Annotated in this window: 52 protein-coding genes and 1 tRNA gene (1 of these 53 cut by a window edge); 26 read left to right on the top strand and 27 right to left on the bottom strand. The window is 68.2% G+C overall.

Annotated features, from left to right (window positions below):
- Positions 1-169, top strand: the end of a protein-coding gene (locus tag LKO27_RS12770) for an alpha/beta fold hydrolase (RefSeq protein ID WP_227737901.1). Its footprint begins 572 nt before the window's first position; only the last 169 of its 741 coding nucleotides appear in the window; its start codon lies beyond the left edge, outside the window; the stop codon is at positions 167-169.
- A gap of 71 nt (positions 170-240) precedes the next feature.
- On the top strand, positions 241-1,338 hold the full coding sequence (locus LKO27_RS12765; RefSeq protein ID WP_227737900.1) for a DUF4432 family protein: 1,098 nt from the start codon (positions 241-243) through the stop codon (positions 1,336-1,338).
- Between the two features lie 103 nt (positions 1,339-1,441).
- Here LKO27_RS12765 and LKO27_RS12760 read toward each other — a convergent pair whose 3' ends face one another.
- The 11 genes from LKO27_RS12760 to LKO27_RS12710 form a co-directional block, all read right to left on the bottom strand.
- On the bottom strand, positions 1,442-2,485 hold the full coding sequence (locus LKO27_RS12760) for a thrombospondin type 3 repeat-containing protein (RefSeq protein ID WP_227737899.1): 1,044 nt from the start codon (positions 2,483-2,485) through the stop codon (positions 1,442-1,444).
- The gene (locus tag LKO27_RS12755) at positions 2,449-3,144 is read right to left on the bottom strand and encodes a hypothetical protein (protein WP_227737898.1); all 696 of its coding nucleotides are present in this window, start codon (positions 3,142-3,144) and stop codon (positions 2,449-2,451) included. Before LKO27_RS12755 ends, LKO27_RS12760 begins: the two co-directional genes overlap by 37 nt.
- 406 nt (positions 3,145-3,550) lie before the next feature.
- Positions 3,551-3,967, bottom strand: coding sequence for a hypothetical protein (locus LKO27_RS12750; protein WP_227737897.1), 417 nt, complete (start codon positions 3,965-3,967; stop codon positions 3,551-3,553).
- Positions 3,968-4,235: 268 nt separating this feature from the next.
- On the bottom strand, positions 4,236-4,595 hold the full coding sequence (locus tag LKO27_RS12745; RefSeq protein ID WP_227737896.1) for a sensory rhodopsin transducer: 360 nt from the start codon (positions 4,593-4,595) through the stop codon (positions 4,236-4,238).
- 208 nt (positions 4,596-4,803) lie between these two features.
- Positions 4,804-5,724 (bottom strand): polysaccharide deacetylase family protein, encoded by a 921-nt coding sequence (locus LKO27_RS12740; RefSeq protein WP_227737895.1) that lies wholly within the window; start codon positions 5,722-5,724, stop codon positions 4,804-4,806.
- Between the two features lie 54 nt (positions 5,725-5,778).
- Entirely contained in the window at positions 5,779-6,765 is a 987-nt protein-coding gene (locus LKO27_RS12735; protein ID WP_227737894.1) for a LacI family DNA-binding transcriptional regulator, read from the bottom strand.
- A 30-nt stretch (positions 6,766-6,795) separates the two neighbouring features.
- Complete coding sequence (locus LKO27_RS12730; RefSeq protein ID WP_227737893.1) at positions 6,796-7,770, bottom strand: ABC transporter permease; 975 nt, start codon at positions 7,768-7,770, stop codon at positions 6,796-6,798.
- A complete protein-coding gene (locus LKO27_RS12725) occupies positions 7,767-9,299 on the bottom strand; it encodes a sugar ABC transporter ATP-binding protein (protein WP_227737892.1) in 1,533 nt (510 codons plus the stop codon). Before LKO27_RS12725 ends, LKO27_RS12730 begins: the two co-directional genes overlap by 4 nt.
- Positions 9,296-11,428, bottom strand: a complete 2,133-nt coding sequence (locus LKO27_RS12720) for a glycoside hydrolase family 20 zincin-like fold domain-containing protein (RefSeq protein ID WP_227737891.1) — start codon at positions 11,426-11,428, stop codon at positions 9,296-9,298. The genes LKO27_RS12725 and LKO27_RS12720 overlap by 4 nt, the downstream gene beginning before the upstream one ends.
- Positions 11,429-11,511: 83 nt before the next feature.
- Positions 11,512-12,603, bottom strand: coding sequence for a sugar ABC transporter substrate-binding protein (locus tag LKO27_RS12715; protein ID WP_227737890.1), 1,092 nt, complete (start codon positions 12,601-12,603; stop codon positions 11,512-11,514).
- Positions 12,604-12,961: 358 nt separating this feature from the next.
- A complete protein-coding gene (locus tag LKO27_RS12710) occupies positions 12,962-14,131 on the bottom strand; it encodes a Xaa-Pro peptidase family protein (protein WP_227737889.1) in 1,170 nt (389 codons plus the stop codon).
- A gap of 436 nt (positions 14,132-14,567) precedes the next feature.
- Here LKO27_RS12710 and LKO27_RS12705 point away from each other — a divergent pair, with 436 nt between their 5' ends.
- From LKO27_RS12705 to LKO27_RS12695, 3 genes are read left to right on the top strand one after another with little or no spacing between them, the layout of a single operon-like run.
- Positions 14,568-15,539 carry a class I SAM-dependent methyltransferase gene (locus LKO27_RS12705; protein WP_227737888.1) on the top strand — a complete coding sequence of 324 codons (972 nt, stop codon included), beginning with the start codon at positions 14,568-14,570 and terminating at the stop codon, positions 15,537-15,539.
- 4 nt (positions 15,540-15,543) lie between these two features.
- Positions 15,544-16,320 carry an alpha/beta fold hydrolase gene (locus tag LKO27_RS12700; protein ID WP_227737887.1) on the top strand — a complete coding sequence of 259 codons (777 nt, stop codon included), beginning with the start codon at positions 15,544-15,546 and terminating at the stop codon, positions 16,318-16,320.
- Positions 16,313-17,125 carry a triacylglycerol lipase gene (locus LKO27_RS12695; RefSeq protein ID WP_227737886.1) on the top strand — a complete coding sequence of 271 codons (813 nt, stop codon included), beginning with the start codon at positions 16,313-16,315 and terminating at the stop codon, positions 17,123-17,125. Before LKO27_RS12700 ends, LKO27_RS12695 begins: the two co-directional genes overlap by 8 nt.
- 4 nt (positions 17,126-17,129) lie before the next feature.
- Here LKO27_RS12695 and LKO27_RS12690 read toward each other — a convergent pair whose 3' ends face one another.
- Both LKO27_RS12690 and LKO27_RS12685 read right to left on the bottom strand, forming a co-directional pair.
- Positions 17,130-18,455 carry an acyl-CoA desaturase gene (locus LKO27_RS12690; protein ID WP_227737885.1) on the bottom strand — a complete coding sequence of 442 codons (1,326 nt, stop codon included), beginning with the start codon at positions 18,453-18,455 and terminating at the stop codon, positions 17,130-17,132.
- An 11-nt stretch (positions 18,456-18,466) separates the two neighbouring features.
- On the bottom strand, positions 18,467-19,591 hold the full coding sequence (locus LKO27_RS12685; protein WP_227737884.1) for a ferredoxin reductase: 1,125 nt from the start codon (positions 19,589-19,591) through the stop codon (positions 18,467-18,469).
- A 152-nt stretch (positions 19,592-19,743) separates the two neighbouring features.
- On the opposite strand from LKO27_RS12685, the gene LKO27_RS12680 reads away from it, so the two are divergent.
- The gene (locus LKO27_RS12680; protein ID WP_227737883.1) at positions 19,744-21,054 is read left to right on the top strand and encodes a S1C family serine protease; all 1,311 of its coding nucleotides are present in this window, start codon (positions 19,744-19,746) and stop codon (positions 21,052-21,054) included.
- A gap of 38 nt (positions 21,055-21,092) precedes the next feature.
- Here LKO27_RS12680 and LKO27_RS12675 read toward each other — a convergent pair whose 3' ends face one another.
- Entirely contained in the window at positions 21,093-22,619 is a 1,527-nt protein-coding gene (locus LKO27_RS12675; RefSeq protein WP_227737882.1) for a glycoside hydrolase N-terminal domain-containing protein, read from the bottom strand.
- 132 nt (positions 22,620-22,751) lie between these two features.
- On the opposite strand from LKO27_RS12675, the gene serB reads away from it, so the two are divergent.
- From serB to LKO27_RS12660, 3 genes are all read left to right on the top strand, one after another.
- Positions 22,752-23,615, top strand: coding sequence for a phosphoserine phosphatase SerB (serB, locus tag LKO27_RS12670; protein ID WP_227737881.1), 864 nt, complete (start codon positions 22,752-22,754; stop codon positions 23,613-23,615).
- A 74-nt stretch (positions 23,616-23,689) separates the two neighbouring features.
- Positions 23,690-25,207, top strand: coding sequence for an acetyl-CoA hydrolase/transferase family protein (locus LKO27_RS12665; RefSeq protein ID WP_227737880.1), 1,518 nt, complete (start codon positions 23,690-23,692; stop codon positions 25,205-25,207).
- A 95-nt stretch (positions 25,208-25,302) separates the two neighbouring features.
- Positions 25,303-26,499 (top strand): M20 family metallopeptidase, encoded by a 1,197-nt coding sequence (locus tag LKO27_RS12660; RefSeq protein ID WP_227737879.1) that lies wholly within the window; start codon positions 25,303-25,305, stop codon positions 26,497-26,499.
- Positions 26,500-26,501: 2 nt separating this feature from the next.
- Here the strand turns inward: LKO27_RS12660 and LKO27_RS12655 are convergent, their stop codons facing one another.
- Positions 26,502-27,209, bottom strand: coding sequence for an alpha/beta fold hydrolase (locus LKO27_RS12655; protein ID WP_227737878.1), 708 nt, complete (start codon positions 27,207-27,209; stop codon positions 26,502-26,504).
- Between the two features lie 55 nt (positions 27,210-27,264).
- Between LKO27_RS12655 and LKO27_RS12650 the strand changes: the two genes are divergently transcribed.
- From LKO27_RS12650 to LKO27_RS12640, 3 genes are all read left to right on the top strand, one after another.
- Positions 27,265-27,867, top strand: coding sequence for a hypothetical protein (locus LKO27_RS12650; RefSeq protein WP_227737877.1), 603 nt, complete (start codon positions 27,265-27,267; stop codon positions 27,865-27,867).
- A 21-nt stretch (positions 27,868-27,888) separates the two neighbouring features.
- On the top strand, positions 27,889-28,470 hold the full coding sequence (locus tag LKO27_RS12645) for a type II toxin-antitoxin system PemK/MazF family toxin (protein WP_227737876.1): 582 nt from the start codon (positions 27,889-27,891) through the stop codon (positions 28,468-28,470).
- A 102-nt stretch (positions 28,471-28,572) separates the two neighbouring features.
- Positions 28,573-29,949 (top strand): hypothetical protein, encoded by a 1,377-nt coding sequence (locus tag LKO27_RS12640; protein WP_227737875.1) that lies wholly within the window; start codon positions 28,573-28,575, stop codon positions 29,947-29,949.
- A gap of 88 nt (positions 29,950-30,037) precedes the next feature.
- Here LKO27_RS12640 and LKO27_RS12635 read toward each other — a convergent pair whose 3' ends face one another.
- The 4 genes from LKO27_RS12635 to LKO27_RS12620 all read right to left on the bottom strand — a co-directional run bounded on the left by LKO27_RS12635 (position 30,038) and on the right by LKO27_RS12620 (position 32,302).
- Positions 30,038-30,616 carry a hypothetical protein gene (locus LKO27_RS12635; RefSeq protein WP_227737874.1) on the bottom strand — a complete coding sequence of 193 codons (579 nt, stop codon included), beginning with the start codon at positions 30,614-30,616 and terminating at the stop codon, positions 30,038-30,040.
- A complete protein-coding gene (locus LKO27_RS12630; protein ID WP_227737873.1) occupies positions 30,613-31,167 on the bottom strand; it encodes a hypothetical protein in 555 nt (184 codons plus the stop codon). The genes LKO27_RS12635 and LKO27_RS12630 overlap by 4 nt, the downstream gene beginning before the upstream one ends.
- The gene (locus LKO27_RS12625) at positions 31,164-31,769 is read right to left on the bottom strand and encodes a hypothetical protein (RefSeq protein ID WP_227737872.1); all 606 of its coding nucleotides are present in this window, start codon (positions 31,767-31,769) and stop codon (positions 31,164-31,166) included. The genes LKO27_RS12630 and LKO27_RS12625 overlap by 4 nt, the downstream gene beginning before the upstream one ends.
- Before the next feature lie 89 nt (positions 31,770-31,858).
- On the bottom strand, positions 31,859-32,302 hold the full coding sequence (locus LKO27_RS12620; RefSeq protein WP_227737871.1) for a VOC family protein: 444 nt from the start codon (positions 32,300-32,302) through the stop codon (positions 31,859-31,861).
- 182 nt (positions 32,303-32,484) lie between these two features.
- On the opposite strand from LKO27_RS12620, the gene LKO27_RS12615 reads away from it, so the two are divergent.
- From LKO27_RS12615 to LKO27_RS12605, 3 genes are read left to right on the top strand one after another with little or no spacing between them, the layout of a single operon-like run.
- Positions 32,485-32,931 carry a hypothetical protein gene (locus LKO27_RS12615; RefSeq protein ID WP_227737870.1) on the top strand — a complete coding sequence of 149 codons (447 nt, stop codon included), beginning with the start codon at positions 32,485-32,487 and terminating at the stop codon, positions 32,929-32,931.
- Positions 32,931-33,155 (top strand): helix-turn-helix transcriptional regulator, encoded by a 225-nt coding sequence (locus tag LKO27_RS12610; RefSeq protein WP_227737869.1) that lies wholly within the window; start codon positions 32,931-32,933, stop codon positions 33,153-33,155. Before LKO27_RS12615 ends, LKO27_RS12610 begins: the two co-directional genes overlap by 1 nt.
- A complete protein-coding gene (locus LKO27_RS12605) occupies positions 33,152-34,177 on the top strand; it encodes an NAD(P)-dependent alcohol dehydrogenase (protein ID WP_227737868.1) in 1,026 nt (341 codons plus the stop codon). Before LKO27_RS12610 ends, LKO27_RS12605 begins: the two co-directional genes overlap by 4 nt.
- A 564-nt stretch (positions 34,178-34,741) precedes the next feature.
- Here the strand turns inward: LKO27_RS12605 and LKO27_RS12600 are convergent.
- Positions 34,742-34,815 (bottom strand) — tRNA-Gly (locus LKO27_RS12600).
- 131 nt (positions 34,816-34,946) lie between these two features.
- Between LKO27_RS12600 and LKO27_RS12595 the strand changes: the two genes are divergently transcribed.
- The 5 genes from LKO27_RS12595 (at position 34,947) to ppgK (ending at position 41,629) form a co-directional block, all read left to right on the top strand.
- Positions 34,947-37,718 carry an FAD-binding and (Fe-S)-binding domain-containing protein gene (locus LKO27_RS12595; protein ID WP_227737867.1) on the top strand — a complete coding sequence of 924 codons (2,772 nt, stop codon included), beginning with the start codon at positions 34,947-34,949 and terminating at the stop codon, positions 37,716-37,718.
- Positions 37,719-37,785: 67 nt separating this feature from the next.
- Positions 37,786-38,454 carry a DUF1707 domain-containing protein gene (locus LKO27_RS12590; protein WP_227738046.1) on the top strand — a complete coding sequence of 223 codons (669 nt, stop codon included), beginning with the start codon at positions 37,786-37,788 and terminating at the stop codon, positions 38,452-38,454.
- Entirely contained in the window at positions 38,454-38,951 is a 498-nt protein-coding gene (locus LKO27_RS12585) for a PH domain-containing protein (protein WP_227737866.1), read from the top strand. The genes LKO27_RS12590 and LKO27_RS12585 overlap by 1 nt, the downstream gene beginning before the upstream one ends.
- Positions 38,952-39,133: 182 nt before the next feature.
- Positions 39,134-40,639, top strand: coding sequence for a PH domain-containing protein (locus LKO27_RS12580; protein WP_227737865.1), 1,506 nt, complete (start codon positions 39,134-39,136; stop codon positions 40,637-40,639).
- Between the two features lie 153 nt (positions 40,640-40,792).
- Entirely contained in the window at positions 40,793-41,629 is an 837-nt protein-coding gene (gene ppgK, locus LKO27_RS12575; RefSeq protein ID WP_227737864.1) for a polyphosphate--glucose phosphotransferase, read from the top strand.
- 10 nt (positions 41,630-41,639) lie between these two features.
- Here ppgK and argS read toward each other — a convergent pair whose 3' ends face one another.
- On the bottom strand, positions 41,640-43,274 hold the full coding sequence (argS, locus tag LKO27_RS12570; protein WP_227737863.1) for an arginine--tRNA ligase: 1,635 nt from the start codon (positions 43,272-43,274) through the stop codon (positions 41,640-41,642).
- A gap of 57 nt (positions 43,275-43,331) precedes the next feature.
- Complete coding sequence (locus LKO27_RS12565) at positions 43,332-43,748, bottom strand: hypothetical protein (protein WP_227737862.1); 417 nt, start codon at positions 43,746-43,748, stop codon at positions 43,332-43,334.
- A gap of 162 nt (positions 43,749-43,910) precedes the next feature.
- Here LKO27_RS12565 and LKO27_RS12560 point away from each other — a divergent pair, with 162 nt between their 5' ends.
- The 4 genes from LKO27_RS12560 (at position 43,911) to LKO27_RS12545 (ending at position 47,516) form a co-directional block, all read left to right on the top strand.
- Positions 43,911-44,741, top strand: a complete 831-nt coding sequence (locus LKO27_RS12560; RefSeq protein ID WP_227737861.1) for an aldo/keto reductase — start codon at positions 43,911-43,913, stop codon at positions 44,739-44,741.
- A 118-nt stretch (positions 44,742-44,859) separates the two neighbouring features.
- Positions 44,860-45,882 carry a methionine ABC transporter ATP-binding protein gene (locus LKO27_RS12555; protein ID WP_227737860.1) on the top strand — a complete coding sequence of 341 codons (1,023 nt, stop codon included), beginning with the start codon at positions 44,860-44,862 and terminating at the stop codon, positions 45,880-45,882.
- Entirely contained in the window at positions 45,879-46,562 is a 684-nt protein-coding gene (locus tag LKO27_RS12550) for a methionine ABC transporter permease (protein ID WP_227737859.1), read from the top strand. Before LKO27_RS12555 ends, LKO27_RS12550 begins: the two co-directional genes overlap by 4 nt.
- Before the next feature lie 90 nt (positions 46,563-46,652).
- A complete protein-coding gene (locus tag LKO27_RS12545; RefSeq protein WP_227737858.1) occupies positions 46,653-47,516 on the top strand; it encodes a MetQ/NlpA family ABC transporter substrate-binding protein in 864 nt (287 codons plus the stop codon).
- A gap of 88 nt (positions 47,517-47,604) precedes the next feature.
- Here the strand turns inward: LKO27_RS12545 and LKO27_RS12540 are convergent, their stop codons facing one another.
- From LKO27_RS12540 to LKO27_RS12525, 4 genes are all read right to left on the bottom strand, one after another.
- Positions 47,605-48,309, bottom strand: coding sequence for a vancomycin high temperature exclusion protein (locus LKO27_RS12540; protein WP_227737857.1), 705 nt, complete (start codon positions 48,307-48,309; stop codon positions 47,605-47,607).
- Positions 48,309-49,985, bottom strand: coding sequence for a glucose-6-phosphate isomerase (gene pgi, locus LKO27_RS12535; RefSeq protein ID WP_227737856.1), 1,677 nt, complete (start codon positions 49,983-49,985; stop codon positions 48,309-48,311). The genes LKO27_RS12540 and pgi overlap by 1 nt, the downstream gene beginning before the upstream one ends.
- A 589-nt stretch (positions 49,986-50,574) precedes the next feature.
- Positions 50,575-51,501 (bottom strand): hypothetical protein, encoded by a 927-nt coding sequence (locus LKO27_RS12530; protein ID WP_227737855.1) that lies wholly within the window; start codon positions 51,499-51,501, stop codon positions 50,575-50,577.
- 437 nt (positions 51,502-51,938) lie between these two features.
- The gene (locus LKO27_RS12525) at positions 51,939-53,057 is read right to left on the bottom strand and encodes an SH3 domain-containing protein (RefSeq protein ID WP_227737854.1); all 1,119 of its coding nucleotides are present in this window, start codon (positions 53,055-53,057) and stop codon (positions 51,939-51,941) included.
- A 136-nt stretch (positions 53,058-53,193) separates the two neighbouring features.
- Between LKO27_RS12525 and LKO27_RS12520 the strand changes: the two genes are divergently transcribed.
- Positions 53,194-54,513, top strand: a complete 1,320-nt coding sequence (locus LKO27_RS12520) for a hypothetical protein (RefSeq protein ID WP_227737853.1) — start codon at positions 53,194-53,196, stop codon at positions 54,511-54,513.
- A gap of 15 nt (positions 54,514-54,528) precedes the next feature.
- Here LKO27_RS12520 and LKO27_RS12515 read toward each other — a convergent pair whose 3' ends face one another.
- Entirely contained in the window at positions 54,529-55,251 is a 723-nt protein-coding gene (locus LKO27_RS12515; RefSeq protein ID WP_227737852.1) for a bifunctional 4-hydroxy-2-oxoglutarate aldolase/2-dehydro-3-deoxy-phosphogluconate aldolase, read from the bottom strand.
- A gap of 114 nt (positions 55,252-55,365) precedes the next feature.
- Between LKO27_RS12515 and LKO27_RS12510 the strand changes: the two genes are divergently transcribed.
- Entirely contained in the window at positions 55,366-56,730 is a 1,365-nt protein-coding gene (locus LKO27_RS12510) for an MFS transporter (protein ID WP_227737851.1), read from the top strand.
- The last annotated feature ends 139 nt before the right edge of the window (positions 56,731-56,869 follow it).

Raw genomic sequence — 56,869 nt, 5'->3', positions numbered from 1 at the left:
GACGTTCGTTGCGACGTCGGAAGCGGATGTCCCAGCCATCCTCCACTCTGCGGCGGCCGACGACTGGGACATTCAGATCCTCGACGGCGGTCACTGGGCCATGCTGGAACAGCCAGAGGCAGTGGCTGCGCTCGTCGCGGACCGTGCGACGCGCCATCGGGGCAACTAGCCGATCACCGGACAACTCAGGGGCGCGCCCCTAGGCTGGATTCGGTCACCCGCGATCCCCGAGGAGCACAAATGCGCCCGAACGAGTACGTCCCCACTTCCGCTGTGCACCTGTACCCGTCGATGTTCACCGACGCGGAGCGCACCATCGTCAGCACCAACGACGCCGTGGTCAGCACCTTCCGCTACGACTCCGGCGTCGAGGCGCTGCGGATCACCACCGAGCGGGTGGAGGTCGTCGTGCTGCCGTTCCGCGGCCAGCAGGTGTGGCGCTACATCGTCGACGGCGAACCCCTCACCATGGTCACCCACTTCGACGAGCCCGCGGCGTCGACCGTGTTCGGCGAGACCTACGGCGGCTTCCTGCTGCACTGCGGCCTGACCGGCATCGGGCACCCCGCACCCGAGGACACCCACGCACACCACGGCGAACTGCCCAATGGCCGCTTCGACGAGGCGTTGCTGCTGGTGGGCGACGGCCCCGACGGAACCTGGGTCGGGGTGGCGGGCAGCTTCCGGCTGCGGGTCAGCCACGGTATCGACGTCGAGTTCGAACCGTTCCTCGCCCTCCGGCCCGGCGGGACAGCACTCGACCTCGACGTGCGCATCACCAACCACCGGGACAACCCCTTCGGCTACTCCTACCTGTGCCACGTGAACTGGCCCATCTTCGACGGCGGCCGCCTGGCCCAGACGGTGCGCCTCGACGCCGAGCACTTCGAGATGGCACCCGACCCCGGTCAGGACGACGTCACCGCCGCCTACACCGAGCGGATCACCGCGAATCTCGACGCCTCCAACGAACTCGACATCGCTCAGTCGATCACGCCCGAGTACTGCGCCATTCTCACCCCCGAGGCCGACGACGACGGCTGGGCCCACTTCCTGCAGGTCCGCCCCGACGGGCGCGCGGCGTCGGTCAGCTTCGAGACCGAGCACCTCCCCCATGTCATCCGGTGGATCTCCAACACGGGCGACGAGTCGGCTGCCGGCTTCTGCCTGCCCTCCACCGCACACCATCGCGGCCGGGTGGCGGCCGAACGCGACGGCATGGTGCGCACCATCCAGGGCCACGAGAGCGTGGACATGAGCTTCGAGATCGACTTCCTCCCGAAGGAGGAAACCGACCGCCGCCTGAAGCTCATCGAGCAGGTCCTCGCCACCCGCTGACCACGTCACCATCCCGCTGGCCGGGCGACAACTCGACGTTGAACCGCGTCCCACCCAGGCCGACCCTGTCGAATGCCCCTTCACCGGGTTCGTGTTGCACCCGTCAACTGAACCTGACGATGTTGTTGAACACCACCTTGGTCACGGTGCGGTAACCGTCGCCGATCCGCTCAACCACCTTGGCCTCCGCGAAGCTGCGGCAACCGTTCCACCCGGTGACCGGCGTGTTGCACTCGGTCCGCCAAAGGCGCCCGTCGTCGGCCCGCCACTGCCCGGTCGTCGCCAGCGGGTTTCCGGTCCAAAGTGACTTCGGCGCCTCGACATAGGTCAGGTTGTTGAACGCCCATTGATTCACCTGCCCGTAGCCGTTGCCCACCCGCAACACCTGCGTCGCCCAGATGTAGGTCCAGCACCGGCTGGTTGCCGAGTACGGCTCGCAGGCGGTCATCCAGCGCCGGCCGTTGACCTCGTGGTAGCCGGGCGTGATGTAGAGGTCCTCCGGCGTGCTCACAGACGGCGTCGGTGAGGGTGACGGCGTCGGCGTCGGCGTCGGCGTCGGACGCGGCGTTGGGCTGGCAGTGGGCGACGGGCTGGGGCTCGGCTCGCCGATGGTCACGCCGTCGGCGAGACTGATCGGGAAGTCAGTTGGGTCCTGGCACTCGTCACCGACCCCGTCGGCGTCGCTGTCCTGCTGGTCCGGGTTGGGCACGTCGGGACAGTTGTCGAACTCGTCGGGCACCTCGTCGCCGTCGCGGGTGATGGCCAGCCTCGTGCTGCCCACCGACTGAAGCCCCTCGGCGTCGGTGACCCGCACCCCGGCGAAGCCGGTGATCAGCTCGTCGTAGGAGTGTGTGATGGTCGGTTCCGTGGTGATCACGTCGTAGGTGCCGTCGCCGTCGAAGTCCCCCTCGTAGCTTGTGATGCCGCCGACGGCGTGGCTGCCGCGAGCGTCCAGGACAACGTCGGAGCCCACCTTCGCCACGTACGGTCCATTGAGCCAGCCGAACGGACGATCGATGACGTCGGTCACCGCCTCGATGAACAGCTCGGGGATCTCCACAGATCCGTCTGCGCGCAACACCTGCCCGCCGGTCGCCTCCACCAGGGCCGTCAGGTTTCGCGGTGCCCGATGAGGTTGGGGTGCCACCACTCCTCTGCGGTCATGGAGAACCGGGCGGAGGTCTTGGCGCCGTCCGCTGCATCTCCGTCGGTCTCGGTGAACTCGTTCAACCAGCGGTAGTCGTTGACGGTCCCGAGGCGTGGGTCGGGCTCGTGCCCGCCGAACGCGTCGCCCACCTCACCGACGTAGATCACACGCTCCCCCCACGTGCTGCGCAACCCATCCACCACGGCCTTCTGGAGCCCCCGCGCCTTGACACCCAGCGCCCGCACGGCCGCAGCCGCGTCATAGGAGTCCCCGTCCTTGTTGAGGACGTATGCCCTGTCGGTGGCAAGAAGCGGGTAGCCCATGAGGACCACCTTCGAATCCGGACGGCCCGTCATCTTCTCGCCCAGCAAACGCCCGATCGCGGTGGCCGTCGCATTCATGGCGTCAGCGAGGTCTGCGTCGGCGGCCTCAACCGCGGCGCGGCAGGCCTGCGGCGTGGCACCGTCGGTGACGAACGGCACTGCGGGCGCGAAGCAGTCCTCCACGATGGTGGCGAAGTTCACGTCGTTGCCGCCGATGGTCAGCAACACCAGGTTCGTCTGGGCGCCGACGGCGTCGGCCTGGGCGTCCATCGTCAACTGACAGGCGTAGGAGTACGGGTAGAACCAGGCACCGCCGCTTTCGATGTTGTAGTCCACCGAGGCGATGTCGTCGCTCGTGCCGGCGCCGCAGGCGTCAGCAGCCTGCAGCTTGGCCAGGGCATCGGCCTCCGAATCCGCCTCACGCCCTTGCGGGACTGCGCGGCGAGGGTGCGCTGGTTGAACAGGTTGTCGGTCACGCCGCCGGAGCAGGCCCGGTTGGTGTAGGTGGTGCTGATGCCCGCGGAGTTCGCCCAGGCCTCGAACTCGCTTCCCCAGTTGTTGGAGCTGCGGAAGCAGCCCTGCGGGCCGTAGTAATCCCCGGCACCGTTGCCGGCGGAGTAGGAATCGCCGAGATGGACGATGGCGAGCTTCTACTCGGGCGGTGCAGTGTGTGCGGGCTGCTGCCCCGACAGGGCAAACCCCGCGACGATCGAGAGCATCAAGGCAAGGCGGATCCGAGGGTTCACGGCGTCTCCAGGTTCGTGAGTTTGACCAGCAGCAGCCCGTCGTCGGTGACGGTGATCGCACAGGTGCGCCGAGGGGAATCCTTGGCGCCGCGCCAGGTTCGGAGGGCTTCGTTGATTGGTGCCTCGCCCACCCATCCCGCGTCCTCGGCCGCCGTGACCGCACGGGTCAGGACGTCGTCGTCAATGATCTGGAAGTGGTGTGTGAGTTCTGCATACTCGGGCTTGCCCATGGTGGTGCGGTAGCCGCGGGATTCCGACGAAACCAGCTCGAGGTCCAGGAGCTGCTCGTCGGCCATCGGGTCGGATGTCAGAGCCTCCAAGGGTTCTAGGTCCTCCTCGGGGCCGCAGGCGCCCAGCCCCCACAAACCGGCCACACTCACCACACCAAGAAGTGCACGGCGCGAGACCCTCATGCCGCGCTCGTGGAGAGACGTGGGCGTCCGCGGGGCGGGCCACTGGCCACCGATCCCAGACCACGCGACTCAGCCGGACAGCGCATCATTGCCTCCCCCAGGAAACGTGCAGCATGACGATTTGACGCAACCCCCCGGCGGCCAGCAGCACTGGTCGGCGCTCGGTGGGCACGAGCCTACACATTGCTGCTATTGGAGGACAGGCCTTTCCTGAACATTTACTGAGTCGCGCGCAGGGTTTGCCCCCTGAGGTGTTTGGCAGCGGCTGCTACTCGAAATACCCCGGCGTGGCGTAGAACGCCATGTTCGGCTGCCGGACGTCGAGCCGCCCGTACTGCGCGACGATGCCGACGTTCGATGACAGCCCGATCGCGTACTGCTCCTCCAGCGGGATCTCACGCCCGCCCATGTCCGAAGCGACGTTGGTACGCAGACACCGCACCACCTCGGCACCGACATCGACGGTGAACCTGTCCGGTGCACCTTCGGTCCAGTACAGGGTCACTTCCACGGTCGCTGGCTCGGGGTTCGGGTTGAGGATGATGATCGACTCGTGCCCCTGGAGTTCGCCGTCACCGGGCGGGGGCAGTTCGGCGTCCGGGAAGAACCACTTCTGGCGGCCTGTCATGCTTCACTCACTTTCAAGGACTGGAGGGTGTCGGGGGTCTCGACACGGGGGCTCGCAGAGCTCGCCGCCCTACTCGACCAACGAAGAACTGGGCCGCGGGCGCCCGGGGTCTCGACACGGGGGCTCGCAGAGCTCGCCGCCCTACTCGACCAACGAAGAGCCTGCAGGCTCGCAGAACTCGCCGCCCTACTCGACCAACGCAGGGTCATCAGGCACCCACCTTCTTGGACTCGCGCTCGCGGACAAGGGCCGGCACGTCCTTGGCCTGCATGAACACCGCCCCCTGGTCCTTCAGGCCCTGGATCAGGATCCGCAGCTCCTCCAACGCGCCCGGGCCGCAGTTCTCCGTGATGAAGCCCTCGGGGATGACGGTCGCCTCGCCGAAGTTGTAGCTTTCGGCCATCGGCCAGAACTCCCACGGGTGGATGTAGAAGCACAGGTAGGTGTCGAGCCCCTTGCCGTCGCAGAACTCCTTGAACTTCATGGAGCGCTCAAGCATGTAGGCGCCGCCCTTGGTGCGGAACAGCGGCCACTGGTCCCGGTCACGTTCCAGGCCGGGATCGTTCGACTCCATCACCATGTCGGCGAAGTTCGGGATCTCGAGCACGGCTGAGTCCCCCGGCTTGGTCCAGTCGTCCAGACTCGGGAAGTAGGGCGCGAACTGCTCGCGGTAGAAGTACATGGGGTAGGTCATGTCGGCGACGTAGCCGAGCTCGTCGAGCGCCCGCACCACCTCAGTCGAACCCCAAAGGCGCGGGCAGCGGAACGTCACGGGGCGCACGCCCGTGGCCTCCTCCACCAGCCTGGTGTTCAACTCGATCCGAGGCTTGACCTCATGCGGCAGGATCGGCTTCACCCCCGGCAGGTCGAACAGTGGGTCACCCACGGTCTCGTGCTGGTAGGAGTGCGAGCCCACCTCGTGGCCCCGGTCCAGGCACTCGCGCGCGACGTCGGGATTCTCGCGGGCGCACTCGCCGGTGAACACGAAGGTGGTGGTCACGTCCAGTTCGTCGAACAGGTCCAGCAGCAGGGGCGTGCCGTTGCGCAGGCCCTCGTAGTAGGGGGTGAAGCTGCCGACGTCGGTCTCCATGTCGATGCCGATGATGACCGTGATCGGGTTGTCAGACATTGTTTCCTCTTCTCGTTCAGCCCAGCGAGCCGCACTCGCGGGGTCGCTGGGTAATCAGGTGGTCTCGCCCAGCCGGAAGCTGGCCGGGAACCGGTGGCGCGTGTGTGGGGACTGCCCGGCGATCCCCTGCTGCAGAAGTTCCCAGGCCTTCTCTGCGATCCGGTCCACGGGCTGGACCATGGTGGTGATCACGGGCCTCATGAACCCGTAAGCGTCCAAGTGGTCGAAGCAGGCGACGGCGAGGTCGCGCGGCACCCGCATGGCCCGGGTCTGCGCCTGCCGGATGGTGGCGTAGGCGAGCACGTTGTTCTGGGCGATGATCGCCGTCGGGCGGTCGTCGCCGTTCATGAGCGCGGCGGCCTTGGCGTAGGCGTCGGCGTACTGGAAGTTCGTCCGGGCCACCCAGCCGCGCTCGAGGGTCAGTTTGTTGTCCTCGAGGCAGCGCTCGAAGCCCTCCAGACGCTCCAGCGCCGACGACTCCCCCGCCGGCCCCACGACCGTGGCGATCCGGGTGTGCCCGCGGTCGACGAGGTGCTGGGTGAGGGCATAGGAGGACTCGACGTTGTCGGCCCCGACGTAGCTGCATTCGGGCCCGCCCTGCGGCAGGTTGTCGACGAAGACGATCCGTCGCATCAACGGTTCCGGGAGCGAGGCGTAGGTGGCGCTACCCGACGTCGCCACCACCAACCCGTCGACGGTGGAGGCGCGCAGGTGCCCGACGAAGGTCTCCTCGCGGCGCACGTCGTCGCCGATGTTGAACAGGATCGGCGTGTAGCCCTTGGCGCTCGCGAGGTGGTCGACCTCCTTGAACAGCAGCGCGTAGAACTCGTTGCTGATGTCGGGCACGACCACGCCGAGCGTGCTGGTGGACTGCAGCTTCAGCGACTTGGCCATTTGGTTGGGGATGTACTGCACCTGGTCTGCGTAGGCGAGCACCCTGCGCTTCGTCGCAGCCCCGACCCGTCCCTTGTTGTTGAGCACGCGCGACACCGTCGACTCGCTGAGCCCCAACTGCTGGGCGATGTCACGAAGGGTTGCCATATGTCCACCACCTGGATCCGGGGCCTTGGGTCACTTCCGCTTGGAGTTGACGTCGATCAGGACCACCGTGATGAGGATGGCACCCTTGACGATCCACTGGAAGTACGTGTCGATCCCCAGCAGCACCATCGCGTTGGAGATGACTCCGGTCAGGAAGGCAGCCAGCACCACCCCGAGCACGTTGCCCCGACCACCGAACAGCGACGTCCCGCCGAGCACCACGACCGTCATGACGTCGAAGAGCATCGCGTCGCCCAGCGTTGCGGAGCCGGACATGGTCCGTGCCGTCAGACCGATCGAACCGAGCGTAGCCAGCAGCGAGCTCAGCACGAAGGCGAGCATGCCGATGAACTTGACGTTGATGCCGGACAGGCGCGCGGCCTCGGCGTTGCCGCCGACGGCGTAGAAGCTGCGGCCGAGCTCGGTGTGCATCGTGAACACGTAGCAGACGGTGGTGACCAGGACCATCAGGTAGACGGGTACGGGGATGGCGAACAGGTAGCCCATCCCGAGATAGTTGAGCCAAGTCGGCAGGCCGCTGATCGGCAGGCCGCGGGAGTAGAGGAAGGCGATGCCCGTCAGGACGTTCATGGTCACCAGGGTCGCGATGAACGAGGGCACGTTGCCGTAGATCACCAGCGCTCCGTTGACCAGGCCGATGACCACCGCGCTGACCAGGACCAGCAGCAGCGCGACCCAGACGTTCAGACCGCTCTTGGCGACCAGGCCAGCAAGCAACACCGACTGCAGGCCGATGGCCGAGCCGATGGATAGGTCCAACTGCGCGATCAGGATCACGAAGAACTGGCCCAGGGCGACGATCGCCAGGAAGGAGATCTGGCGGGCGATGTTCATCAGGTTCCCGAGCTCCAGGAACCGGTCGATCGCCACCGCGCAGATCGCGAACAGCGCGAGGAACAGGAACAGGATCATCCACTCGTTGACGAAGGCGCGCAGGCCTCCCGAGTAGCGCGTGCTCTTGGCCGCGTAGGTTGCTTGGGTCACTTCTCGACTCCCAACAGGCTGGTCATGATTTCGGACTGGTTCTTCCGCTCGCCCTCGAAGACGTCGCGGACCTTGCCCTCGTAGAGGACGTAGATGCGGTTGGCGAGGCCGAGGAGCTCCTCGATCTCGGGTGAGACGATCACCACTGACTTCCCCTGGGCCGTCAGCGCCGTGATGAGCTTGTAGATCTCGCTCTTGGCGCCGACGTCGATGCCGCGGGTCGGCTCGTCCATGAGGAAGATGTCGGTATCCGCGATGAGCCACTTGGCGATGACGATCTTCTGCTGGTTGCCGCCGGAGAGTTTCGCGGTGGACTGCCACAACGAGGAGTACCGCAGCCGAAGCGACTCCAGGGTCTCGTAGGAGTGCTCGAGCTCGGCACGGTCGTCCATGAAGACGCCCCACTTCTTGAACTTGCTCATCGACGGCAGAGTCGTGTTCTTGCGCACGTCCAGCGCACCGTTGAGGCCGAGCCGTTTGCGCTCGTCAGGTACGAAACCGAGGCCGTGGTGGATGGCCTTTCGCGGCGATGACATCGCCACGCCCTTGCCGTTGACGCGGATTGATCCGGACCTCACCTTGTAGTCCCCGAAGATCGCGCGCAGGAGTTCGGTCTTGCCCGCGCCGACGAGCCCGGCTATGCCGACCACCTCGCCGCGTCGGACCTGGAGGTCGACGTCGGAGAATGCGTCGCTGGTGAGGCCTTCCACCTCGAGCACGATCTCCTCGTCAGGCTCGTTGATGGGTGGGAAGACCTGGCTCAGTTCACGTCCGGCGATCAGCTCCACCAGTTTGGGCTTGGTCAGATCGGAGACGTCGCCGGTCTGGACATGCCGGCCGTCCATCAGAACGGTGTACCGGTCACAGACCTCGAAGATCTCGTCGAGCCGGTGGGAGACGTAGATGATCCCCTTGCCGTCGTCGCGCAGGAGGCGCACGATGCGGAAGATGTTCTCGATGTCGTTCTCGGGGAGCACAGCCGTGAGTTCATCCAGGACAATGACCTGCGCCTCCCTGGACAGCGCGCGGGCGAGCTGGACCAGTTGCTTCTCGGCGGTGCGGAGATACTTCACCGGGACGTCGAGGTGGATGTTCACGCCGAGGTAGTCGAGCAGCTCCCGGGCGCGGGTGCGCTGGGCCTGACGGTCGATGAACGGGCCGCGCTTGGCGTAGTGGCCCATGTAGATGTTCTCGAGCGCCGTGAGCTCCTCCATCAGCTGGAACTCCTGGTGCACCACCGCGATCCCGAGCCGCTGGGACTCGCGCACGTCGTAGTGCCGGGGCGTGGGTTCGCCGCCGATCAGGATCTCCCCGGAGGTCAGGGTGTATTCGCCGATGATGGCCTTGGCCAGCGTCGACTTGCCCGCGCCGTTCTCGCCGACGAGCGCATGGCACTCGCCGGGGCGCAGGTCGAAGGAGACGCCGTCGAGGGCCACCACGCCGGGGAACTCCATGCGGGCGTCCCTCACCTCGACGAGCGGCGTCGTGCGGGTGGTGCTCTCGGTTGCGGCTTGGGTCTCGGTGCTCATGAGGCTTCCTTGTCTGCGAGCCAGAGCCAGCCGAGGGCCTCGATGCCGGAGCAGATGATGTCATCGTCCGGGTCCTCGGGATGGCGGATGTTGTGGATGAGGCGCTTCATCTCGTGGTAGGGCATCATGCAGCTCTTCACGCCGGTCCAGCCGACCGGTACCAGGTCGAAGAACATCTCCTTGGCGATGTCGAAGTCACGCTCGTTGTGGTGCAGCACCTCATCGAGGAGCTCGTCCTTCCTGGCCGGGTCCGTCTCGCTCTCGTAGGCCAGGGCTGCCAGCACGAGGTCGTAGATGACGCGGTTTCGGCGCTGTGCGTTCTCGAGACGGTCGAAGTGCTTGGTCCAGACCTTCAGCCGCGGGTTTGCCTGCAGCCGCTCCCGGATGTCGCGGATCTCGGCCAGCAGTGGTTCGTGGTCGGCCATCGCCTGCTCGATGCGTGGGATGTCGGCGTCGGTCATCCTGTTCGACTGGAACGGGAAGGGCGTGGTGTACAGCGGGATCTGGCTCTCGTGGATGGTGAGGATGTCACGCATGACCTGCAGCACCCGGGCGCCGAGTTCGTCGCCGAACGTGGTGGCGCAGACGCTCTCGAAGAACCGGTCCTGCTCCATCCGCGAGCCCCAGCCGTAGTTGCCGTGCGCGAACAGGTGCAGGAACAGGCCGTACCACTCGAAGATGTAGCCGTTGATCCCATGCACGTCGGCCTCGACGCTGGTGATGTGCTGTTCGATGTCTCGTTCGATGACCTGCACGTTGGGTTCGTCGGCGTAGCGGATCATGTTCGACTCGAACGTCCGGTACAGCCGCCCCATCGTCGAGGTGATCGAGTTGGACTCCGAGTCCCGCCCCCAGATCCGCTCCTTGCCGAACGCCTCGACCCACTTCTCGAACTCCGTCGGCGGAACGTAGAGGGCCGGCGCCCAGAACAGGACCACATCGTCGGGCAGCGCATCGGCGGTCTCCCGCAGCCACGCCGGGTCCTTCTCCAGGGGCGGCTGGCGGTAGGCGCGGATGCCGATGATGGCGTCGGGATTGACCTGACGCACCTCCTCGCGGATGCGCATCAGCAGTTCGGTGTTCGCCTTGTGCTTGGCCTCCCCGGGCGACGACGCGTGCCGCCCCCAGCGCTCGGTGCAGCGCTCGCAGTTGCAGAACCAGAAGCCCTCCTCGCTCTCCTCCAGCGTGTAGCCGTCGAAGCCGAGTTCGGCGATCCTGCGCATCGAGGCGACGACGTAGTCCACCGATTCCTCGTCGGAGAGGCAGACCGAGTCGAAGTCGTTGAGGAAGTCGCTGCCGGGAGGGGTCACCATGCGCTTTTCGGGGTGGGCGATGGTCCAGCCGCCGTTGTAGGAGTTGAGGCCGACGTAGGCCAGGACTTTGACGCCCAGCTTGTGGGCCAGGTCGAGGAAGCGCGGCAGGTAGTTGTCGACCACGTTCGGGTGGGAGTAGCCGACGTCCATGAAGCGGCCGTTCTCCTGGTTCCAGACCTTGACCGGGATGTTGGAGAAGGTCGTCTCCGGGTACTCGGGGAACTCGAAGGGCCAGTAGCCGTACATCACCATGTTGAGCTGGTTGACCTTCTGGTCCACGCACTGGTTGAGGAACTGCTCCCACTCCTCGAAGCCCCACAGCTGCATGTCGAATCCGATGCGGCCGTAGCCGGCGTACCAGCTGAAGGTCGGAGCCACGGCGCGGACCGGGATGGAGGGGTGGTCGACGATGCGACAGGCCGGCAGCCGGAACCCGTCGGCGGCGCCGTCGAGGACCTCCTGCTCGGAGATGAGCTGCTTGAGCGTCGTCAGCGCATTGACCAGCCCCGGCCGGGCGGAGGCGGCGATCCGGGCGCCGTCGTCGTCGACCTCCAGCACGTAGCCCTGCTCGGCGAACAGCTCGGGCTTGTCCACCTCCACATCGGCCGGGACAGCGGCGGAGATTGTGACGCGGAGGGCGCCATCGGCGTCGCTGAAGATACCCGGGTAGTTCCAGAAGCGCAGCGCGGCCAGTTCGCGCACCTCTTCGACGGCGACGTCTCCGACGGCCTCGGCGTCGAGCTGCAGGTGGGTGAAGGGGCGGGTGAGCGCGCCCCTGTCGTCGAGCTGCTTGGGTTCGGGCAGGGTCCTGATCATTTGCAAAACCTTCCGGAATGGGTGGGTGGGCCGGTTGGGCGGTCCGTGGGGGCCGGACCGCCCAGCCGGGTCTTGGGGTCGGCTCAGCCGAGCCAGGTCCAGTTCTGCCAGTCGTAGTCGCCGATGTTGTCCGGGGTGATCGCCTCGGGCTTGGGGAGGTCGTAGGTCTCGGGCAGGTCCTCGCCCTCGGCCATCGACTTCCACAGGGCGTCCATGGCGGTGTATCCGAGGACGACCGGGTCCTGCAGTACCTCGCCGATCCAGGCCTCGTTGCCGTCCTGGATGTACTGGAGGACTTCCTTGTCACCGGCGATGCCGATGAACTTGATCTCGCCGTCGCGACCCGCGCCGACCGCCGCGTTGTAGGCGCCGATGACCTCGGCGTCGTTGTGGCCGGCGACGAGGTCGATGGTGGCCTCTCGCTGCAGCACGTTCTCCATCAGGCTCTGGGCGGAGTTGCGGTCGCCGGCTCCGGTGTCGCCCTCCTCGATGATCTTGGCTTCGGGGAAGGCCTCGAGCACGACGTCGCTGAAGCCCTTGAGCCGGTCAGCGCTGACCTCGCCCGAGGTGGGCACGGTGATGTAGACGACTGTCGGGTCGGGCTTGCCGAGCGTCTCGAAGTAGTCCACGGCCACCTGACCGGCGGACTCCCCCAGGGCGACCATGTCGTGGCCGACGAAGGTGTTCCACACCGCATCCTCGGGGTTGTCGGGCTGCTGCGGGTAGTCACCGACGACGAACTGCGTTCCGGTGCGCTTGTGGAGGTCCACCATGGTGGGGATGATGGCCTTCGAGTCGGTCGGGAACACGACGATCCCCTTCGCGCCGGCCGAAACCAGGTTCTCCAGGTTCTCGATGTTGGTCTGGATGTCCTGCTGGCTGTCCTCGAACTGGAACTTCACGTTGGCGTCGGGGTTCTCCTCAGCCCACTTCTCCATGCCCTCCTGCGCGCCGAGGAACCAGGCGTACTGCAGCGTGAAGATGCTGCCACCGATGAGCGTCTCGTCCTCGCCGAAGGCGTGATCACCGGAACCCTGGGTCTCACCTTCCCCAGTGGCCGTGGTCCCGCTGGCCGAGGTCTCGCCCTCGAGCGGGTCGGCCGTGGCCCCCGAGCATCCAACAAGCAGCAACGATGCTGCCGAGAGCAGTGCGACTGCTCCTGTCCTGATCCGCATTTGGTTTCTCCATTCGGTTGATTGATCTACCAGGGTCGGGCCGGTACCCCACCCACTCTGGCGACGACGCCGCGCCCGGCACCAGCCGGCCGACGGGTCGCCGGGTGCGCCGGGCAGTTGCCCGCATCACACCGGGACCAGCGGCTGGGAGACCGCCTGTGGTCCCCGCACCGCTCGCCTTCAACTTCCGCCCGGTCCTCCAATGGACTGGGGCTTTTCCACCGAGCCCTTCGACGGACTCAACGCAACGGCTGGCCGGAGCCCGCCGACAGCGACGCTGCTGCGCGCATGGCTTTCATTCGTTCTTCCTCTTGGGTCTGGGAAGGGTGCGGCCCGCTGGGGCCGCACCCCGTCGGGATCAGGCGTCGAGCTCGTGGATCTGGCCGATCTGGTTGGCCAGGAACTCCACGCCGCCGTCACGGATCACCACCGGCTTCTCCCACCGGACCCCGAAGTTGGAGCCGATGCCGAAGGTGTCGATCTGGAAGGTCATGTTCGGCTTCAGCGTGTAGTCCGAGCTGGTCTCCATCCAGGGAGCCTCGACCTCGGTCAGGCCCAGACCATGGCAGGGGCCGTACACGTAGGCGTCCTTGCGGCCGGCGTCGATGAACTTCTGCTCGTAGTCGCGGGCGATCTCCCCCGCAACCCGACCGGCTCGCAGCTCACCCTCGGTCCACATGTGCATCTCGAGGATGTAGTCGACGATGTCCTTCTTCTCACCCTTCAGCGGGCCGAGCGAGACGGGGATGCCCACCGCGGGGCTGTAGCCGTCGACGGCAGCCGACAGGTTGAGCTGGATGATGTCCCCGGGCTTGAGCACGCGGTAGGAGGAACGCGAGATGGCGTGCTTGGTGCTCTCCTCGGCGAAGCAGTACTGCGGCAGGCCTTCGTACTCGGCGCCGTTCTCGTACATCGACTTCTGCGCCACGCCGACCAGCTGGAGCTCGGTCATGCCCGGGCGGATGGCGGCGACGACGTCGGCGATCGCGAGGTCCGTGATGCGGCCGGCCTCCTTCAGGCATGCCACCTCGGCGTCGGACTTCACGGAACGAAGCGCCACCATGATGTCGCGGGCATCGACGAGTTCCGCGTCGGGGAAGGTGTTCTGCAGCGACTGCCAGACCACGACGTTGGTGTCCAGCACTGACGCGACGCCGATCCGCAGCTTGCTGCCCGTCACGCCGAGGTGGCGAAACACCTCGTCGAACTTCTGCAGCGTGAGGTGGGGGTAGTCGGGGTCCGCTGACTCGCGGTACTCCGCCATGACGAAGACGTCGTCGATCCGGCCGGTGTCCTTGGCGAAGAGGTCGGACTCAGGGCCCACGAGCAGGGCAGCCTTGCCGTCAGGATTGATTGCCACTCCCGCACGCTCGAAGACGGGCCAGAATCCGCTGAAGTAGCGGGTGTTGGCGTAGTCGGCCTCGTTGCCGTTGAGCAACAGGGCGTCCAGGCCTCGTTCCCGCATCAGCTCCCCGGCGCGCTTGGCTCTCTCGGCGTACTCATGGGCTGGGATCTGGACTCGGTCCATGACTGATCTCCTTTGACAATCATTCGTCGGGGCCCGGACTTCGCTATCCGGCCTTGCGCAATCGTTTGCGCACAACTGACTCTAGGGAGGTCCCGAGACGGTGTCAACGGCTTGCACGAAGAAAATTGAAGCGCTTCATGGAAGCTGGTGCCAAGCGCGATGCGGGCGACGGACGCGAACTCGGCGTGTCGTGGACAGGTCCCGTCCATGACACGCCGAGTTTGCGTCGCAGAATCCCACGCCCCCTCAGACCGCCGGCCGGAAGGTCCCGCCGGAGGCGGGGCGGAGGGGGGCCGGGTGCGGGGGCGGGGGCCGGGGCCGGGGTCCGGGGGCCGGGGCCGGGACCGGGGTCCGGGGGCCGGGGCCGGGGCCGGGGTCCGCGGTCCGGGGGCCGGGGGCCAACCGTGCGAGGCAGCGAACGTGAGACCATCGTGGGATGGACCCAATCGACGAGCTGATCCTGGCCGAGACCCCGCAGCAGGCGACGGCGATCGCCGTCATCGACGCACCGGCACTGGTGGAGCACGCGCTCAAGATCACCGACGACGTGCGCGTCTGGTGCGACGACATCCGCGACGCCGAACTCGTCGAGGAGCGGCTCATCGTCGAGCACCCCTCAGACCTGCACGGCGTCGACCTCGCCTGGGGCCACCTTCCCAAGTCGCTCGGCGCCCTGGACGAGCAGGCCGTCAGCATCCAGGGCGCCACGGACGTCACGTTCCTCACCGGCGCCCGCATGAAGCACATGAACCGCACCATGAACGAGGTCCTCGGCAAGCATTTCGCCGCGGTCAACGCGACGCTGGGGCACCGCAAGTCCCGGGCGCTGCGCGCCTGGGGACCGGCCAACCTGGAGTCCGAGTGGCCAAAGGCCCGCCACCACGACGACCTCGGCCTCACGATCGTGGCCCACGGAGCGACGTTCGCCGGCACCAAGGTCGACGCAGGCACCAGGCTGCTCCTGCAGCACCTCGACGTCGCGGGCGAGCACGTCCTCGACTTCGGTTCCGGCAACGGGGTGATCGCAGCCGTCCTGGCCCGCAAGGGGCACCGGGTGGATGCGCGGGACTCGTCGTGGTCCGCCGTGAGCGCCACCCTGGAAACCGCGCAGGCCAACGAGCTCGAGGTCCAGGCCACCTGGATCGCCGGCATCGCCGACCTCCCCGACGGCTCGCTCGACGCCATCGTCACCAATCCGCCCTTCCACCAAGGGACGACGAAGGACTCGACCGACACGCTGGAGATGTTCGCGGAGGCCAGCCGCGTCCTGACCCCCGGCGGCCAGCTGTGGTGCGTCTACAACTCCCACCTGCCCTACCGTCGCGAGCTCAACGAGCGTGTGGGGCGCACGCGCGTCGTCGCCCAGGACTGTGCGTACACGGTCACCTTCACCGAGAACTGCGGTTGAGCCGGTGACCGAGCTGCCCGGCTACGCCGAGTCGACACTGGAGATCCGCGGGCTGGCCGTGGGCGTCCTGGACTCCGACCCGGACCGGGACCCCGCGGAGCGCACCTTCGTCCTGGTCCACGGGCTGGGGGTGTCGTCTCGTTACTTCAGGGAACTTGCCGACGCGCTGGTCCGGCACGGACGCGTGGTGTCGATCGACCTGCCGGGCTTCGGCGGCACGGAGAAGCCCGACCGCACCCTCCGGATCGGCCACTACGCGATGGTCGTGGCCGAAGCGGTCGAGCACCTGGGTCTGCGCGACGTCGTCCTCACCGGGCACTCGATGGGGTGCCAGGTGGTGGTGGAGGCCCTCGCGACGAGGGACGGGATCGCGACGAGCGGGGTGCTGATGGGACCGGTTGTCGACACCGCCCAGCGCAGTGGCCCGATCCTGGTCCTGCGTTTCCTGCAGGCGGTCGCGAGGGAGACCCCCGCGTCGGTGACGCCGTCACTGATTGCCTGGCTCCGGACGGGGCCGAGGATGATGATCGACACTTTCCCGGTGATGCTGGACTACCCCATCGAGAAGCGGATCGCCGACGTGCGGGTCCCGCTCCTGCTGATCGCCGGTGAGCGGGACAAGATGGCGCCTCCCCGCTGGCTCGAACAGTTGCGAACAGCCGCCGGTGAGGGGCACACCGTCGTGGAGCGGGTCGCGGGCGCGTCGCACCAGGTCATGGTCACCCACCCCGAGCAGGTGACGACGAACATCCTGCGGCTCGCAGGGGTGCAGCATGGCTGACCTCCGAAGCCGGGTGAGGCGCGGCCGCGCCGCGGGCCACGACTGGCTGCTGGCCGGCGTGGACCTCGCGGGAGCCATGTGGCGACGGGTCAGGCCGGTCGGCGCACTGCACGTCGAGCCACACCCCGACTGCCGCGAAATCCCCCTGGTGCTGTTGCCGGGGATCCTGGAGCCGTGGAGCTACCTCGCCCCCATGGGCACCTGGCTGCAGCAGCAGGGCCATCCCGTCCACTACGTCGAGACGCTGGGTTGGAACCTGGGCGACCTGGCCGCATCGGCCGAGAGTTGCCTTGCCACCCTGCGCGAACGAAACGTCGAACGGGCGGTGGTTGTCGCGCACTCCAAGGGCGGCCTGATCGGCAAGGCGATGCTCACGGAGGTGATGGCGGAGCGCGGGGGGTCCTTCGACAGGTCCAGGAAGACGCAAGTGCACGGGACGACCGATGCGCTGAGCGCGGCGGACGAGGAGCCGGTCGTCGTCGGCGTGGTGGCCGTCGCGACGCCGTTCTCGGGGTCGACGCTCGGCGGGCTGCTCCAGAGACTGCCACTGGTGCACCGGACGCCGGTGGGCATGTTCCTGCCGGGCAGCCCGCAGCTCTCGGCGCTTGCCAGGGAGCAGGCCGTGAACGCCCACATCGTCTCCCTGGCACCGGAATGGGACCAGGTGATCCCGGGCGGGTCACACCTGGAGGGCGCGACCAACTTCGCACTCGACGTCCCCGGGCACTTCCGGCCGGTGCGCGACCGGGGGGTGTGGGAGATCGTCCACGAGTTCGCCCACACCCTCGCCGAAACGGCCCGTTAGCCCGTCAGGCAGTCGCTCCCGCGGTCACCTGCGGCTGGGCGCGACGCAGGACGCGGCGTACCGCGCCGCCTGCCTGGCGCGCGGCCTCACCAGCGGAGTCCCTGACCGCTCCGGCCACCTCGGCCAGACGCGAGTGCCCGGGCCGCTTGTTGGGCAGCGAGTACTTGAACACCTTGCCCCACGCGGAGGCGACCTGCTTGGGCAGCGGGCCGGTCACGTAGTGCAGGTGGTAGCGGTCCATCAGCGCGCGGATCCTGGGTGCGATCTGCGCGTAGCGGTTGCTCGGCATGTCGGGGAACAGGTGGTGCTCCACCTGGAAGGACAGGTTGCCGCTCATCAGGTGGAGGAACTTGCTGCCGGAGATGTTGGCCGAACCCAGCATCTGGCGCAGGTACCACTCGCCGCGGGTCTCGTTCTCGATGGACTCGGTCTCGAACGTCTCCACCCCTTCGGGGAAGTGGCCACAGAAGATCACGCTGTGCGTCCAGAGGTTGCGGATGGTGTTGGCGATGGCGTTGGCCAGCAGCGTTGAGAGGAACGACGGCCCCGAAAGCAGCGGGTGGACGACGTAGTCCTTGCCCATCTGGGTGCGGATCTTCTTCAGCACCTTTCCCAGGTCGGAGCGGAACTGCTCGTTGGACTTGGTGCCCTCCTTCCAGCCCTTGACGTCCAGGTCGTAGGCGGCGATCCCGTACTCGAAGATCAGCGCAGTCACCAGGTTGGTGATGGGCTGGAACAGGAACACCGGCTTCCACTCCTGGTCCTGGTCAACCCGCAGGATGTTGTAGCCGAGGTCGTTGTCCATGCCGAGGACGTTCGTGTAGGTGTGGTGCCCGACGTTGTGGGACTTCTTCCACAGTTCTGCAGGGGAGGCGAAGTCCCATTCCCACGTCGTCGAGTGGATCTTTGGGTCCCGCATCCAGTCCCACTGGCCGTGGAGGATGTTGTGGCCGATCTCGGTGTTCTCCAGGATCTTGGCGACGGTGAGCCCGGCGGTCCCGACGATGAACGCTGGCGGGAACTTGCTGAACAGCAGCACGGCGCGGCTGGACATCTCCAGGATCCGCTGGGCGGAGATGACCTTGCGGATGTAGCGGGCGTCGGCCTCGCCGCGGCTGCCCATCACCTCGTCACGCAGGGCGTCGAGTTCCCGCCCGATGTCCTCGATGTCGTCGGGGGTCAGGTGGGCGATGGGGTTGGCCTTGCCCGAGGCGAAGGTCGCCTGCTGCTCCGCGGGGCGCGAGCCGGTGATGCGGTTGGGACGGACGGGGCCGTTGAGCGGGGCGTCGGGATCGACGTCGTCAAGGTGGCGGGTGGTCATGGTGGTCATGTTGGTGATCCTCACAGCACGATCTGGCATGGGCCGGCGGCTGCCGACACACATGTCTGCACGAGGACCGGGTCCTCGGGTATTGCAGCGGTGAGCTCCCCGGTGCGCAGGTCACGCACGCTCCCCTCGCGCAGCTGGGCCACGCAGTTGAAGCAGATGCCCATTCGGCACCCGGAGGGCATCAGGACGCCGGCGTCTTCACCGGCGTCGAGGATGGTGGTCGCGGCATCTGCGGCGACCGTGACTCCGGAGGTCGAGAACGAGATCTCGCCCCCCTCTCCCACCGCGGTGATCCGCGGCCGGAAGCGTTCGGTGTGGAGTTGGCTCGCGATGCCGTGGGCGTCCCAGTACTCCTCGGCCTCGTCGAGCAGCCCGGTGGGTCCACAGGCCCAGGTGTGGCGCTCGGCCCAGTCGGGCACGACGTCGCCGATCCGCGCGACGGGCAGGCGCACCTCAGAGCCGTCGCGGCCCGTGATCCGCTCCACGAACCGGATCCGGCCGCCCGCGTGCAGCGCCCGCAACTCGTCGCGGAACATCATCTCCTCCTCCGACGGCGCGGAGTGGACGACGACGACGTCGGAGAGCTGGAGATGGTTGCGAAGCATTCCCATGACCGGCGTAATGCCGCTGCCGGCCGTGAGGAACAGGACGGCCGACGGCGCGGGCTCGGGCAGGACGAAGTCGCCGGCCGCCTGGTCCAGGTGGACCAGCTGGCCGGGGCGGACCTTGTTGAGGACGTGGTTGCTGACCTTGCCGTCGGCAATGGCCCGGACGCTGATGGTTAGCGTCTTGCCGTCGACGGGGCCGGTGAGCGAATAGGCCCGCCAGAGCCGGACACCGTCCACCTCGAAACCGATCCGGATGTACTGGCCGGGGGTGGGACGACGCCAGCCGCGGCCCGGTTTGATGGTCAGGGTGGTGGCTCCGCGGAACTCGTGGTCGACGGCGACCACCCGGCCCCGGAGGTCCGCGCCGAGGCGCAAGGGGTCGATCAGCCCGAGGAAGTCCTCGGGCAGCAGCGGGGTGGCGAGGGCTTCCGCGACGCTCCGGGCGCTACGGCCTGCCACGCCGAGTGCCTTGCGGGCGAACCCGCCCAGACCCTCTGCGGGCGGTCTTGTCCGCTCGGTGGAAGCCACACTTCAACGGTAACCTACGGTTCCGTAACTTCAAGGGATCGTCCAGAACTCGATGCACAGAATCGAACAAGTTCCCTCACAGGAAGCTCACAGGTTCAGGCATTTCAGTGGAGCAGTACCCGAAGAGACAACACGAAAACCCCGGAGTTGAAATGACCACCACCCCGAACAATCGGCCCGAGTTCCAGCCCAGCGCGCCCCAGCCGTGGCAGGGGCAATGGCTTCGCGACCAGGGCGGAGCCGGCACCCAGCCCATGCCCACCGTGCCCCGAGAACTGGGCTCCCCCGCCCCTCCCCCGCCCGCGCAACCCGCCACGTACGCGCCCGCCCAGGCATTCACCGCAAGACCCCGCAAGCGCCGGACGCTCGCGGGCATCGTCGCGCTGGCCGTCATGGCCGTGGCAGGCGGTGGAGCGGTTGGGGCGGTCACGACCAGCTCGTTGCTCGACGACAACTCCACCTCCTCCGGCGCCAGCGTCACCCAGGTGGTCCAGGCCGATCCCTCGAACCCCGACTGGTCCGCCACCGCCGCAGCGGTCTCCGACGCCGTCGTGGCCATCCAGGTGGCCGGGCCGGGGGGCAGCGGACAGGGCTCGGGCGTGATTCTCGACGCCGAGGGCCACATCGTGACGAACAACCACGTGGTGGCGGGAGCGGGATCCGGCGGGCGGATCACCGTTGTGATCGGCACGACCGCCCACGAGGCGGAGATCGTCGGGCTGGACCCCTCCACGGATCTGGCGGTGATACGACTCGTCGATCCGCCACAGGACCTGGAGACGATCTCGTTCGCCGACCTGTCGACGCTCGAGGTGGGGGATCCGGTCATGGCCGTGGGCAACCCGCTCGGACTCTCCGACACCGTGACCACCGGGATCGTCTCCGCCCTGGACCGTCCGGTTGCGACGCCCGCGGTTTCCTCCGGGATGGTGGGGGACTCCGGAAACGGCATGGTGGTGACCGCCGCCATCCAGACCAGCGCAGCCATCAACCCCGGTAACTCCGGGGGAGCACTCGTGAATGCCTCCGGTGAACTGGTGGGGATCACCAGTTCCATCGCGACCCTCACCAACTCGTCGGGCCAGTCGGGCAACATCGGAATCGGCTTCGCCATCCCGGTGAACCAGGTGCGCAACGTCGTCGACCAACTGATCACCAACGGGGTGGCGCAGCATGCGCAACTGGGTGTCAGCGCCAGCGACGTGGAGGGCTCCAGCCAGCTCGGCGCGCAGGTTGCCGATGTGGTCCCCGGTTCCGCAGCCGCGGAGGCCGGCATTCGTCAGGGCGACGTGATCATCGCACTGGACGACCGCCCGATCGTCTCGTCGGAGGCGCTGGTGGCGCTGATCCGCTCCTCCGCCGTGGGCGAGGAGGTGGAGCTCACCATCGTTCGTTCCGCCACCGGTTCAGGAGAGCCTTCTCAGGAGACGGTCACCGCCACCCTCACCGCTGCGACGAACTGACACGGGGCCCGGGCCGGGTCACGCCCGACCCGCGTCTCTCACACGACGTGCAGCGCAACCGCCCCGCGCCGCTGGTGACCCCCGACCCAGACCGGGGTGTCGCCGTGCCACAATCCCTGGAGCTTGGCCGGCAACCCCGCCGGCCCGGAGCGGCTGGCCCGAAGGTAGCGGCCGAACTGGAACATGAGCGCCACCAGGTCGGGGTCCTCCTCGCCGTCGCGGTAGCGAACCAGGCGCTCACCCAACGAGAGTTCGGCCAGCGCGTCCGGCGCCTCACCCCATTGCGGGGCTGTCTTGGACATGATCGCGCCGAAGCTGGCCACGTGCTGCTGGCGGAGTTCGTCGTAGGTGAAGGTCTGGGCAGCGTCCAGCGTCGCATCGGCGAGCACCCGCGGCTCGGGCTGACCCTTCGCGCCCTCGACGTCGGCCCGCTCAGTGCGCAGGTCCAGCCGGATCTCCAGGGCCTGGCACCCTTCGACACACACGGCGCCTTCGCCGCGGGACAGCGAGCCGCCCGAGGCAACGATGCGCGCCTGGGCAGCCCAGTGGGACCCGTCGGCCATGGTCGCCGACAGCTCGATCCTGGAGCCGTCCTCGGAGATCACGTGTTCAAGGTCGCGGTCATTGCCCAACCCATGCCCGTTGACCAGATTGATCGTGCCGCACATGCCCTCCGGTGCGTCGGAGGTGTAGCGGAGGACCAGGAGGTCGGCGTCCTTCGACGCGAAGGCCTCCCGCCGGTGCATGCCGTGACCGGTTGAGTACTCCACCGTGTGGACCCCCGATTGGGGATCCAGGACGCGACGGTAGTCATCCGGGGCGCCCACACCGAAGTCGACGCCCGGGAGGGTCACCTCCGCGACCTGGAAATGGCTCACCCCCGGTGTGGTGAGGAAGACGAAGCGGTAGTGGAGGTAGGCGGCGTCGTTGTCGATCCTGAAGGTCTTGGCCATGAACCGCCGCGGGAAGGGTCCCTCGAGATCCACCTGGTCCAGGGTCTCCCAGGTCTCGCCGTCATTGGAGCCCTCGAACCGCCAGCGTCGCGGGTCCCGCTCGGGCGCATCATTGGCGCTGGTGAGGCTGTAGCCCTTGAGCACCTGCGGCTCCGGCAGCGTTGCGATCCAGAGCACCTCCGGCGGCGGCGAGCTGAGGCACCACTTGGTGCCGGCGTGGTCGTCGGTGGACTTCGCGATGCACTCGTCACACGACGCGTCCTGGTACTCGCCACCCGGCCGGACCCCCGGCGTCGGGACGCCCTCGAACGTCACCAGCAGACCCCCGAAGTTGCGGTGGGTGCCCGTGGTGCCGGGGTCGAGAGCACGCAGGCCCTCGACTGACCCCGGCCGCGTCCCGGGGTCCTCGGCGTCAGCCGATCCGCACTGCTCGTGGAGTTGCACCCGGTCCTGCCCCACGCCGCCCGACAACAGCGCCCCGAGCCGTCCGTTGCCGATCGGAAAGGCCCCCGACGGCCAGTCCGTGGCCGGTCTGGTGGAGACCAGGACGCCCCCGGCGGCGGCGTCGGCATTCGGGAGGATCCGCCGCTGGAAGTACGTCTCTGAGGTCATTGGCCGGTCTTTCATTGTTGTGACGGGTCTCCCTCGACGCCGCGTGTTAGCGCTAAACCTAGAATGTACGGAGGTTCACCTTCAAGCAGTTCCCCGAGGAGTATCGGCGCCCGAGCCACTAGGCTCGAGCACATGGAGACCCGTGTCGTTTTCGTCTCACCCACGCCCATATTGGGAGAGCTCGTCGCCCTCGTGCCCGACCCGGGCGAGAGGACGATGCAGGAGGCGTCCTACGGGCACTCCATCTCCGTCATGTGTGACCATCCGGATCCCGACGCCCTCCGCGACGAACTGCGCCAGGCCAGCGGCGGGGTCACCGTCGCTGTCATCACCGGTCCCCTCGCCACCCAACCCGCCCGGTTGATCCTGTGTGACGTGGACTCCACCTTCACCACCACCGAAGCCATCGACCTGATGGCGGAACTCATCGGCAAGGGCGCAGAGGTGGCGGCCATCACGGAGAGCGCCATGCGCGGCGAGATCGACTTCGCCGAGTCCCTCCGGCAGCGGGTCTCACTCGTGGAAGGCCTTCCCACCAGCGTGTTCGAGCAGGTGGGCGACGCGATGACACTGTCCCCCGGCGCCGAGGCACTGGTATGCGCGGCCCACAGCGTCGGCGCCCGGGTGGGCCTGACGTCGGGCGGTTTCACCCAGCTCGTGGCGCCGCTGGCGGCGCGACACTCGATGGACTTCTTCAACGCCAACGAACTGGGCACCGTGGTGGCCGACGGCGTGGAGACCCTGACAGGCAAGGTGGTCGGTCCCATCGTGGACCGGCAACAGAAAGCGCTCGACCTGCAGCGGTTCGCTGCCGAGCACGACGTCGAGGCGGCGCTCACCGTCGCGGTCGGCGACGGCGCCAATGACCTGGACATGCTGGCGGCGGCCGGGCTGGGGATCGCGTACTGCGCCAAGCCGGTCACGGCTGAAGCCGCCGACGTCGCCGTCGGCTTCCCGAGGCTGGACGCGATCATACCGATCGCCCTGGATCGATGATTTGCCGGGGTGCCACCCCGCCTGCGACGTCAACCGGCTAGGGTCGAGGCACTGCAAATCTTCAAGGAGGAAAGATGTCGGGTCGCATCCACAGTGAAAAGTTGCGCTCTAAAGTCATGTCCGCACCGGACGCTGCGGCACTCGTAGAGAACGGCTGGACCATCGGCTTCTCCGGCTTCACCGGAGCCGGCTACCCCAAGGACTTCCCGGAGGCGCTCGCCGCCCACATCGAGGCCGAAACCCGCCACGGCCAGGACTTCAAGATCAACGTGTTCACAGGCGCCTCGACCGCCCCTGAACTCGACGGCGTCCTGGCCCGCACCGGCGGCATCAACATGCGCATGCCCTACCAGTCGGACCCGGAGATGCGCGCCGCCATCAACAACGGCACCAGCTTCTACACCGACGTCCACCTCTCCCACGTCGGCCCGCAGGTCTCCCAGGGCTTCCACGGGAAGATGAACCTGGCCGTCATCGAGGTCACCGCCATCACGGCCGAGGGCGAACTGATCCCCTCGTCGTCGGTGGGCATGAACCGCACCTACCTCGACTACGCCGACGCGGTGATCCTCGAGGTCAACTCGTGGCAGTCCGAGGACCTCTACGGGATGCACGACATCTACTACCCCATCGGCGACCTCCCGCCGAACCGGGTGCCCCTGCCCATCACCACGCCGTCGGACCGCATCGGATCCAAGACGATGAAGGTGGACCCGGACAAGATCATCGCGATCATCGAGACGAACTCGGCCGACCGCAACACGCCGTTCAAGCCGCTCGACGACGACTCCAAGGCCATTGCGAACCACCTGCTGGACTTCTTCGAGCTGGAGGTCAAGGCCGGCAGGCTCCCCAAGAACCTGCTGCCGCTGCAGTCGGGCGTCGGCAACATCGCCAACGCGGTGCTCATGGGCCTGCTCGAGGGTCCGTTCGAGCAGCTCACCTCCTACACCGAGGTGATCCAGGACGGGATGATGGACCTGCTGGACTCCGGCAAGCTCACCGTCGCCTCCGCCACGGCGTTCTCGCTCAGCCCCACGGGCGCCGAGGAGATGAACCGTCGCGCGGCCTTCTTCCGGGACAAGATCATCCTGCGCCCACAGGACGTGTCGAACCACCCCGAGGCCATCCGCCGCATGGGAGTCATCTCCTGCAACGGGATGATCGAGGCCGACCTCTACGGCAACGTGAACTCCACGCACGTGATGGGCTCGCGCATGCAGAACGGGATCGGCGGCTCAGGTGACTTCACCCGCAACGCCTACTTCTCGAGCTTCGTGACGCCGTCGACGGCGAAGGGCGGCGCCATCTCCTGCATCGTGCCCATGGTGAACCACGTCGACCACACCGAGCACGACGTTTCGGTCCTCATCACCGAGCAGGGCCTCGCCGACCTCCGTGGTCTGGCACCCCGCCAGCGTGCGCAGAAGATCATCGACAACTGCGCGCACCCCGACTTCAAGGAGCCACTGCGCGAGTACGTGAAGCTGGCGGCCAAGAAGGCCAACGGCCAGCACACTCCCCACGACCTGGCCACGGCGCTCGGCTGGCACGTGCGCTTCCTCGAGACGGGCACGATGGTCCAGCACTGACCACGAATCTCTCAAAGCTCTCGGAGGGCCGTCGCTTCAGCGGCGGCCCTCCGTCGCGCTCACGACGCTTCACCGGTCGTGAAAGACTGGCACCCGTGAGCATCAAGGACTTCCTGAACAGCATCGACGCCGAACTCGTGGCCCTGCGCCGCGACCTGCACCAGATCCCCGAGGTTGGGCTGCAACTGCCGCAGACCCAGGCCCGCGTCCTGGAGGCCATCAAGGACCTGCCCCTCGAGATCACGCTCGGCAAATCCGTCACCAGCGTCGTCGCCGTGCTGCGCGGCGCCATCCCCACCGACGGCAAGCGCCCGGTAGTACTGCTGCGCGGAGACATGGACGCCCTCCCCGTGGTCGAGGAGACGGGGCTGGAGTGGGCCTCCACCAACGGCAACATGCACGCCTGCGGCCATGACCTGCACATGACGATGCTCGTCGGCGCCGCACGAGCCCTCTGCGAGGTGCAGGACCAGCTCGCGGGCGACGTGATTTTCATGTTCCAGCCCGGTGAGGAGGGCGTCGACGGCGCCCGCTACATGCTGGAGGAGGGGCTGCTCGACGTCGCGGGCTCGCGTCCCGACCACGCCTACGCGATCCACGTCTGGAGCGCGCTGGAGCCCCACGGGACCTTCTCCACCAAGCCGGGCACGGTGATGGCGTCCTCCGACGTCGCGCGCGTCCGGGTGGTCGGGAGCGGCACCCACGGCTCCACCCCGCACCTGGGCAAGGACCCGGTGCCGGCGCTGGCGGAGATGGTGACCGCCTCCCACTCCCTGGTCACGCGGGAGTTCAGCATCCACGACCCGGTGGTCATCACCGTCGGGCTGCTGCAGGCCGGCACGATCGCCAACGTCATCCCCGAGGACGGCAGGCTGGAGGCGACGCTGCGCACCTTCTCCGACGAGGCCCACACCAAGCTGCTGGACCGGCTACCCAAGCTGTTCGCCGGCATCGCCGACGCGCACGGGCTGGAGGCCGAGTACGAACTGGTGCGGCAGTACCCGGTCACCGTCAACGACCCGGGCGAGGCCGACCACGTCGCGGCCACCGTCGCCAGGCTCTTCGGCGCCGACCGGCACAACCGCTGGGTGGACCCCCTGGCCGGGGCCGAGGACTTCTCCCGCATCCTGCAGGCGACCAGCGGCTGCTTCATCGGCCTGGCGGCAACCCCGCCAGACGCCGACCCCGAGACCGCACCGTTCAACCACTCCGCCTACGCCCGCTTCGACGACGGTGTGCTCGCCGACGGCGCCACCCTCCTGGCGCAACTCGCCTACGACCGCCTGAGCTGACCTCAGCCCCGGGTGGCGGCGACGGCGTCGGCCTCCGACAGGACCCGCTCGAGGTCGGTGGTGAAGCGCTCCGGGTGAGTCAGGTTCACCATGTGGGTGCCGTACCCGAGCACCACGAGCCGGCCGCGCGCGGGCACCGTCGCGAAGCGTCGCTCCTGCAGCCGCAGCTGGTCCACCCGGGCGTTGAGGATGGTCACCGGCGCGGGGATCCGGGCGAGGTCGGCCAGGAGGTCGAACGCGGCGACGGCGCGCATGGACGCTGCGACGACGTCGAGTCCTGCCCGGCCCTTGCGCAGGTACCAGGCCGCGCCGTCGGCCCCCAGCAGGCGCCGCACCGGGCGCTCACCCAGCCGGTCCGCCGCCCTGATGAGACCGCCGTAGAACCCTGCGGTGTGGGCGCTGGGCTGGACCGAGCAGCAGGCGGCGGTCAGGGTGCGCACCAGCCCCGGGTGGGTGGCCGCCGCGTGGATCGCCAGCATCCCGCCCAGCGAGTGGCCCACGAGATGGGCAGGTTCTCCCGAGGCCTCGAGCGCCGCCCGGATGGCGTCGACTGCGGCGACGGCGGTGAACTCCTCGTCACGCCGGTCGCCGTGCCCGGGCAGGTCCGGCGCGACGCAGCGCCAGCCGCGCGCGGCGAGGCGCTGCACCTGCGGGTCCCACTGGCTGCCCGAGGTGCGGCTGCCGTGGACCAGGACGATGCTGCGGCTCATGGCACCACCCTAGGATGTGTTCCGCCGAGCGATAAGCTTGCGATCCGGAGGTGACATGACCCAGGAGACGCCACAGGCGCGCACGACGCGTCCCAAGGAGATCGCGACCCTTCCCCCGCTCCCCCAGCTCACCGACGAGGCACCGCCCAGCCCGCGCACCGGGGAACCGCGCAGGCCGGCCCTGGTGCTGGTCGCCATGATCGCGTTCCTCCTGGCTACGGCGGCCACCGCCGTCACCTACGGCATCCACTGGTGGCTGGCCGCCCATCCCGAGTCCTACGCGTCGTCGGCGCGGTTGGTGGAGTGGGTGGAACCGCAGCCGGGCAAGTGGCTCTCGCTGACCCTTGAGGGCGCCCTGGCCATCGTTGCCGCCCTCGTCGGCGGGTTCACCGGCGCCGTCGGGTTCCAGGCGTGGAACGGGTGGCGCTGGAGCCGCTGGGCGGGTCTGGTGGCGATCGCACTGAACGGTGCCGTCGTCGCTCTCTTCAGCTGGTGGGGGCTGGTCGCGCTGGGGCTGGCCGTGGTGGGCGCGCTCCTGCTGCTGCTGCCTCCGGTCACGGAGTTCTTCCGGCGGTTCGAGGTGCATCGCGGCAAGCGGCCGCCCGCGTACCGGAGGCCCGAGAAGGTGTTCTACGGGCGGCTGCCCCGGTACCGCTGAGCGCGGATAGACTCCCGGCACATGGCAGGCAACAAGCTGATCAACGCGGGGCTGCGGCTGGTGCAGCAGGTGGTCAAGCAGGCGATCCGCACGCAGGAGCGAAAGCGTCGCCGCGTCCCGGACCGTCGCGACGAGGATCGCGGGGGGCGCACCGGCGAGCGCACTGGCGGGCGTCGCGAGACGGTCGGGACGAGCACCGGCGCGTATCCCGGCGACTTCACCGGGCGGCCCCGCATCACCTACGCACCGCTGCGGGACGACCTGCCCGACCCGGGTGAAATCGTGTGGACCTGGGTCCCCTACGAGGAGGACCCCACCCGCGGCAAGGACCGGCCCGCGCTGATCATCGGACTCGACGGCGAGTGGCTGCTGGTGCTGCAGGTCACTTCCAAGGACAACACCCGGGATGCCGCCTGGGAGGAGAGCCAGGGCAGGTACTGGCTGGACATCGGCCCGGGCGAGTGGGACCGCGAGGGGCGCCCCAGCGAGGTCCGGGTGAACCGGATCATCCGGATCGACCCGGACAAGGTGCGCCGGATCGGCGCCATCCTCGACGAGGAGCGCTTCAACCTCGTCGCGCAGGCTGTGCTTGAGCACTACTGACCCGACAAGCGTGGCGCATGCGGGTCGGAGTTCGGACCCTCAAGCGCCACACTTCCGGGCTGTCCGGGCACGAGTGGCCGCGGGGTCCCTAGGATGCTCCGTGTGTCCCTGATCCGAGAGTTCGTCGCGCTGGCCAGGCGGATGTTCCAGCTCTGGTTGCGCTTCCTGCCACGCGTGGGCACCTGGTTGCTGTTGAGCTGGTTGCTCTACGGCCTGTGCCTGATGGGATCGGCGTTGCTTGGCAACCGGTTCGGGGTCGTCGGCCCGCTCCTGTTCGTCGTCGGTGTCACCTTCAACGTCGTCGGTGTGGTCTTCGCCATCCACGAACTCAAACCGGGCCTGACCAGCGCGGAGCGGATCCGCGCTCGCGGCCACTCCGACCTGAACCACATCCCGGAGGCCGTCTGGGCGCGGGAGCGGCGGGTCGACGTCGCGGTCCTGACGATCGGCCCGGTGCTGGGCGTGTACGCGGTCTGGGGTCTCATCGACGACATGATCCGCGACGGCTTCCTGTGGAACACCGTGATCCAGACCGTCTGGAACGCCTCCGAATGGTCCATCAACCGGCACCCGGACAGGTTGCCCACCTACCTCGCACTCGGCGTCGCCGCCCTGGCGGGCAAGAGCCTCTACGGCTGGCTCGTGCGGCGCCGGGCGTCGTCGTGGTGGCGGGTGCCGCTGATCTTCCTGGAAGGACTTTGGGCCTTCGCCACGTTCTTCATCATCCTGCTGGGTGCGGAATCGGTGCTGGTCTGGCTGCAGCAACGCCGGATCTGGCGCGACTCGGAAACGGCCTGGCACCAGTTCCTGGAGTGGCTCCCCGACCTCAGGCTCCCGTTCGACCTGACCCTCCCGGAGGCACTCAACCGGGCGGGCATCTGGCTCGCCGAATCCGTGCTTCCCGGCCTGTGGGAGGGCGTCGCTCTCCCGCTGATGTGGCTGTCGGTGGTGGCCATCGTGTTCGGCTGGCGGGAGTTCCGGGCCCGCGACCTGCTCGGCAAGAACGCGCGAATCCGGTCCCGCCTCGTCGACAACGCCGACGACGACGTCGCGGCCACCCTCGGGCGGCTGTTCAACCTGCTGTTCGCCGACCTGAGGGACAAGTACCTGCCCCTGCTCCACGCCTTCCGGCTGATCTGGAAGTCAGGACCCTACGTGCTGGGCGCCTACCTGATCCTGTCCGCGCTGGTCAGCGCCATCACGGTGGCCATCCAGGGCGCGCTGTTCCGGGTCTTCGCAGCAGACACGGCCGAGAACGCTCTGCGCGCCTTCAACGGGATCGAGGCCTGGCGCGAGTTCGTCTTCGTCTCGCTTTCGGTCTGCCTCTACGCGGCGGCCTTCGACCGGGGTCTGGCCGACGCGTCGGGGCTGGTGGACGCGGGCAGGGACACCGACCCACACGAGCCGGAGCCGCAGCTTTCGGCGGCGCCCCAGAGCGAGCTGAAAGAAGGCCCGTCCCCGGCGGGAGTGAAAATCTGACGCAGTAACCGCTTGCTGTGCACTCCAGTGCAGAGAGAGCGCTTACCCTGTCCGATTTTCCATGCCTCCCAATCCTGCCGCGCGCCGATCAGGCTGTGATCTCCCAGTGGACGCGCTCGTCGGCGAACATCGGGGTGATGACGATGGTGTAGTCCTCGATGGGAACCGGCTGGACCACGAAGACCGACTGCGTCTCGTAGGTGTCGCCGACTGCGATCCCGTCGCGGCCGTCGTAGCGGGTGCAACCTTCCCCCTCGGGCCCGGCCAGACCGATCTCGGTGAGGTCGAGCTCCTCGCCGTCGCCGTTTCGCAGGTCGACGATGCAGCCCAGGTCTCCCTCCGGCGGAACCAGCGCCTCGACGGTGTACAGGACTCGCAGGTATTTCATGCCCTCCGGCGGCTCGTTGAGCTGGCTGGGGTCCCAGGACCCGGGGAGGGCGTCGAAGTACTCCATGCTGTCCACGCGGATGCGGAATCCGTAGTCGGACAGGTCCGCCCACTCCCCAACCACGCTGTGCCCGATCACCTCCGGCTGGCGCAGCGTGGACAGGTACTGGCCCACCGCCACCGAGTAGCCGACGACGAGGGCGGCGATGATCCCGAAGGCCACCCACCATTTCGGGTCGCGTCGCACGCCCTCCACCAACACGCCCGCCGGGCCGGTCATCGCGACGGCTCCACGAGCAGGGGCGACACGTTGTACTCGTCGTGCACCTCCGGATCGACGACGTCGAAGCGCAGCACCGGCCAGACGGGCTGGAGGCCGTCGGCGCGCGAGCCGTGGAAGCCCACCCAGGAACCCTCCACCTTGGCCTCCGGCACTTCGAAGATGTAGGTGGCCGTCGTGGTCTGGCCGACGAAGGCGGTGCTCAGCACGGGGAACCCCATGGGGTCCAGGTAGTCGTAGGAGTAGCCGTCGGGTGTCCTGAGTTCGACCGCGGGGAGCAGGGTCTGGCGGTGTGGCGTCACCCGCACCTCCATCAGGACGAAGACGTGGTCGGTCTCCAGCTCGATGGTCTCGTAGGAGCGTTCGTGGACGAGCCGGACGGCCTGGTGGAATCCGAGCAGTTCGACGGTGTACTGCTCATGGCGTCCGACGCCTGCCTCATCGGGGCGCACGTCGTACTCGTCCGGGGTGTAGGGCGGGACGGCGCTGCGGATGAACCCCACCAGCAACAGGCTGACGACAGCCGTCAGGACCGCGGACAGTCTCTTCACAGCTCCTCCTCCAGCTGGACCACGCCGAGTTCGACGTGGGCGACGGCGTTGTTGGCGCGTGGGCGCTCGCCGGTCAGCAACTCCTTGTAGAGGATTTGGTCGAGCACGACGAGGGTGGCGGCGTAGTTCCCCTCGGGAGGGGCCTCGATCTCGTTGCTCTGGAAGTCGAACTCGCACAGCGCGTCCGTGGCGACGAAGGGTCCGAAGTGGCTCCGGTCTCCGAGCTGGCAGTAGTTCGAGGTGAGCACCTCACCGTCGGGGAGCCGGAGGATCAGCGCACTGTAGGTGATCTCACGAGTGCTGTCCTCCAGCTTGCTGGTCACGGTCAGGGGGACGTCGATGGAGCGCCGTTCCGCCTCCACCACGGCATCACCGAGAACGACGAAGTCCCAGAAGCGCGTCTCGATGGTCTGGCCGAACTCCGTGCGGGTTCCCATGTAAGGGGTTGCGCGCCGGTCGAAACCGCCGAACGCCCAGATCCCGCCCACCACGACGGCGACCGCCAGCACCACGGCGAGCCAGATCAGCGCCTGCCGACGTGCGCTCCCACGGGGCCGCGAGGGCTCCCCCGTCGGCAGCGCGTGCTCGGTGGTGGTGGTCACGCGTCAAAGGGTATTGGACCGGGCACGCATCCGCGCCGCGCCAGCGCCGGGGTCCGGGCCGACTCGCCGACCCGGACCCGCCAAGTGCCTCAGACGACGTTCTGGACCAGTTCCACGGGGGTGCCGTCGGGGTCCTTGAGGTAGACGACGCGGTTGCCGGCCCAGGGGCCCATCGCCACGGTCTGCGGCTCGCAGTTGAACTGCACCTGGTCCTTGAGGCGGGCGTAGACCTCCTCGACGTCGTCGACGTTGAGCGCGATGTGCATGGCCCCTGCGTCGCGGTTGGGCTTGGTGTTGCGCTTCTCGCCCTCGGGGACCTGGTACTCCAGCAGTTCGAGCACGACATCACCCTCGATGGGCAGGAACGCGACGCGGACCTCCGCGCCGTCCTCCTCGACCATCTTGGACAGCCACTCGCCGGAGATGCCGAAGACCCATTCCGCGGGGGGCGGGGTGATGCCGAGCAAGGTGTAGAACTCGATCGAGCGTTCGAGGTTGGAAACTGTGATGCCGATGTGGTTCAGCAGACCCATGATTTGGTCCCTTCCTTGGGTTCCGTGGGGTAAGTCCTTGTCAGCCTAGCCAGAGGCTGCACGGCGACGCCACGCGGGTCCATGTGGAACAGCGGGACGGCTGCTTCGCCGCGACCCGAAGTAAAGAATCCTTGACATCACAGGTGGAGCCTTCTACAGTCGTGGTGTCAAGAATTTCTTACATGGGAGGCCAGATGGTCTATCAGGAACGCAACACCTGGGTCGGGATGATCGTCACGGTGGTCGCCATTGCGGCGTATGTGGTGATCGTGCTCCGGCAGGCGGCCGGCGGGCCGCTCACCGACGTCGACTGGGCGCCGATCATGCTGTGGACCATCGGGGCGAGCATCGTCGCCTCCATCGTCATCAGCATCGCGTGGGGTCTGGCCGTCGGCCTGCGGGATCCCGAGGGGGCCAGCAGGACCGACCAGCGGGACCGCGACATCTCGCAGCTCGGGGATCGGATCGGCCAGGCCTTCCTCGTCCTCGCCGGTCTCGCTGGGATCGTCCTTTGCGCCGTCGAGGCGGACTGGTTCTGGATTGCCAACACGCTGTTCCTGGGCTTCGCGCTTTCCGCGCTGGTCGGGAGCGTCGCGCGCCTCATCGTCTACCGCGTGGGCATGCCGTGATGGTCAAGCCCACAAAGGTCACCAACTCAATCCGCCAACTGCGCGAATCGGCGGGGCTGACCCAGGCCGAACTCGCGACCCGCGTCGGCGTCACGCGCCAGACCATCATCGCCATCGAGCAGGGCAAGTACTCCCCGACGCTCGAACTCGCCTTCCAGATCACTCGCGTCTTCGACGTCTCACTCGACGACGTCTTCCAGTACCCACAGGAGAGCAAACCATGAAGCAAGAAACAGCAGCAGTGACCGCGACAACCCCGTCCCCGCCCGCCGCGATGCGCGCGTGGCGCCAGCACCGCTACGGCGGTCCGGAGGTCCTGGAACTCGAGGAGGTGCCCGTACCCGCACCGGGCGAGGGCCAGGTGCTCATCAAGGTGCGCTCGACTGCCCTGAACGCCGCCGACGTCGTGCTGATGCGCGGTACCCCGATGCTCGTGCGGCCCTTCCTCGGACTGCTCCGGCCCCGGATCGCTGGCCGCGGGATGGACGTCGCGGGCACTGTGGTCGCCGTCGGCCCGGGTGCCGCGGGGTTCAACGTCGGTGACGAGGTGGTCGGCGAACTCCCCGGCGGCGGACTGGCCGAGTACGTTGCGGGCCCGGTGCAGCGCCTGGTCAGCCGCCCCCAATCGCTCGACCCCGCAACGGCGGCCGCGCTGCCACTGGCCGGCGGGACGGCCGCGCAGGCGCTCGAGATGATCGGCGACGTCGCGGGCCGGCGCGTGCTGGTGATCGGCGCCTCCGGGGGCGTGGGCACCTACTGCGTGCAACTGGCGACGTCGCGGGGCGCCGAGGTGTGGGCGCTGTGCGGGGAACGCAACGAGGAACTGGTGGCTGGTCTGGGGGCGGTACGGACCTTCGACTACCGCAAGGTGGCGGCCGCCGCACTGGATCCTTCGTCCTTCGACGCCATCATCGACATCGCGGGCACCGCACCGCTGCGCGTGCTGCGCAGATTGCTGCGACCCGGCGGCACCCTGGTCATGATCTCCGGCCACGGTGGGCCGGTCCTCGGACCGATCGGCCGCCTCGCCCGCGCCGCACTGCTCTCCCTCGTTCCCGGACCCCGCCTGCGCCTGTTGGCGGCGACGGCGAAACCCGCAATCACGCGGGAACTCCTGGAACTGACGGTGGAGGGTCGGCTGCGCCCGCAGATCGAGCGCACCTGGCCGCTCGCCGAGGCATCCGAGGCCCTAGCCCACGTCGACGCAGGTCACACCGTCGGCAAGGTGGTCGTCACTGTGGAGTGATCGACTGGGCGCCAGGCCGGCACCCCAGACGGACCGCTCCGGCCCCCAAATAAAGCTGCCCCCACTCGCGTTTCCGCGGTGGGGGCGCTGGCCTTGCATCCAGCTGCGTGCCGGGGGAAGCCGCAGAAGGAGCAGCCCGGGGGGAACTGCGACGCTTACATTAGCGAAGCGCTATTCGGTCCGCTAGGTCGGGGTCCTCTTAGCGCGGCAGAGCGCCCGCCCAATCCGGGACGGGGACGGGTTCTTTCACTCATCCAGATCCGCAACTGAGGGGAAAGCCGCGCGTGTCAGGCGAGCCCAGGGCAGGACGGTCACTCAGAGGTGGCAACTGTTGCCGACGTCCGATAGCGTTCACCCCGTCTGGTGCGCTCTGGTGGCTCCTTTGCGCGACACAAGCCAGGTCCGTCAAGGGCGGGCAATCCCACGACGGCGAGGGCCCCCGACCGCACGCGGCTCGGGGGCCTTTCGGTCCAGTGGAGGACAAGAACACTCCAACAGCAGAACACCCCAAGCACGCAGCAGCCCCCGACTCGGCATCGCGCTTTGTCGGGGGCTGTTTCACATTGGAGCGGGCGACGGGAATCGAACCCGCGTGTCCAGCTTGGGAAGCTGGCGCTCTACCATTGAGCTACGCCCGCAATGTGCACACAGCTTAGCGGAACGCGGCAACTCGCGCGATCCGGCCCCGCGCCTTGACCGCCGTCGGCGAATCGTCCCGAGAACCGGTCGCGTCCCTTGTCCGGCCCAGATCATCTGTAACCTTTCAGCGGTGAACGCAAAGTCGCGCAGCCTGGTCCGGACCACGAGTCCGCTGATGCGCCGCGCCCAGGCCCACGATGCCTCCCATTTCCTCCTGGTCCCCTCCGAAGTCGCCACCCCGGCCGACGCGAACGACGTCGCCGTCCTGTTCGCCGAGGCCCGCCACAACCGCCGCCACCTCACCTTCCGCTCGGGCGGCACCAGCCTCTCCGGCCAGGGCCTCACCGACGACCTGCTCGTGGACACCCGCAAGTCCTTCCGCCACATCGAGGTGCTCGACGGCGGCGACCGCGTCCGCGTCGGGCCGGGCGCCACCCTGCGCCACGTCAACACCGTCCTCGCGCGGCATGGCCGCAAGCTCGGGCCGGACCCCGCGAGCGAGATCGCGGCCACCGTCGGCGGCGTCGTCGCCAACAACTCGAGCGGCATGCTCTGCGGCACCCGCGACAACACCTACGCGACGCTGGAGTCGATGGTCTTCGTCCTCCCGAGCGGCCGCGTCATCGACACCGCGGACCCGGACTCCGACATCATCCTGCGCCTGCACGAACCCACCCTGGTCAACGGCCTGCTCATGCTGCGACGGCGCATCCGCGGCAACCCGGAGACCGAGGCCGAGGTCCGCCGCCTGTTCGCCATCAAGAACACGATGGGCTACGGCGTCAACGCCCTGCTCGACTTCCACCGCCCCGTCGACATCGCCCGCCATCTGCTGATCGGCAGCGAGGGCACGCTGGCGTTCATCGCGGAGGCCACCTTCCGCACGCTGCCGCTGAAGCGGCACGCGGCCACGGGCCTGGCCATCTTCGCCAGCCTCGAGGACGCGACTACGGCGCTGCCGTCCCTGGTGGCGGCCGGCTTCGACGCCATCGAGCTGATGGACGTGACGTCGCTGCGCGTCGCCCAGGGGCTGCCGGAGGCGACGCCGGGGCTGCGAGCGCTCGCCGTCGAGGACCACACCGCCCTCCTGCTCGAACTCCAGGACGAGACCACCGGGGGCCTGGCCGAACGGGTTACAGCCACCACCGCCGTCCTCGACGCCCTCCCCCTCACCGAGCCGGTGGCGCTCACCACCGACGGCGCCACCCGCGCCGCGCTGTGGAAGATCCGCAAGGGCCTCTACACCACCGTCGCCGCCAACCGCCCGGCCGGGTCCGCCGCCCTGCTGGAGGACATCGCGGTCCCGGTGGACAGGCTCGCCGAGACCTGCCGCAAGCTGACCGCCCTCTTCGCCAAGCACGGCTACGAGTCGTCGGTGATCTTCGGCCACGCCCGCGACGGCAACATCCACTTCATGCTGAGCGAGCACTTCGACGACCCGGCGTCGCTGCGCCGCTACCGTCGTTTCACCCGCGAGCTGGTGCGGCTGGTGCTCGCGGTGGGCGGGACCCTCAAGGCCGAGCACGGCACCGGCCGCGTCATGGCGCCGTTCGTCCGCGACCAGTACGGCGACGAGCTCTACGAGATCATGCGCGAGATCAAGAGCCTGTTCGACCCGACGGGCATGCTCAACCCCGGCGTCGTGCTCACCAACGACCCCAATACCCACACCCGAAACCTGAAACTGCAACCCACCGTCGAGCCGGAGGTGGACTCCTGCGTCGAGTGCGGCTACTGCGAGCCCGTCTGCCCCTCCCGCGACCTCACGCTGACGCCGCGGCAGCGGATCGTGCTGCGCCGGGAGCTGGCCGCCCACCCCGACGACGCGGAGCTCGCCGCGGCCGTCGAGGAGTCCTACGACTACGCGAACAACGAGACCTGCGCCGTCGACGGCATGTGCTCGGTGGCATGCCCGCTGGGGATCAACACCGGCGACCTCGTCCGGCACCTCCGCGCCGAACAGGTGGGCCCCGTCGAGCAACTGGCCTGGAAGGCCGCCGCCCGCTCCTGGGAACAGGTGGCGAAGATGGGGTCAACAGCACTCACGGCGGCGAAGCGCACCGGCCCCCTGGCGGGGATCGCCACCAGGCTCGGGCGCAGGCTGCTGGGCGAGGACACCGTTCCCGAGTACGACCCTGACCTGCCCGCTGGGGGCCGACGCATCCGCCGTCGGCCCGCGCGCAAGGAGGTGGGCCGCGACGTCGCCGTCGCCGCCTACTTCCCCGCCTGCATCCAGACGATGTTCGGCGCTACTGGCCAGAGCGTCTACCGGGCCTTCGAGGAGCTGTGCACGCGGGCCGGGGTGCCCGTGCGGCTGATGGACGCCGAGGGCCTGTGCTGCGGCACGCCGTGGAAGTCCAAGGGGCTGAGCGCCGGGCACGAGGTGATGCGGCAGAAGGTGCGTCGCCGCCTGATCGACGAGGCGCCCGCGACGATCGTGTGCGACGCGTCCAGCTGCACCGACGGGCTGCGCCACATGGCCTCGCTCAACAAGGACATCCACGTCATCGACATCCTCGAGTTCACCCGCGTGCAGCTCCTGCCGCAGCTGACGGTGACGGCACCCATCGAGTCGATCGCGCTGCACCCCACCTGCTCGACCAACCAACTGGGCCTGGACCAGCACCTGGTGGCGATCGCTGAGTTCATCAGCCCCGACGTCGTCGTCCCGACCGCGTGGAACTGCTGCGGTTTCGCCGGCGACCGGGGCCTGCTGCACCCCGAGCTGACGGCGTCGGCGACGGCGGCCGAGGCCGAGGAGATCGGCCGCCGCGAGTTCGCCGCGTACGCGTCGTCGAACCGCACCTGCGAGATCGGGATGTCCAGGGCCACGGGCCGGGAATACGTCCATGTGGTCGAACTCCTGGCACAGGCCACCCGCCCGGCTCCGGACCAACCCTGATCCCTCCCTGACAAGCCGTGGCCCAGCGCTCGTGGACGGCGGCCACGCCTACACTGGGCGGGTGGACATGATGCAGAGCGGCCATGGGATCTCCAACCTGCGGTGCGCCGACGAGGACCGGGAACTGGTCGCGCGCGTGCTGAACAACGCCTACGCGGACGGCCGGCTCACCTTCGAGGAGCACGACGAGCGCATCAGCAAGGCCTACAACGCCAAGACCTTCGGCGAACTCGACGGCCTCACCGAGGACCTGATCCCCGGCGGGGCCCAGCCCGCGCCGTCGCTGCCCGAGCCCCCGCGCTCCCCCCTCCAGCCGCAGCACTACGGGTCCCCCTCCCCGCGGATGAGCTCTGTTCCGGCGGCGCCGCACATGTTCGCCGGCGGCAAGGCCATCCTGTCGACCTACCGCCCGGACCGCGGTCTGGTGATGCCCGCCTACGCCGAACTGATGGCGATCCTCGGGGACGTGCGCATCGACCTCATCGACGCCACCTTCACCGCCCGGGAGACCACCATCAAGGTAGTGGCGATGCTGGGCGAGGTGCGCATCCGCATCCCCGAGGGCGTCCAGGTGGTGAGCAACCTAACCCAGGTGCTGAGCGACTACAAGGTCGACGGGGCGGTCCCACGGGCCGACGGCGTCGTGCTGCGGATCGAGGGCACCTCCTTCATGGGCGAGGTCAAGGTGCTCGGCCCCGGGACGAACCGGGCACGCAAGTACGAGAAGTTCGTCTGATGACCTCCATGGACGAGCTGTTCCGACCACCGGGCGCGCAATGGCAGCCGTTGTCGCCGAACTACCTCAAGATGAAGATGATCCTCATCCTGACGGTCTGGCCGATCCTCATCGCCATCGTCGTCACCCCGGTGGCCTTTCTGCTTCCTGGGCCGTCCTGGTGGATCCTGCTGGTCGTCCTTGGCCTGGTCTGGCTCTGGCGGATCCTGCGGCAGCCCAAGGCCGTGCGTCGCTGGGGCTATGCCGAGACCGACACCGACGTCTACATCACCCACGGACTCGCCTGGCGGCAGCTCACAGGCGTGCCCTACGGTCGGATGCAGCTGGTGAACGTGCAGTCCGGGCCACTGGAACGCGCGTTCGACCTCGCCAGCGTCGAGATGGTCACCTCCTCCACGAGCGGAACCATCACCATTCCCGGATTGAGCCGCGACGACGCCGCGGCCCTCCGCGACCGCCTCATGGAGCGTGGAGAACTCCTGCAGGCCGGGATCTGATGACCTCGGACCCCCGCAACTGGCCCCCGCCCCAGTACCCGCCGCCCGGTCCCCCGGCTCCCGACCCTTCCCACCCGGCACCCCAGGTCCCGGCACCCCGGTACCCGCCCGGGGCCCCCGCACTCCACCACCCGACGTCCGGCCCGCCGTACCCGGCGCCGCGCCACCCCGCTCCAGGTCAAGTGCCCCCACTCGGGAAGGCCGTCGAGCGGCCCCACCCGCTCACCGGACTCGCCAAGAGCTGGATCGCGCTGTTCGGACTGGTGTTCGTCGTCGGTCGAGAGGTGGCGGAGAACGGCGTCGAGTCCGTTACCCAGTTCGGTCCGTTCGTGTGGTTCTTCGGGAGCCTGGCGCTCATCGGCGTGGTCCTGTCGGGCGCCTGGGGCGTGATCGAGTGGCGCACGACCACCTTCGTGGCCGACGACGATGAGTTCCGGATCGAGCGCAACTTCCTGTCGCGCGAGTCGAGCCGCATCAGCTACGCCAAGATCCAGTCGGTCGACATCGAGCGCTCACTCGTCGCCCGACTCCTGGGCCTGGCCAGCGTCCAGATCGACGTCGGCGGCGCCGGCGGCAAGAAGCTGGAGTACCTGGGCAGGGAACGCGCCGAGGCGCTGCGCGACCAACTCCTGGCGCGGATGCGCAGCCTCGCGCAGACGACGGGCGTCGCGATCCCGGCCGTGGCCGCGGAGGCGCCCGCCTCCCACGCTGCACCGCCCCCGCCGGGTGCCGCGCCAGTCGGTACGGACGGGAACCTGACCGGCCCCGACTTCCGCTTCCCCGATGTGCCCGCGACGGCGCAGCCCGCCGTCGGCACGCCCCCGACGCCGGTGGAGCAGGTGGTCACGATGCTGCCCACCACGCTTCTGCTCGGCGTCCTGGTCTCGTCGTTCCTGCCGTGGCTGCTCGGCGGCGTGGCGTTCCTCGTGGTCATGCTCGTGGTCGGCCAGGGGTTCAGCATCGCGGCCGTGGGTGGCGTCATCTTCGGTGTGGGTGGCTACCTGTGGTCCCAGCTGGTCAACAACTGGGACTTCACGCTGACGCGTGTCCCCGAGGGGCTGCACATCCGGCGCGGGTTGTTCACCAAGGTCTCCAGGAGCCTGAAGGCGGACCGGATCCAGGCCGTCTCCATCCACCAGGACTACCTGCAGCGCCTGACCGGGCTGTACCGGGTCCGGGTCACCGTGCTCGGGTTCGGCGGGATGGAGGAGGGCGGCGAGAAGAGCGACATCGTCCTGCCCTACGGGAACTGGGACGACGTGCGCCGGGTGCTGGGCGCGTTCTGGCCGGGCATCAACATCGACTCCATTCCCCTGAACGGTCAGCCGGACCGCGCCCGCTGGCTGACGCCGCTGGGGTTCAAGCGCCACCAGTGGGGCTTCGACCAGCACACGCTGGTGTCCCACCACGGCTGGCTGGACCACACGATCAGCCTGGTGCCGCACCGTCGCATGCAGTCGATCGGGATCCGGCAGGGGCCGCTGCAGCGCAAACTGCGGCTGGCCACCGTCGCCATCCACACCACCGACGGCCCCGTCGGCATGCAGATCTACCACCTGGACCCCGTCGACGCCCGCGAGCTGTTCGACTCCCAGGTGGAGAGAGCCCGCCTGGCCCGCGAACAACCCGGTGAGCCCGACTACCTGACGGCCCTGCCCGCCCCCGACGCCGCGACCCGCGCGTCCTGAGCGCACCAACCGGTGAGCTACGCCGCGCCCCCGCGGCCTGAGTGCACCAACCGCCGGCAAGAGTGGCGCTTGCGGGTCCGAACTCAGACCCGCAAGCGCCACCCTTGACAGGGGTCACGTGGCCGACGGTGCCGTCCCGCTACGCTTTGGGCCATGAGCAACATTCTTGGCATCGATGTCGGCGGTTCGGGGATCAAGGGCGCCCCGGTGAATCTGGACGCGGGCGACTTCGCGGCCGACAGGTTCAGGATCCCGACGCCGGAGAAGTCGACGCCCCAAAACGTGGCGAAGGTGATCGCCGAGATCATCGACCACTTCTCCGACACGCTCGGGGACTCACCGATCGGCCTCACCATCCCCGCCCCGGTGGTGCACGGCAAGGTGCTGTTCATCGCCAACCTGCACAAGTCCTGGGCAGGACTGGAGGCGGAGAAGTTCTTCAGCGACACCCTCGGACGCCACGTCACGCTGGTGAACGACGCCGACGCCGCCGGCCTCGCCGAGGTGCACTTCGGCGCGGCCAAGGGTCACCCGGGCCTGGTCATCATGACCACCTTGGGCACCGGGATCGGGTCGGCCATGATCTACCGGGGCGTGCTGATCCCCAACGCGGAACTGGGCCACCTCGAGATCGACGGCTACGACGCCGAGAAGCGGGCGGCGTCGTCGGTGAAGGACAAGGAGGGCCTGTCCTACGAGAAATGGGCCAAGCGACTGCAGCGCTACTACAGCCACGTCGAGATGTTGTTCTCACCCGACCTGTTCGTCGTCGGCGGCGGGGTCTCCCGCGACAGCGACCAGTTCCTGCCGCTGCTGAAGCTGCGCACCCCCATCGTGCCCGCGAAGATGCGCAACCGGGCGGGGATCATCGGCGCCGCCCTGGCTGCGCGCGAAGCCATCGTGCACCCCGACCCGATCCACACCGAGGACGTCGAGCAGACGCCCTCAATGGCCTCCCGAACCCAGCCGGACCCCGAGAAGCTCAGCTGAGCGCAGCCACTCACATCCGGTCGGGCGCCTCGATCCCCAGCAGACCGAGGCCGTCGGCCAGGACCACCTTGGTGGCAGCGCACATCGCCAGGCGCGACGAGCGGACGTCGCCCTCCGACCTGAGCACGGGACACTGCTCGTAGAACGCCGAGAACGCCCCGGCCAGTTCGTAGAGGTAACCGCACAGCTTGTGCGGTTGCAGGCTGACGGCCACCTCGTCGACGATCTCACCGAAGCGGCTCAGCAGCAGCGCGAGTTGCTGCTCGGCAGGCTCCTCCAGCACGACGACGGCCCCGTAGCCGATGTCCTCGGCCTCCGCCTTGCGCATGATCTGGCAGATGCGCGCGTGGGCGTACTGCAGATAGGGCCCGGTGTTGCCGGTGGTCTGGACCATGCGGTCGACGTCGAAGACGTAGTCCTTCTGCAGCCCGCTGGACAGGTCGGCGTACTTGATCGCGGCCAGGGCGATCGGCGGGGCCGCCACCTCCTCCGCAGCGTCCAACAGCGACGACAGGGTCGCGGCCGAGCCGTCGCGCGTCTTGAACGGCCTGCCGTCGCTGCCGAGCACCATCCCGTAGCCGACGTGCTGGGCCGTGACGTGGTCGGGCAGGAAGCCGGCCTTCCGGGCGGCGGCGAAGACCTGCGCGAAGTGGCCGGCCTGGCGAGCGTCGGTGACGTAGATGATGCGGTCGGCCCCCAGGTCCCGGACGCGACGGCGGATCGCGGCCAGGTCAGTGGTGGCGTAGCCGTAGCCACCGTCGCTCTTGCGGACGATCAGGGGGGCCTCGAACCCGTCGACGAACACGCACAGTGCCCCGTCGTCGACGACGGCCACGCCGGACTCCTCCAGTTCGCGCACCAGGACGGGGAGGTCGTCGTTGTAGGTGGACTCGCCGGCGAGGTCGTCGTCGGTCAGCTTCACACCGAGACGCTCGTAGGCCTCGTTGAAGGCGGGCTTGGAGATGTCCACGAGCTGCTGCCAGATGGCCAGGGACTGCTCGTCGCCGCTCTGGAACACCGCCACGCGGGCCCGTGCGCGGATGGCGAACTCGTCGTCCTCCCGGAAGCGCCCCGCCGCTCGCTTGTAGAGGGCGTCGGCCTCCGCGAGCGTGAGGGAGCCGGCGTCGATCCCTTCGTCGAGGACCTGCTCGATCAGCATGCCGAACTGCGTGCCCCAGTCCCCGATGTGGTTCTGCGGGATGACGGTGTTGCCCAGCGCGGACAGCACCCGGTTGAAGCAGTCGCCGATGATGGTGGTGCGCAGGTGGCCGACGTGCATCTGCTTGGCGACGTTGGGCGCCGAGTAGTCGATGACGACGCGCTGCGGGTGCGACGTGCGGTTCAGCCCGGCATCCGGGTCCTCCAGCAGGGCCGTGACCGCCTGCGCCAGGACGTCGACGCGGATGCGGAAGTTGATGAAGCCCGGCCCTGCGATCTCCAGGGGTTCGCAGAGGTCGGAGACGTCCAGGCGCCCGACGATCTCGGCCGCCACCTCGCGCGGCGGCCGACCCTCCTGCTTGGCCAGCCGCAGCGCCACGTTCGACTGGAAGTGCCCGAACTGGGGCTTCGTGGCCGGACGCATCTCGGGATCGACGCCGGTGACTTCTCGGACGCGATCGTCCAGCAGGGCAGGCAAGGATTGCATGCGCGTCATTCTTCCACGCCCGATCTGTTTGCCTGAACGGCTGGTCCGGACGGGCGCTCAGGGGCGGTGGAGATCGCGGATGGCGTCGCGGATCTGCTCCGCGAAGGCCCTCGCGCCCAGGCAGCGCAACTGCAGCACCGCGCCGGGGAGCACGACGTGGATGACGTTGCCAAACAGGCCACGCCGGACCGTCACCTCGATGACGTGGCGCAACTCGACGTCGAACTCCATCGGCCCGCTGCGCACGATCTTGTTGAGCGAGTTGGCCGCGAACCGGATGCGGTTGGAAGTCAACGTGACCTGCCCTCCCACCCAGAGGCCGCCGTAGAACCGGCGGAACCAGTCCCAGTCCACCGCTCCCTGCCCGGCGGGTACCCGTCTCCCCAAGGGCAGTGCCATTGCAGGCGAGAGCGCCAGCTCCGCCTCGACGATCAGGGCGTCCGCCAACTTGGTGGCGATCACCTGCTCCGACATGCAATCACCGTTCCCTCCACCCCAATCCTATGGCGGCATGCCCTCCGCGGACCCGAGAATCTGCCACCGGCGGGACGGCTGGCGCGCTCCGTTGCGGCTGCGGGAACTTTGCAGGGGGTGTTGAATGGGCTCCGACCCCGCAAGAAGGAGCCACCCGAAGACATGCCCACCCCTGAGCTCAAGACGTTCAACGACGGCCACACCATCCCCCAGATCGGGCTGGGGGTGTTCCAGATGACAAACGACGAGGCCAAGGCGGCCACGCTGACGGCGCTCGAGGCGGGCTACCGGCACATCGACACGGCTGCCATTTACCGCAACGAGCAGGGCGTGGGCCAGGCCATCGCGGAGTCGGGGCTGAGCCGCGACGAGGTGTTCGTCACCACGAAGCTGTGGAACAAGGCGCAGGGGCGCGAGAACGCACGCGTCGGCATCTCCCGGAGCCTGGAGAAGCTGGGACTCGACCACGTGGACCTGTTCCTGATCCACTGGCCCTGCCCCAAGCAGAACAAGTACGTCGAGTCCTGGGAGGCGCTGATCGACTTCCGTTCCGAGGGTCTGGCCACCAGCATCGGCGTGTCCAACTTCCTCGCCGAGCACCTGGACGCCATCGTCGACGAGACGGGGATCGTCCCGGTCATCAACCAGATCGAGCTGCACCCCACCTTCCAGCCCAACGACCTGATCAACCACACCTCGGACCTCGACGTCCGAATCGAGAGCTGGAGCCCGCTCGGGTCGGCGCAGGACCTGACGCACCCGCGCATCGTCGAGATCGCCGAGCAGCTCGACGCCACCCCGGCGCAGGTCATCATCGCGTGGCACCTGCACCGCAGTTTCGTGACGATCCCGAAGTCGAAGACGCCGGAGCGCATCGTGAGCAACTTCGCCGCCGTCGACCTCAAGCTCACCTCCGAGCACCTGGAGGCCATTGACGGGCTGGACACCGGGGTGCGCATCGGCGGCGACCCGGCCCTGATCGAACCGTCCTGATCGGGGTCCTGCCGGTTGCGCCGACGGCGAATTGCGCCGACAGGAATTGGATCAGGCCCCCGGGCGTTGATTGAATGGGTCCGTAGCGGCCTTTTCGCACTGGCCGCCAGGAGGCACGTTGATCACGGTTGAGGACCTGTACAAGGTCTACCGTCAGGGCAAGCGGGAGATCCGCGCGCTCGACGGTGTCTCGCTGACCGTGCCGTCCGGGTCCGTCCACGGCATCATTGGCCATTCCGGAGCGGGCAAGTCGACGCTGGTGCGCTGCCTGACGATGCTCGACCGCCCCACCTCCGGCACCATCGAGATCAACGGCATCGACCTCACCGCCGCCCGCGCCGACGCCCTGCGCAAGGCTCGTCGTCGCATCGGCCTGGTGTTCCAGCAGGCCAACCTCTTCGACTCGCGGACCATCGCCGACAACGTCGGATACCCCCTCGAGCTGATCGGCGTCGGGGCCAAGGACCGCAAGCGGAAGGTCGACGAACTGCTCGGGCTGGTCGGGCTGGGGGACTCCGGCAGCGCCTACCCGGCGCAGCTCTCCGGCGGGATGCGCCAGCGCGTCGGCATCGCCCGGGCCCTCGCGAGCGACCCGGACGTGCTCCTCTGCGACGAGCCCACGTCAGCCCTCGACCCCCGAACCACGGACGAGATCCTGGAGCTGATCCGGTCCCTGCGCGGCCGCGACGGTCTCGCCGTTCTGGTGATCACCCACGAGATGCACGTGGTCAAGTCCATCTGCGAATCCGTCTCGCTGCTGGATGCGGGCCGCATCGTCGAGTCCGGGGAACTGACCGACGTCGTGCGCCGCCTCGACGGCCGCCTCAGCCAGGCGCTGCTCGGTATCCCACCGCACACGGCTGAGTCCAACGTCGACGGCGTGCTGGTCGACGTCCTGTCCACCGGCGAGCACGCCACCCGGCCGGTGGTGGCGCACACGTCGAACGAGGTGGGCGCGGAGCTGAACATCCTCGCCGGGTCCGTCGAGCACCTCGCCGGCACCACGTTCTCGCACCTGCGGATCGCGGTGCCCACCGGCACCGACCCGCAGCGCGTCATCGACTCCCTCATCTCGCAGGGCGCCGACGCGCGGCTCACCAGTTCCCTGGCGTTCCCCACCGGAACGGAGGGACTGGAGTGATCGACTTCCTCAACCAGCTCTTCGGCAGCCCCGCCATCCAGAACGCCCTTGTCCCCGCACTGGTGGAGACGCTGCAGATGGTGGTGATCTCGTCGCTGGCGACGGTGGCCCTCGGCCTCCCGCTCGGTGTGATCCTCTACGTGGTGCAGCCCGGCGGGATGGCCGAGAACCGGACGGCGAACTTCATCCTGTCCGCCGTCGTGGTCAACATCACCCGGTCCTTCCCCTACGCCATCTTGATGGTGTCCCTGATCCCGTTCACGCGCTGGCTGGTGGGCACCGCCGTCGGCCCGCTGGCGGCCTGCGTCTCCCTGACCATCGCCGCTGTGCCGTTTTTCGCCCGTCTCGTGGAAACCGCCCTGCGCGACATCCACGTCGGCAAGATCGACGCCGCCCACGCCATGGGTTCGACGCGGCTGCAGACCATCACCAAGGTGCTGATCCCCGAAGCCATGCCCACGCTGGTGGCCGGGATCACGACGACGGTGGTCACCATCGTCGGCTACTCCGCAATGGCGGGGCTCATCGGCGGTGGCGGCCTTGGCCGGCTCGCCTACAACTACGGCTTCCAGCGCTACCAGGTGGACGTGATGGTGATCACGGTCATCGTCCTGATCGTCATGGTGCAGCTGATCCAGTTCGTCGGCGACCGGGTCAGCCGCGCCGTCGACCACCGCTAGGACTTCCCGGGACGTCCGGGAGCGGCCACACCCCGTGGCCACAGAAATTCGGTCAACTCGTCGTTGGCCCCAAGAAGTAAGGAAGAACCTGTGCGCAAGCTCAGCACCCTGATCGCAGTCTCCGCCGCAGCCGCACTCGCGCTGACGGCCTGCGGCGCGGACGCGGAACCCGAGTCCACCACCCAGCCCGAGGGCACCCTCACCACGCAGGCCGAGGGCGAGGTCTCGAAGGTCGTCGTCGGCGCAAGCCCTCTCCCCCACGCCAAGATCCTCGAGTTCGTGCAGAACGAACTCGCCGCGGACGCCGGCATCGAACTCGAGATCCGCGAGTTCGACGACTACGTCCTGCCCAACGAGGCGCTCGCCGCCGGAGACCTCGACGCCAACTACTTCCAGCACCTGCCGTACCTGGAGAACCAGATCGCGGAGAAGGGCTTCGAGTTCGAGCACGGCGAGGGCATCCACATCGAGCCGTTCGCGCTGTTCTCCGAGAAGCACGAGTCCGCCGACGCGGTGCCCGACGGCGCCACCGTCGCCATCACCAACGACCCGTCCAACCAGTACCGCGGCCTCAAGCTCCTCGAGGAGGCCGGCCTGCTGACCGGCATCAACGAGGAGGACGCCGTCCTGACGCTGACCGACGAGCAGAACCCGAAGGGTCTCGAGTTCGAGGAGAGCAACCCCGAGATCGTCGTGCAGCAGCTCAGCGACCCGGCCATCGACCTGGCCCTGATCAACGGCAACTTCATCCTCACCGCCGGTCTGAGCACCGACGAGGCCATCGCGGTGGAGGCTGTCGAGGGCAACCCGTACGCCAACCTCCTGGCCTGGCGCACCGACAACGAGAACCCCGGCGTCGAGATCCTCGACGAACTGCTGCACTCGCCTGAGGTGGCCGACTTCATCAAGCAGGAGTGGCCCTCCGGTGACGTGATCCCCGGCGAGAGCAACTGATCCCAGCTGGCGGGCACTGGCCCACGCCCAATCGGAAGGGGCCGTCGCACTCCTGTGCGGCGGCCCCTTCGTCACGCTTCCGGGCGGGTCAGCCCTCGAGGCCTGCCGCCGCCCGCAGAGCGGGATCCACCGGATCCTGCTGCGGCCGGCGGTTGGTGAACAGGTCCCATTCCATCTTGAGGTTGGCGAACTGCTCCCTCACCTGGCCACGGCTGTAGGCCACCGGGTGGCGCTCGCTGACCGAGACGTCGCCGACGCCCACGGCGTCGATCCCGATCTCGCGGCAGATGGTGAGCGCCCTTGCCAGGTGGTACTCCTGCGAGACGATGACCAGTTGCTCCACCCCGTAGACGTCGCGGGCGCGCACGCAGGAGTCGTAGGTGTCGAAGCCGGCCGGGTCGGTCACGATCCGGTCCGCCGGCACGCCACGACGGGTGAGGTAGTCGCGCATGACGTCGGTCTGGTGGTTGCCTGCGGCCGAACCGTCGCCGCTCACCAGGACCGCCCGGATCGTGTCCCGCTCCCACAGCTCGACGGCGAGGTCCAGCCGCGCGGCCAGGAAGGACGAAGGCCGGCCGTCGGGGTGGGCCAGTGCTCCCAGAACCATGGCCACAGGAGTTGCGGGCACGTCGGCGACGGTGTGGACGCGGCCCTGGGCGCCGGCTGCGGTGTGCCGGCTGCCGTGGACGACCATCCCCGCCAGCGCCGTGCCCGCGACGAGGCCCGCGATGGCCAGCACCCGCACCCAGCGCCAACGGCGTCGGGGCTGGGCCTTTGCTCTGCCGTCGCGCATCAGGCGCGGTTTGCCAGGTACCAACTGACGAGTGACTGGGTGGAGGAGTCCTGGTCCGCCAGCGCCTCGGCGTCACCGAAGACCGCCGGTGCGATCTCGAGCGCGAGCTTCTTGCCCAGTTCGACGCCCCACTGGTCGAAGGAGTCGATGCCCCAGACCACCCCCTGCACGAAGGTGATGTGTTCGTAGAGCGCGATGAGTTGCCCCACCACCGACGGCGTGAGCGCGGGGGCCATGATCGACGTCGTCGGCCGGTTCCCCTCGAAGACGCGCGCGGACACGATCTCCTCGGGCGTGCCCTCCGCGCGGACCTCGGCCTCGGTCTTGCCGAAGGCGAGGGCGGCGGTCTGCGCAAAGAAGTTGGCCAGGAAGAGCCCGTGGACGTCGGTCTCGCCGTCGAGGATGGGGTGAGCCGGGTTGGCGACGGCGATGAAGTCCGCGGGGATGAGTCGCGTGCCCTGGTGGATCAGCTGGTAGAACGCGTGCTGGCCGTTGGTGCCGGGCTCGCCCCAGAAGATCTCGCCGGTGTGGCTGGTGACGGGGGTGCCGTCGGAGCGGACCGATTTGCCGTTGGACTCCATGGTCAGCTGCTGCAGGTAGGCCGCGAAGCGGTGCAGGTACTGCGCGTACGGGAGCACGGCGTGGCTGTGGGCGTCGAAGAAGTTGACGTACCAGACGTTGAGCAGGCCCATCAACAGCGGTACGTTGGAGGCCGGCTCCGCGGTGCGGAAGTGCTCGTCGACGGCGTGGAAGCCGGCGAGGAAGTCGCGGAAGCCGTCGGGGCCGATAGCGATCGCAACCGGCAGGCCAACCGCGGAGTCGACGGAGTATCTGCCGCCCACCCAGTTCCAGAAGCCGAAGGCGTTGGCCGGGTCGATCCCGAACTCGGCGACCTTGTCCAGCGCCGTCGAGACCGCGACGAAGTGCTTGGCCACGGCGTCGGACGAACTGGCCTCACCGACGTCGATGGCGCCGGCGTCGGCAAGTCGTCGCAACAGCCACTCACGGGCCATGCGGGCGTTGGTGAGCGTCTCCAGCGTCGTGAACGTCTTGGAGGCGACGATGAACAGGGTCGTCTCCGGGTCGAGATCGGCCGTCGTCTCGAACACGTCGGCGGGGTCGATGTTGGAGATGAACCGGCACTCCAGGCCCTCCTGCCTGTAGGGCAGCAGCGCCTCGTAGACCATCACGGGGCCGAGGTCCGAGCCACCGATGCCGATGTTGACCACCGTCTCGATGCGCTTGCCGGTCACACCCACCCACTCGCCGGAACGCACCTTGTCGGCGAAGGCGAACATTCGATCGAGCACCTCGTGCACGTCGGCGACGACGTCCTGGCCGTCCACCTCCAGCTGGGCATCGCTGGGCAGCCGCAGCGCGGTGTGCAGCACGGCGCGGTCCTCGGTGACGTTGATGTGCTCACCGGCGAACATGGCGTCGCGCCGGCCCGGGACGTCGACCTGCTCGGCCAGGCGCAGGAGCGCGGCCACGACGTCGTGGTTGATGAGGTTCTTCGAGAGGTCGACGTGGAGGTCCGCCAGTTGGAACGAGAACTCGGAGGCCCGCTTCGGTTCTGCGGCGAACCACGCGCGCAGGTCGGGCTTGAGGTCCTGCTTGAGCTGGGTGAGCTCTTCCCAGGCGGGGGTGGTGGTGGCGTCTACCGGCGACTTGGTCATGACGCCAGCCTATCCGGGCTGCGGGCAGCCTGGCCCCCCAACCGGCACGAGCCTTGCCTCCGCGCAGCCGCTCGCTCGGCCCTGGCCGGGCGTCGAGCGTCGCCGCCTCCCTCGGTTCACCAGCCCTCCCGCGCGTTGACCAGCCCTCCCGTCGGTTGACCAGCCCTCCCGCGCGTCGACCAGCCATCGCGTCGGTTGACCAGCCCTCCCGCGCGTCGACCAGCCCTCCCGTCGGTTCACCAGCCCTTCCTCGCGTCGACCAGCGATAACCGTCGACACCAGCCGTACAAGGCTGGTGGCAAGCAACAACGCTGGTCAACGCCCAGAGAAACCCACGCCAGAACGCCCGACGAAGCAACCGCACCCACCTCGCCCGAACCTCCACGCGCGTCGACCAGCCCTCCCCCCGGTTGACCAGCCCTCCCGTCGGTCCACCAGCCCTCCCGCGCGTCGACCAGCGATATCCGTCGACACCAGCCGTACACGGCTGGTCGCCAGCAACAACGCTGGTAAACGGAGGGAGCACCTCACCTAGAGGTCTTCTCGCAGAGCGCGACCCGTCGTTTCACCGCCCGCTCACCGAGGAGGGTCAGGCGGAGGCGCGAACGCCCTGCTTCCGCATGGTCCGAAGGATTCGCTGGGCCAGTGCGTCGCCGTTCCACATGAGATCCCAATCCCACCGCACCACCCAGTATCCCGCCTCACGGATTGCTTCCTCTCGACGCTTCTCCTGCTTCATCGCCATCTCGGGCGTCTGGCCGGGCCTGAGCAGTTGTGCGTACTTGCCCATGCCGTCGCATTCGCCCACGATGCCCAGTGCCGGCCAACCGAAGTCGCATCGAGCCACCCACTCGCCGCCCTGGTCGTACACCTCGAACTGCGACACAGGTTTCGGAACGCCATAGCGCGCGAACTGCACACGACTGATGGATTCTGCGGGCGATTCGGCCAAGCCGTCGGCGAATGCGACCGCCAACCGAGCCTTGGGCAGACCCTTGAGGCGCGGGTGCATCTTCACCGAGTCTCTGAGCGCGTCGCGGGAAACACCAAGCCGCAGGGCGGCGTCGCAGGCTGCAACCCCCCATGCGTAGTGCTGCGTCCTGGACAAGTCGATGGCAGTCCTTGCGGCAGTCGTGACCGGCAATTCGTCGATCGTGGTCACTTCCTCGTCAGTAATCCTGGTATTGCGAACGCGCAGCGTGGCTGAGGTGTCGGTATGTCCAGCGGTCCGGCGGATCATGGTGACGCGCGTCAACCCATCCCGAGAGACGGGCAATCCATGCAACAGCGCAGCCGACTCATGACTGAGCACGTTTCCGGGGTGGACGTCGGGCATGGTGGCGAGGATCAACCGGAGGTGGCTCTCCTCCGGCGTGAGATCCGGGGCTGTTCCGTAGATGCCTCGTCGGATGCGTGTGAGTTGTCCCTGTCTCATCCGGGACACGACGTCGGAGTAGGTCAGGCCGCCGGCCATCAGTTCTGCGTAGCGAAGGTGCGCTTCCGTAGTGAGGTCCATGAAAGAACTACAACCCAGCATCTGGGCCAACCACAACGGCACCCTGCATATCTGTGGATAACTCTGGCTTCCATGGTTCTGGCGTCGCCGAGGACTCTGCTCCCGTGCATTGAAGGGACGGTTGTAGAGCAACCGGGTCCGATCGCGACAAGCCCCACTTCACTGGAGCCACCCCGATGACGATCTCGGCACATAGCCGAGTGGTTGACCAGCGATATCCGTCGCCACCAGCCTTCTATGGCTGGTGCCGAGCAACAACGCTGGTCAACCGCCCGGAGGGCTGGTCAACCGCCCGGAGCGCTGGTCAACCGCCCGGAGCGCTGGTCAACCGCCCGGAGGGCTGGTCAACCGCCCGGAGGGCTGGTCAACCGCCAACAACGCTGGTCAACCGCCAACAACGCTGGTCAACCGCCGAGAGCGCTGGTCAACGCGAAGGGTCAGCGGACGCTGATGTGCACGTGGTCGTAGTGGTTGGCGGTGGCGGATCCGCGGTCCGACATCCCTCGCCAGCCATCACCGGAGCGCTGGGTGGTCCAGATCTTCTGCGCGTAGATGACCTCGATCACTCCCAGCTGGCCAGCGTTGGCACGGACCCAGTTGGCCACATCCCAGCCGGCCTCGCCGGACACCATCACGTCGATCGCACGACCGGAGGAGTGGTAGCTTCCCCCGCCCGAGCGGTAGCCGCCGAAGCTGGTCAGGCTCGGGAAGGCGTTGCAGACCGCGCGCAAGGTCTGGGTGGCGTTGTCGGTGAGACCGGATTCGGCACCGCTGGCGCGACTGCAGGCGGAGGTGTCGATTCCGGAGTTCGCACCGCTGGAACCTGATTCAGACTCGCTCGCACGCTCGGGTTCGACGACGGGTTCAGGTTCCTCATCGGAGAGGTAGGCGGCCTTGATCCAACCGGCCTCGCCGGAGAGGCGCACCTGCTGCCAGCCGTCGACGGTCTCGTCGGTGGCCGTCACTTCAGCGCCCGCGGCGAGGCTGGTGAACGCCTCGTGGCTGGTATCCGGCCCGGTCCTGACGTTCACGCCCGCCGTTGTCCAAAGCGATCCGATGCTCTCACCGAGCACACTGAAATCCTCCGCCGGCGCTGGCGCCGGGGTGGGGGCGACGCTGACGGTGGGCGTCGGCTCGGGCGTGGGAGTGGGCGACGGCGCCACCGTGTCGGGGGATGGGGTGGGTGACGCCGTCGCGGCTGGGGGGGTGGTGCTGGGCACCACGGATGGGGAGGGAACGCTCGAAGCACTCGCCGACGGCGCGGGCGACGGACCGGCGGTGGGCACGTCGACGACGGGCTCCCGCGTGCGTTCCCGACTCACGCCGAGGTCCACCTGGGCCTGGTGCATGGGGTCAGTCACGCTGGTCCCGGAACCCTGCGTGGGCAGGAACGTCATGAGCGCCGAAGCGACCAGCACCCCGACGACGGCGACCGGCGCCACGGTCTTGCGGACGAAGGGCCGCAGGCCAGCACGCTCGTCGAGGTGCCGAGGCGCGACGTCCTCGTGCGTCACCTCAACGGCGGGTTCAGCGGATGCACGGCGGGGGCCTGTCACAAGCGCTCCCTTTCTGAGAAATTACCAAGGAACTCTCAGGTTACTCCCAGAAACGGGGAGAGACAACCTGACCCCCCTCCCAAAACCCTGGCTCCTTGCGTTAATGTTCTCCGGTAATCCGAGGACGGAGACAGAGTTGTTGAACGCACTGGTGCGCGCCCTGGTCCTGTGCCTGGCCATCGTCGGCCAGCTGGCCGTTGCGAGCGCGTCCGCGGGCGCAGCTGAACCCACCACGGTCACCGCAGCTGCGGAGCCCGACGGCGACCTCTTGGTGGTATCGGGGCAAGTGACCAGCCGCGGCAAGGGTGTCAAGAACGCAGACGTCGGCATCGCCGTCGGCGCCGTGTCCTCCGCGGCACGCACGGACAACGACGGCCTGTTCATCACCGCACTGCCCCTTCCGGACCCCACGCTCAGCCACCGTATCCAGGTGACGTTCGGGGGGCGGGGCAACCTGGCGCCCGCCAGCGTCGAGCTCGTGCTGCCCGGGACGCCAGCCGATCTCTCCCCGGAAGCGGTTCCGATGGCGGCGAAGGCCGCGCCGCCACCCCAGGCCGCGACGGCCGGCAAACCCGCCGCCACCGCGTCCCCCGAACCGATGGCCGACTCGCGCGCAGCCTCGGCCATCGAGGCGACGGCGAGCCGCACGTCCCTGGAACCGGGCGAAGTCCTGACTCTCACCGGGTCCCTCACCGCCGACGGTGCGCCCCTGCCCGCAAGCGAGGTCCAGGTCTGGCTGGGCGGGCAGGAACACACCGACTCCCTGACGTTCACCGGCGACGACGGCTCCTTCTCAACCTTCCTCGAGGTGCCCCTCGAGCAGTCCCCCGGTGAGACCGAAGCGGTCGTGAGGTTCCCGGGCGGGGACAGCCACCTGGGCAGCGAGTCGACCGTGACGCTCACCATCGAGGCTCCCGCACCCGAGCCGACTGCGGAACCCGAGCCCAGCGTCAGCGAGGCACCCACGACCCAGGCATCTGCTGAAGTCGCCACAGCAGTTGGAGAGGCCGGCGACGAGCCGGCTGATTCCGACCAGGTCCAGGAGGATTCCGACGCGGGCACGCCTGCCGATCAGCCGTCGGCCCCGATGGCCTGGTTCTGGCTCGCGGCGGTAGTGGTTGGCGGATCGGCCATCCTGGTGACGATCGCGCTCCTGATGCGACGCAACACCGCCCGCGGGGAGCAGCGAGACGTTGAGGACGGCGTCGGTCCGCTCACCTTCCTCGACGACGACCCCGACGACCTCGGCGATGGCGACGGCTGGGACGACAACGACCCGACCGAGGAGTTCTTCACAGATCAGGGCGACTGGGACGCCGACGACACCGCAACCGCCGGCCCGGCGGAGACAGTCTCCGGACGCACCGCATCGGCTGGCCCGACGCTGTCGATCTACCGGGACGGTCCCCCACCCGTGGAGCATCAGCCCCGGCGCTCCTGGAGCGGTGAGGACTGACTCCCGAGCACCGGCCTAGTCGGCCGGGTGCTGCTCGGAGGCCTCTGCCTGCTCCGCCTGGCGCGCCGCCAGTCGCGCTTTGCGCTCCGCCTCCCGGGTGGCCCTGGCGACGCGCTGTTCCGCCGCCTTCTCCTCGCGCTTCTGCACCTGAATGAACGAGGCGCTCCGGTCACGAAGCGCACCGAGGTCACCACCGCTGAGCGCGTCGCCCAGCAACGTCGCATCGACGCAGACCGCTGGCGCACCCACCTTGAGCCACTCGCCCGCGGCGAACGCCCCCACCCCGCCCCGCGGGACCACTTTGTCCGCAAGCCCCATGGTGGCCAGGTGCTTGGCCATGACGTGACCCACGACGTCAGCGGGAAACAGCATGGCACCCGCGAAACCGAGGTCGAGAACGCGACGGATCTCGCTGGGGGTCATCGCCTGCGCGTAGGCGGTGACGCCTGCGTCGACGGCCGCGCGAGCACCCTCGGGGTGCGGCAGGTCGAACAGGGCGAAGCTGCCACCAGCGGCCACCAACCGACCAACGTGTTCCGGACCGCGAACGCCGTGCGCCCCGAATCGGGCGCGCGCGGAGAAGATCTCGACGACCTCCTCCAGGTCCGCGCCGGCAGCCGGGAGGGCGAAGTTCCTGAACCCCTCCTGGATCAGCACCTCGACGGCTCCGACGTGCTCATCCACGTCGACGTCGTCGAGGCAGACAACCAGGCCCTTCAAGGCTGTTTCGCTGGACATGTGCCCAATAATGCCGCCCCGGCGCCGCAAGCACATCTTCGGCCGCCGACGGTCAGCGACCGGACCCGTACCCAACGGCCACGAAACCCGGCGCTCGGCCCATATCCTTCCCGCATGGCACAACTCACGCGCACCCAGCGGCTGGACCGCCTGCCCTACACGAAGAAGCACAACCAACTGCTCTTCGGCTCCGGCGTCGGGTGGGCACTCGATGCGATGGACATCGGCCTGATCTCGTTCATCATGGCCGCGCTGGCCAGCGAGTGGAGCCTGGACAACACCCAGTTGTCCTGGATCGGGTCGATCGGCTTCGTCGGCATGGCCATCGGGGCGAGCCTCGGCGGGTTGCTCGCCGACAGGATCGGTCGCCGACAGGTCTTCGCGCTGACGATGTTGATCTACGGCATTGCCACCGGGCTCTCAGCCCTCAGCACTGGCCTGGCGGTACTCATCATCTTCCGCTTCATCGTGGGCCTCGGCCTCGGTGCGGAACTGCCGATCGCCTCCACCCTCGTCAGCGAGTACGCACCGAAGAAGATCCGGGGTCGCATCGTCGTGGCGCTCGAGTCCTTCTGGGCCGTCGGTTGGCTGGCAGCCGCGTGCATCGGCTACTTCATGGTCCCGAACGTGGACAACGGGTGGCGCTGGGCACTGGTGCTCGGCGCGGTGCCCGCCGTCTGGGCACTGGTGGTGCGTTACGGGCTGCCGGAGTCCGTGCGCTTCCTCGAGTCGAAGGACAGGCACGCCGAGGCTGAGGCAGCCGTGCTCGAGTTCGAGAAGTCGGCGGGCGCGATTACACCGGCGGACGAGCAGGCACCCGAGGTCTTCGAGAAGGCACGCAAGGTGCCGTATCGGGACTTGTGGAGTTCCAGGTTCCGCCGCTCCACCGTCGCGCTCTGGCTGACCTGGTTCGGAGTCAACTTCGCCTACTACGGCGCCTTCATCTGGCTGCCCACGCTGCTGAACCAGAACGGGATGACCCTGGTCAAGAGCTTCGAGTTCACCCTCTTCATGACCCTCGCCCAGTTGCCCGGTTACTTCGCAGCAGCGGTCCTGGTGGAGGTCTGGGGCCGACGAGCGACCCTGGCCACCTTCCTCGCGGGCTCTGCTCTGGGCGCGGTCCTGTTCGGGCTGGCGCCGCAGATCTCCGATGCTCTCGCACCGGGTGACGAAGGCGCTGCCTATGCGCTTACGCTGGCTTTCGGATGCACCCTTTCCTTCTTCAACCTGGGGGCTTGGGGGGCGCTTTATGCGGTCACTCCGGAGGTATATCCGACCACGGTGCGTGCGTCCGGTGCGGGAGCCGCCACGGCATTCGGCCGGATCGCTGCAATGCTGGCCCCACTACTGGTCCCGGCGCTGTTCGGGGTCGGTGGGCTTCCTGTTCTGTTCATCATTTTCGGTGGAATGTTCATCATGGCAATGATCGCCGCAATATTCCTACCTGAATATCAGGGGGAGACTCTCGACGAGGTGTGATTCCCAAGTGGAACATTGACGGCTCTTCACAAAGCAGGGTGTAGTGGGTTCGGCGCGTCGTTGAGGGGGTAGGGGTCGAGGCCTCCCGATGATGGAAGTTCTCACACTGCCCATCTGGAAGACCTCGACGTGCCTGATG

This window comes from Tessaracoccus sp. OS52, from assembly GCF_020687685.1.
Taxonomy (GTDB): Bacteria; Actinomycetota; Actinomycetes; order Propionibacteriales; family Propionibacteriaceae; genus Arachnia.
This window is presented reverse-complemented; position numbering and strand designations above follow the sequence as displayed.

What these genes read in the sequence shown, in the direction of transcription:
- LKO27_RS12655 (WP_227737878.1), bottom strand. Translation starts at nt 27,209, where the DNA reads ATGAGCCGCAGCATCGTCCTGGTCCACGGCAGCCGCACCTCGGGCAGC.
- LKO27_RS12530 (WP_227737855.1), bottom strand. Translation starts at nt 51,501, where the DNA reads ATGGACCTCACTACGGAAGCGCACCTTCGCTACGCAGAACTGATGGCC.
- LKO27_RS12620 (WP_227737871.1), bottom strand. Translation starts at nt 32,302, where the DNA reads ATGGGTCTGCTGAACCACATCGGCATCACAGTTTCCAACCTCGAACGC.
- LKO27_RS12735 (WP_227737894.1), bottom strand. Translation starts at nt 6,765, where the DNA reads ATGGCAACCCTTCGTGACATCGCCCAGCAGTTGGGGCTCAGCGAGTCG.
- LKO27_RS12715 (WP_227737890.1), bottom strand. Translation starts at nt 12,603, where the DNA reads ATGCGGATCAGGACAGGAGCAGTCGCACTGCTCTCGGCAGCATCGTTG.
- LKO27_RS12720 (WP_227737891.1), bottom strand. Translation starts at nt 11,428, where the DNA reads ATGATCAGGACCCTGCCCGAACCCAAGCAGCTCGACGACAGGGGCGCG.
- ppgK (WP_227737864.1), top strand. Translation starts at nt 40,793, where the DNA reads ATGAGCAACATTCTTGGCATCGATGTCGGCGGTTCGGGGATCAAGGGC.
- LKO27_RS12635 (WP_227737874.1), bottom strand. Translation starts at nt 30,616, where the DNA reads ATGACCGGCCCGGCGGGCGTGTTGGTGGAGGGCGTGCGACGCGACCCG.
- LKO27_RS12665 (WP_227737880.1), top strand. Translation starts at nt 23,690, where the DNA reads ATGTCGGGTCGCATCCACAGTGAAAAGTTGCGCTCTAAAGTCATGTCC.
- LKO27_RS12725 (WP_227737892.1), bottom strand. Translation starts at nt 9,299, where the DNA reads ATGAGCACCGAGACCCAAGCCGCAACCGAGAGCACCACCCGCACGACG.
- LKO27_RS12590 (WP_227738046.1), top strand. Translation starts at nt 37,786, where the DNA reads ATGATGCAGAGCGGCCATGGGATCTCCAACCTGCGGTGCGCCGACGAG.
- LKO27_RS12650 (WP_227737877.1), top strand. Translation starts at nt 27,265, where the DNA reads ATGACCCAGGAGACGCCACAGGCGCGCACGACGCGTCCCAAGGAGATC.
- LKO27_RS12690 (WP_227737885.1), bottom strand. Translation starts at nt 18,455, where the DNA reads ATGACCACCATGACCACCCGCCACCTTGACGACGTCGATCCCGACGCC.
- LKO27_RS12750 (WP_227737897.1), bottom strand. Translation starts at nt 3,967, where the DNA reads ATGAGGGTCTCGCGCCGTGCACTTCTTGGTGTGGTGAGTGTGGCCGGT.
- LKO27_RS12560 (WP_227737861.1), top strand. Translation starts at nt 43,911, where the DNA reads ATGCCCACCCCTGAGCTCAAGACGTTCAACGACGGCCACACCATCCCC.
- LKO27_RS12585 (WP_227737866.1), top strand. Translation starts at nt 38,454, where the DNA reads ATGACCTCCATGGACGAGCTGTTCCGACCACCGGGCGCGCAATGGCAG.
- serB (WP_227737881.1), top strand. Translation starts at nt 22,752, where the DNA reads ATGGAGACCCGTGTCGTTTTCGTCTCACCCACGCCCATATTGGGAGAG.
- LKO27_RS12610 (WP_227737869.1), top strand. Translation starts at nt 32,931, where the DNA reads ATGGTCAAGCCCACAAAGGTCACCAACTCAATCCGCCAACTGCGCGAA.
- LKO27_RS12765 (WP_227737900.1), top strand. Translation starts at nt 241, where the DNA reads ATGCGCCCGAACGAGTACGTCCCCACTTCCGCTGTGCACCTGTACCCG.
- LKO27_RS12540 (WP_227737857.1), bottom strand. Translation starts at nt 48,309, where the DNA reads ATGCGCGACGGCAGAGCAAAGGCCCAGCCCCGACGCCGTTGGCGCTGG.
- pgi (WP_227737856.1), bottom strand. Translation starts at nt 49,985, where the DNA reads ATGACCAAGTCGCCGGTAGACGCCACCACCACCCCCGCCTGGGAAGAG.
- LKO27_RS12705 (WP_227737888.1), top strand. Translation starts at nt 14,568, where the DNA reads ATGGACCCAATCGACGAGCTGATCCTGGCCGAGACCCCGCAGCAGGCG.
- LKO27_RS12515 (WP_227737852.1), bottom strand. Translation starts at nt 55,251, where the DNA reads ATGTCCAGCGAAACAGCCTTGAAGGGCCTGGTTGTCTGCCTCGACGAC.
- LKO27_RS12740 (WP_227737895.1), bottom strand. Translation starts at nt 5,724, where the DNA reads ATGTCTGACAACCCGATCACGGTCATCATCGGCATCGACATGGAGACC.
- argS (WP_227737863.1), bottom strand. Translation starts at nt 43,274, where the DNA reads ATGCAATCCTTGCCTGCCCTGCTGGACGATCGCGTCCGAGAAGTCACC.
- LKO27_RS12680 (WP_227737883.1), top strand. Translation starts at nt 19,744, where the DNA reads ATGACCACCACCCCGAACAATCGGCCCGAGTTCCAGCCCAGCGCGCCC.
- LKO27_RS12605 (WP_227737868.1), top strand. Translation starts at nt 33,152, where the DNA reads ATGAAGCAAGAAACAGCAGCAGTGACCGCGACAACCCCGTCCCCGCCC.
- LKO27_RS12745 (WP_227737896.1), bottom strand. Translation starts at nt 4,595, where the DNA reads ATGACAGGCCGCCAGAAGTGGTTCTTCCCGGACGCCGAACTGCCCCCG.
- LKO27_RS12675 (WP_227737882.1), bottom strand. Translation starts at nt 22,619, where the DNA reads ATGACCTCAGAGACGTACTTCCAGCGGCGGATCCTCCCGAATGCCGAC.
- LKO27_RS12565 (WP_227737862.1), bottom strand. Translation starts at nt 43,748, where the DNA reads ATGTCGGAGCAGGTGATCGCCACCAAGTTGGCGGACGCCCTGATCGTC.
- LKO27_RS12510 (WP_227737851.1), top strand. Translation starts at nt 55,366, where the DNA reads ATGGCACAACTCACGCGCACCCAGCGGCTGGACCGCCTGCCCTACACG.
- LKO27_RS12710 (WP_227737889.1), bottom strand. Translation starts at nt 14,131, where the DNA reads ATGGACCGAGTCCAGATCCCAGCCCATGAGTACGCCGAGAGAGCCAAG.
- LKO27_RS12615 (WP_227737870.1), top strand. Translation starts at nt 32,485, where the DNA reads ATGGGAGGCCAGATGGTCTATCAGGAACGCAACACCTGGGTCGGGATG.
- LKO27_RS12695 (WP_227737886.1), top strand. Translation starts at nt 16,313, where the DNA reads ATGGCTGACCTCCGAAGCCGGGTGAGGCGCGGCCGCGCCGCGGGCCAC.
- LKO27_RS12645 (WP_227737876.1), top strand. Translation starts at nt 27,889, where the DNA reads ATGGCAGGCAACAAGCTGATCAACGCGGGGCTGCGGCTGGTGCAGCAG.